Genomic DNA, 57,426 nt, shown 5'->3' on the forward strand with positions numbered 1-57,426 from the left:
TGGGGATGGTGGGCAACGGCCGCGCCCTGCGGGATGCCATCGTCCGGCTGCTGTCGGACCCCTATGAGGAGACCACCCGGCTGGCCCTGGCCATCCGCCGGGAGGTCACGCGGGTTCTGCCCACGCTGGTTCGATATGCCGAACCCAACCCGCGCCTGCAGGCGGCGGACGCGGAGGTGGCCCGGGGCGTGGCCGAGGCCCTCCAACGGCACCGCCGGGTGCGGGCAGTGGCCAGCGACCCGGTGATCCTGCTGGACTGGACGGGCCGGGGTGCGGCCGACGGGGGGCCCCCGGCAGCCAAGGCAGCCGGGGGCGCCGGGCTGCTCGCCGCGGCGCCGGGGGCCGGCGCAGCGGCGGAGGCGGCGGCCGGTGCGCCCGGGGTCCTCGGCTCGCCCGGGGTCGCCGTTGAGGAGGTGCAGTCCACGCCCGACGAGCAGGCGGCCCTGGACGTGATCCTGGGCGCCTGGCTCCATGAATACGGGTCGGGCGGCTGGCCGGAGACCGGCGACGTGCTGGCGGCGATGACGCCGGCAGAGAAGCTGGCGCTGTTCGCAAAGGCCGTGACCGGCCTCGGGCCCCACGATCCTCCGCCCGAGGCCTTCAAGCTGGTTCGTTACCGGGTCGAACTCACCGTGTCCGAGGCCAGCTGGCACCAGCTGCTGCGCCACTCGCGGCGCATGCACTTCGCCGCCCAGGCGCCAGGGGTGGAACACGGCATCACCGTGCCGCCGCGCATCCAGGATGCGGGCCTGGCCCCCGTGCTGATGCGCGCCGTCGATGCGGCGGAGCGCCTGTTCTTCCGGTTGACGAGGGCGGGCCTGCCGCTGGCCGCCCATTACGTGGTGACCAACGCGCACCGGCGGCGGGTGGTGGCGGAGTTCGATCTCTGGCAGCTGTACCACCTGATCACGCTGCGCGGCAAGCCGGAGGCGCAGTGGGACATCAGGCAGACGGTCCACCGGCTGGCGCAGCGGGTGATGGTGGTCCACCCCAACCTGGTGCGCTGCGCGCCGCGGCTGATGGCGGTGCTGGAGGCGGCCGGCGCCCTGGAGCCTGTTGCCAGGGAGCAGCCCCGTTGAGGGCATCCCGGCACTGTGCTACCATGCTGGTACGTGAGCCGGGGTGTCGGAACCGGTAGACGAGGCGGACTCAAAATCCGCTGGGCGCAAGCCCGTGCGGGTTCGACTCCCGCCCCCGGCACCAAGGGTACTACGGCGGCCGTGATGTGCCGGAGATAGCTTCGCCGTTTTTAGACAGCTTCGTTGTGTTTCGATCAAGGCCCGCGCCGCGGAATGCCCGGCGCGGGCCTTTTTCACCGCGTGGGCCGCAACATCACCCCGAAGCCGCCCGTCGACCGGCTAGAGGAGACGGTGTCCTTCTACAGGCATGGTCTCGGCCTGCCCGTTCACACGTCCGAGAGGGATGCGCACGGGGTGGAATTCGGTTCCGTGCGCCTGTGGCGCGACCCCGCGTCCCAGCGGGGACCGCCGGAGCTCTGGCTGGAAGTGGTGACGGACGACCTTGACGCCGCCGCCCGGTACGTGGCCCGGCACGGCGTCCCGCGCCGGGACGGCGTGGAGCCTCGACGGGCTGGCTTCTCGGGGTTTTGGATCAGTAATCCGACGGTCGTCGTCCACCTGGCGTGTGCGTTACGGTTTCCTAACCATTGATTTGCACCTCCTTTACCTTCTGGTCCCCGGCCCGTTGCTAGACTCGAGCTGCAACCGCCCAGTGGAAAGGAGAGGGTCGGGATGATCGTCCCATCCACCGGCAAGTTGGGCCGGGGGCTGGTCGCCGGCGCGGTCGGCACGGCGTTGCTGACCTCGGTGGCGGCGGCCCATTCGCTCCAGGGGCCCAGTTCCTCTCAGTCGCCTTATGTGGTGCGCTCGCAGCCGGGCGTGGTCAGCCGCTCCATCCTGACGGTGGGGGACGCCGTCAACGCCAAGCCGGACGGCACTCCCTACCGGTTGGTGGGTATTCCTGATGGCCTTGGCGCCTACGACAACGGGGACGGCACCTTCACGCTCCTGGTGAACCACGAGCTGCCCGCGGGGCGCGGCGCGCAGCGGGCCCACGGCGCCGCGGGGGCGTTCATCTCCAAGTGGATCATCGAAAAGGGAAGCCTGCGGGTCCTGCACGGTGAAGATCTGATGCAGCGGGTTGCCACCTGGGACCCCGCCACCGGCCGTTACAACGAGCCCGCCAAGGGAGTCGAGCTCTCCCGGCTGTGTTCCGCCGATCTGCCCCAGCCTGGCGCCTTTTACGACCGGACCTCGGGTGTGGGGTATGAAGGGCGCCTGTTGATGAACGGGGAAGAGAAGGGCCCGGAGGGGCGCGCCTTCGCCCACGCGCTGGACGGAACCAGCTACGAGTTGCCGGCCCTGGGCAAGGCCAGCTGGGAGAATCTCCTGGCCAACCCCGCCACGGGTCGCAAGACGGTGGTGGTCGGCCTGGACGACAGCGGCGGTGGCCAGGTTTACATCTACGTGGGGGAGAAGCAGGCCACCGGCAATCCCGCGGAGCGGGCGGGCCTGGCCAACGGGGTCCTGTACGGGCTGAAGATCGAGGGCCTGGCCCGGGAGACGGACGCCACCGTGCTGGCAGGGCCGGTGCCCTTCAGCCTGCATGCCTTCGGCGATGTCCGGAACTGGACGGGGGCTAAGCTGGAGCAGGAGTCGGTCCTCCATGGTGTGACCAGCTTCCAGCGGCCGGAGGATGGCGCCTGGGACCCCCGCAATCCCCGTGACTTCTACTTCGTCACCACGGCCAGCATGGAGGGGAAGAGCCGGCTCTGGCGCCTGCGCTTCGTCGATCCCGCCAACCCCGCTGCGGGCGGCACGGTGGAATTGCTGCTGGACGGGACCGAGGGTCCGAAGATGATGGACAACCTCACCATCACCCGCCGCGGCCAGATTCTGATCCAGGAGGACCCCGGCAACCACTCGCGCCTGGCGAAGATCTGGCGCTACGACATCGATAGCGGTCGGCTGGAGGCGGTGGCGGAGCACGATCCCAACCGGTTCGCGCCGGGTGCTGCTGCGTTCCTCACCCAGGATGAGGAGTCGTCGGGCATCATCGACGCCTCGGACCTGCTGGGCGAGGGCTGGTTCCTCCTCACCGTACAGGCTCATTACAAGCACCCCGACCCGGAGCTGGTGGAAGGCGGCCAGTTACTGGCCCTGCACGTGCCGCCGGGCGAGGGGCCCAAGGGGCCTGGGGACGACCGCCCGGGGAAGCCGGGAGCCCGGTAACATCCTGCCGGGGCCGGGCGCGCCGGCGGCAGGCTGGGTTGCGCCCGCAACCGGCGGCCGATCACCGTCCGAGCACCGGGGGCCTCTCTGGAGGCCCCCCTTCCCGTGGTCGTGGCCCCTTCCTGTAGCCCTAGCGGGCGGGGCCGCGCCTCAGCGCGGCCTCATGCGCGGCGCCCCGTCCAGGCGGATGACCTCGCCGTTGAGCATGGGATTCTCGATGATATGCCGGACCAGCAGGGCGTACTCCCGCGGGCGGCCCAGACGGGAGGGGAAGGGCACCTGCTGCTCCAGGGACTTGCGGGCGGGCTCCGGCAGCCCCGCCATCATCGGCGTCTCGAAGATGCCCGGGGCGATGGCCACCACCCGGATGCCGTACCGGGCCAGCTCCCGCGCCACGGGCAAGGTCATGGCGGCCACGCCGCCCTTGGACGCCGAATAGGCCGGTTGGCCGATCTGCCCGTCGAAGGCCGCCACGGAAGCGGTGTTGACGATCACGCCCCGCTCCCCCTCGGCGTTGGGCTCCTGCTGGGCCATGACCGCCGCCGCCAGCCGGATCACGTTGAAGGTGCCCACCAGGTTGACCTCGATGACCCGGCGGAACCGGTCCAGGTCGTGGGGCCCCTCCCGGCCCAGCACCTTCTCCGCGATGGCGATGCCGGCGCAGTTGACGACGCCGTGCAACCCGCCGAAGGACGCAACGGCCGTCCGCACCGCCTGCTGGACGCTCTCGGGGTCAGGACGCCGGGGCGCGGCCTGAAGGAACAAGGGGCTCGCTATCGAAATGGTATCAACACGATATAGTCCACAAGGACCTCAAACAACGCGTCCGCAAGAACAAGGGGGACAGGGAAATGAAGGAGGTTCGGGCGCGCGCCCTTCCGGGCATCCTGGGGTTGTTGGTGGTGATCGTGCTGGAGGTTGCCGCGGTGGGCTTCTTTGTCTGGGGGGTCACAGCGCTCGAGGGAGACGGGCCTCCGCTGCTGGGGCACGGCGGCGTGGACCTGGGGGTGAGCTTCCTCCTGCTTGCCGGAGGATGGGTCGCGGCCTCGGGGCTGGTGATCGTCCAGCCCAACTACTCCCGCTCGGTGGTCTTCCTGGGCCGGTACCTGGGCACGTTGCGGGATGCCGGCTGGTGGTGGACCCTTCCCTTAACGAGCAAGCCTGCCGTCTCCCTGCGGGTGCGCAACTTCGACAGCGAGAAGCTCAAGGTCAACGACTTGCGAGGGAACCCCATCGAGATCGCGGCCGTGGTGGTCTGGCGGGTGGTCGATGCGGCCCGGGCGCTGTTTGAGGTCGACCAGTACGAGGAGTTCGTCAAGATCCAGAGTGAGACCGCCGTCCGCCACATCGCCAGCCAGTACCCGTACGACACCTTCGAGGACCACAGCTCGCCTTCCCTGCGGGAGAACACCGACCGGGTGTCCCAGGACCTGGCCCGCGAGCTGCAGGAGCGCCTTGCCGTGGCCGGTGTCGAGGTGCTGGACGCCCGGCTGACCCACCTGGCCTACGCCCCGGAGATCGCCCACGCCATGTTGCAGCGCCAGCAGGCCGAGGCGGTGGTGGCGGCCCGGGCCAAGATCGTCGAGGGCGCCGTCGGCATGGTCGAGATGGCCCTGCAGGAGTTGCAGCGGAGCGGCCTGGTCGACCTGGATGCCGAGCGCCGGGCGGCCATGATCAACAACCTGATGGTGGCCATCGTCGGCGAGCGGGCGGCGCAACCGGTGATCAACGCCGGAACCATCTACTGAGGGCCCGTCCGCCGGAGCCGCACCGCGGTCGCACCGGGGGCCTCCGTCCCCGAAGGGGCGCGCGGGGGCGTGGGGGGTGGCGGACCCGCCGTCATACGTGGCGGAGCGCGAGCCACCGGATGGAAGACGCGGCGCACCAGTTGCGCCCATTGCCGAAAGGGGCGCCTGGGCAGGGACGGGCCCGGGAAGGGATGGGCACGGGAAGGGACGGATCGTGCCGGAGAAGAAGCGATTCCTCTTGCGCATCGCCCCGGAGATCTACGAAGCCCTGCAGCGCTGGGCCGACGACGAGTGGCGCAGCGTCAACGGCCAGATCGAGTACCTGCTCCGGGAGGCGCTCCGGCGGGCTGGCCGGCTGCCCGGCCCTAGGGGGCGCGACCGACCGCCCGGCACCGACGGCGGCGACACGGGGCCCTCGCCTTCGGGGAAGCCGCCGGGGGACGATTCCCGACCGGAGGGCGGCGGTAAGCGCCTCTAGAACCCGGGTCCCGGCGGCGGCAAGGGCGTGCGCCGTGGTGACGAGCTACCCACGGGAGTTCCAACCATTGAGGTACCAGCGATGGGGCCGCGCTTCAGCGCGGCCCCATGCGCAGCGCCCCGTCCAGGCGGATGACCTCGCCGTTGAGCATGGGATTCTCGATGATATGCCGGACCAGCAGGGCGTACTCCCGCGGGCGGCCCAGACGGGAGGGGAAGGGCACCTGCTGCTCCAGGGACTTGCGGGCGGGCTCCGGCAGCCCCGCCATCATCGGCGTCTCGAAGATGCCCGGGGCGATGGCCACGACCCGGATGCCGTACCGGGCCAGCTCCCGCGCCACGGGCAAGGTCATGGCGGCCACGCCGCCCTTGGACGCCGAATAGGCCGGTTGGCCGATCTGCCCGTCGAAGGCCGCCACGGAAGCGGTGTTGACGATCACGCCCCGCTCCCCCTCGGCGTTGGGCTCCTGCTGGGCCATGACCGCCGCCGCCAGCCGGATCACGTTGAAGGTGCCCACCAGGTTGACCTCGATGACCCGGCGGAACCGGTCCAGGTCGTGGGGCCCCTCCCGGCCCAGCACCTTCTCCGCGATGGCGATGCCGGCGCAGTTGACGACGCCGTGCAACCCGCCGAAGGCGTCGACGGCCGTACGGACCGCCTGCTGCACGCTCTCCGCGTCCGTCACGTCGGTGGGGACGAACCGGCCCCGCTCGCCCAGGCGGGCGGCCACCGCCTCGCCGGCCTGGCGGTTCACGTCGGCGATCAACACGCGGGCGCCCGCCTCGGCCAGCAGCTCCGCGGTGGCGGCCCCCAGGCCCGAGCCGCCGCCGGTGACCAGGAAGTTTGCGCCCTTGACCTCCATGGATGCACCTCCTCTTGGCTAAGCCCTTGCATCTCCTGTAAGCCGTAACAATAATCGGGTGGATGAACGGGACCGTGCGGGACCTGGCACGGCTCCTAGCCGAGCCGCTCGATGATGGTGGCCGTGGCCATACCGTGGCCGATGCACATCACCTGCAGGCCGAACTGGCCGCCCGTGGCCTCGAGCCCCGCCAGCATCTTGGCCATCAGGCCGGCGCCCGTGGCCCCCAGCGGGTGGCCGTGGGCGATGGCTCCACCCCACGGGTTGACCTTGTCCATGTCGGGGTCCAGCTCCCGCGCCCAGGCCAGGACCACGGTGGCGAAGGCCTCGTTGATCTCGATCCAGTCGATGTCCCGCAGGCTCAGGCCCGCCCGTTCCAGCGCCAGCCGAGTGGCCGGGATCACGGCGGTCAGCTGCATGGTGGGATCGTCACCCACCACCACCCGGGCGCGGAAGCGGGCCTTCGGCCGCAGCCCGTCGGCCAGGGCCGCCTGCCGGTCGGCCACCAGCACCGCCGAAGCGCCGTCGGAGATCTGGCTGCTGTTGCCGGCGGTCACGATGCCGTTCCCCTGGGGGCGAAACACCGTGGGCAGGGCCGCCATGCGCTCGGGGTCGATCCGGTCGCGGATGCCCTCGTCCCGGGTGACGGTGACGGGCTGTCCTTCAGGGTCCAGGCCCTCAATGGGCACGATTTCCCGGTTCTTCCCCTCGCGGGCGGCCGCGCTGGCCCGCCGGTGGCTCTTGGCCGAGTAGTCGTCGGCCTCCTGGCGGCTGATCCGCCAGCGCTCGGCGATGCGCTCGGCGCTCTCGCCCTGGTGGATCAGCTCGTACCGCTCCCGCAAGGCGGGGTTCAACGTTTCGAAGCCGCCCCGGATGTCGCTGAACATGGGCACCCGGGTCATGCTCTCCACACCGGCGGCGATCACGTAGCGGGCGTCGCCGGCGGCCACGGCCTGGGCCGCGAAGTGGATGGCCTGCTGGCTCGACCCGCACATCCGGTTGAGGCTTACCGCCGGCACCCGGACGGGGAAGCCGGCCAGCAACACGCCCAAGCGGCCGATGTTAGCCCCCTGTTCGCCGGCCTGGGTGACGCAGCCGGTGACCACGTCGTCGACGGCCGCCGGGTCCAGACCGGTTCGCTCTATCAAACCCTGCAGGGCCAAGGCGAGCAACTGGTCCGGACGGGTGGCGCGGTGGACCCCGTCCCGCCGGCCAAAGGGTGTGCGAACGCCCTCCACAAGCACGGGTTCGCCCATGGCCAACCCTCCTTCCCGGATCCCGGCCGGGATGGGGACGAACCCGCGGCCGGGTGGGGATGATGGACCCTTCAACGCCGCCGGTCGCCGCCCCTGCCGGAACCGCCCCGCCCGGGGATTCCGGCGGACACGGCTACGCCGGCTACGGCTCCCTGTCACGGGCCACAGCGCGGGCGGGCCCAGGACCCGCTCAGCCGGTCCCGGCGGCGAACCGGGCTCGCAACTCGCGCTTCAGGATCTTGCCCGAGGCGTTGCGGGGCAGGTCGTCCACGAAGATGACCCGTTTGGGGACCTTGAAGGGCGCCAGGTGCTGGCGGGCGTGGGCGATCAGGTCGTCCGCCGTGGCGGTGGCGCCCCGCTTCAGCACCACCACCGCCGTCACCGCCTCGATCCACCTGGGGTCGGGCAGGGCGATCACGGCCACCTCCGAGACGGCGGGGTGGGTGTAGAGGACCTCCTCCACCTCCCGGCTGGCGACCAGCACGCCGCCCGTGTTGATCACGTCCTTGATCCGGTCGACCACGTAGAGGTATCCTTCTTCGTCCATGTAGCCCAGGTCGCCCGAGTGGAACCACCCGCCCTGGAACGCCTCCGCCGTCTCCTCGGGCTTCTCCCAGTAGCCCACCAGCAGCTGGGGCGACCGGTGGACGATCTCCCCCAGCTGGCCCGGCGGCACGTCCCGCATGTCCGGGTCGACCACCCGGGTCTCCACGTGGAGCACGGGGCGCCCGGCCGAGGCGGGGCGGGCGTCGTGCTCCTCGGGGCGGAGCACCGTGGCCAGGGGTGCGATCTCGCTCTGGCCATAGCAGTTGTAGACCGCCACCCCCGGCAGCCGCTGCCGCAGCTCCTGTAGCACCGGTACCGGCATGATGGAGGCGCCGTAGTATACCTTCTTCAGGCTCGACAGGTCATGCCGGTCGAACTCGGGGTGCCGGAGAAAGTTGATCCACACCGTGGGCGGGGCGAACATCGAGTTGATCCGCTGGCGGGCGATCAGGGGCAGGCACACCTCGGGCACCGGCGCCGGGAGGATCCAGCCCGTGGCCCCCACCAGGAGCTGCGGCATCAGGAAGACGTGCATCTGGGCGGAATGGTAGAGGGGCAGGGCGTGCAGGCAACGGTCGTGGTGCTGGATGTCCAGTTCCACGATGCAGCTCAGGTACTCCGCCAGGAGGGCCCGGTGGGTCATCATGGCCCCCTTGGGGGCGGCGGTGGTGCCGGAGGTGTACAGCAGCTGGACCACCTGGTCCTCGTCCACGGCCGCGAAGGCGGCGTCACCGCTGGCGGCGCCGGCGGCGGAATCGGGAGCCCCGCCAGCGCCAGCGGCCGAGCCTGCACCGGGCGCGGCCCCCGATCCCTCCGCGCCCGGTCCGGCGGGCAGCACGGTCTCCAGCAGCGACTCCATGGTGGCGAAGAGGGTGGCGGCGGCCTGGTCGCGCACCGCGGCCACCGCCGGCTCCAGCTGGGCGTCGTAGAACACCGCCCGGCTGCCCGATTGGTTCAGGATGTAAAGAAGCTCCCGGCCCGTCAGCATGAAGTTGACCGGCACATGGATGAACCCGGCCCGAGCGCAAGCGAGAAAGAGCAGGACGTAGATGTCGGAATTGCGGCCCAGGGCGGCCACCCGGTCGCCCGGCTCGAGGCCCATGGCCAGCAGGGCCCGGGCCAGGCGGGTGACGGCGGCATCCAGCCCGGCATAGGTCCAGTGGCGGTCGCCGAAGTAGAGGGCGATGCGGTCGCGGTGCTTGCGGGCGGACCGGCGCAGGGCGTCGCCGATGGTGTTCCGGAGGGCCAGGCGGAGGGCCGGTTCGTCCGGTGCAGGGAGCATGGGATGGCCTCCTTTCCAGAGGTGGCGGGAGCTGGCCGGCAGGTGGAGCGGGCGGCGGGCGGCTCAGCCGCCCGCCGCCAGGTGGTCACGGAAGCGCTCCCGCAGGGCGGCCTTGAGGAACTTGCCGGTGGACGTGCGGGGAATCTCCGGCACGAAGACCACGTCGTCGGGCAGCCACCACTTGGCGAACTTGGGCCGGAGCCAGTCCAGGAGTTCCTCCCGGGTGACCGTGTGGCCCTCTTTGGGGACCACCACCGCCAGGGGCCGCTCCTGCCACCGGGGATGGGGCACGGCGATGACCGCCGCCTCGGCCACGGCGGGGTGGGCCATCAGCTCGTTCTCCAGGGCCACGGAGCTGATCCACTCGCCGCCGGACTTGACCAGGTCCTTCTCCCGGTCCTTGATCTCCACGAAGCCCCGCGGGTCGATGGTGGCGATGTCGCCGGTGCGCAGCCAGCCGTCGGCGGTCCAGCGGTCGGCAGCCTCGGGAGCGTTGTAATAGGAGGCGGCGACCCAGGCTCCCCGGATCTCCAGCTCGCCCATGGTTTCGCCGTCCCACGGCGCCACGCCCTGGTCGTTGCGGATGCGGACCTCCACCAGGGGAACCGGCCGGCCCTGCTTGGCCCGCAGGTCGTACTGGACGCCGGCGGGAGCGTCCGCCAGGTCCGGGGGCAGGTGGGAGAGGGTGCCCACGGGGGAGGTTTCGGTCATGCCCCAGCCGTGGATCACCCGCAGGCCGTGCCGCTCCTGGAATGCCTGGATCATGCCCCGGGGCGCGGCCGACCCGCCCACCAGCATGGCCCGCAGGCTGGAGAGATCCCACCGGCCCGGGTTCTTGTCGAGCTCCTGCAGGATGCCCAGCCAGATGGTGGGGACGCCGGCGGTCAGCGTCACCCGCTCCTGGGAGAAGTCTTCCAGCAGGCTGACGGCGTCCAGGTGGGGTCCGGGGAAGACTTGCTTGGCCCCCACCATGGTGGCCGTGAAGGGCATGCCCCAGGCGTTGGCGTGAAACATGGGGACCACGGGCAGGCAGCAGTCGGACTCGCCCATGCCCACGCAGTCGGGCAGGGCCGTGCCCAGGGAGTGGAGCACCAGGGCCCGGTGGGAGTAGACCACGCCCTTGGGCCGCCCGGTGGTGCCCGAGGTGTAGCACATGGCGGCGGCTTCCCGTTCGTCCAGGTCCGGTTCGCGGTACCGGGTGGGGTCGGCGGCGGCCAGCAGCTGCTCGTAGTCGAGGAACCCGCCGGCGCCGGCCGCCTCGCCCGCGCCGGAACCCCCCGCGCCCGGACCGGCGCCCGCCGGCGCGGCGCCCACCACGATCACGTGCTCTAGCTGCACCTGGTCGCGGAACTGCTGGTAGAGGGGCAGCAGGGTCCGGTCCACGATCAGCACCTTGTCGCCGGCGTGCTGGACGATATAGGCCAGCTCCGAGGGGTGCAGGCGCAGGTTCAGGGTGTGCAGCACCGCCCCGGCGGCGGGAATGCCGAAATAGGCCTCTAGGTGCTGGTACTGGTTCCACATCAGCGTGGCGACCCGGTCGCCGCGGCCGACGCCCAGCTCCTGAAGCGCCACGGCCAAGCGCCGCGCCCGCTCGGTGAACTCCCGGTAGGTGTAGCGGTGGAAGCTCTTGTCCGGCAGGCGGGTGACGATCTCGCGGGAGCCGAAGAGGGCCTCGGCCCGCCGAAAGATGGTCAGGAGGGTGAGGGGAAAGTCCATCATCAGTCCCTGCATGGGCCATCCTCCTCTCGCAGGTGGCCGGCCCGGGCCCCCAGCGCCGGGGCCGGCGGGTGGTGGGTGCCGGCGGGGCAGCGCCGGCTACCGCGGGGATACCGCCTGATACGGCAACGCCTTGCGTCCGCAGCTGCAGCCCCTTCCCGGCATCACCTCCCTGCGGGTGCCTCCCGCCTCGCCACCGCCCGCACGGCGGCGATGGGCAGGTCCCGGGAGCGCGCCCAGGCCTCCCATTCCTCCGCCGTCCGGCGGCGGAAGGCGGCGGCCAGGCGAGCCTCCACCTCCATGGGCAGGGCCGCGCCGCTCGAGGCGTCCTGTAGCAGCCCACCTCGGGCGCCGGGGGTGGGAAAGGGCGTGTCCCAGGTGGGCGTGTCCCAGGTGCCTTGTGGGTCCCCTGGTGGGGCCGTGCTTTCCTCCGGCGGAGGGTCGCTGCCGGTGCCCTGGCCGGTGTCTTCCAGCAGCTCGCCGTCTTCCAGCAGCTCGGCCAGCAGCCGCTGGGCGAAGTGGGGCTCCAGGGCCGCCACGGCCACCCAGCCTTCCCGGGCAGGGTAGCACCGGTAGAAGGGCAGGCCGCCTCCCAGCAGGCCACCGGGGGCAGTCAGCCCGTGCCGCAGGGGCTCGGCCAGGGCGGAAGCCGCCTCGGCCAGGCTGACCTCGACCGGGTGGAGGGGGAGGCCCCGCTGCCGCGCCAGCAGGAGGGCCAGGGCGGCGGCCACCGCCCGTTCGGCCCCGGCCAGGTCGGCCAGCAGGGTGCGGGGCAGGGCCGGCGGGTCGAGCAGGCCCGCCTCCGCCAGGTAGGTCAGATCGTGGCCGGGTTCTTCCTGCCGGGGCGCGGGGTAGCCCACGATGGCCACGTGGGCCAGGTGCGGGAAGCGCCGGCCCAGTTCGGCGGGTGAAAGCCCGAGCCGGGTCAGGGCCGACGGGCGCTGGGCGGTCAGGAGCAGGTCCGCCCCGGCCAGCAGGCGGTACAGCTCCTCCCGCCCTGCCGCCGACTTCAGGTCCAGGCGGCGCACCTCCTGCCCCGCGGTCAGGGACCGGTACCAGGCGGGGGCAGCCGTGGCCAGCGGATCGCCACCAGGCGGTTCGACTTTGCAAACCGTTGCGCCCAGGGCTTGAAGCCGGGCCGCGGCCACCGGCCCCGGTACGTTGACGGCCAAGTTGACCACCCGGCAACCCTGCAGGGGAGCCAGGGACAGGGGCGGCGCGGGGGAGGGGCGGGCATGGGCGGGCACGGCCTTCACCCCGATTCGTCGCCAGGAATGGTGGTGGACACGGAATTCGCCGCGCCGGCCTGCCATCCTGCCGGATGGTGCCGAACCTCCGGTCGAACCCGAACCCGGCCTTACCAGGCCGGTCCCGGGATCAGCTGCGGCGGGCCGGTGGCGCGTCCCCGGCCGGGGCGTCGCCCGCCAGGGCCCGGTAGAGCAAGGGCAGCGAGAGGTCGTAGCGGTGGGCGATGCTGAAGTGGCCGCCGTCGAACTCGTCGTAGGCGTGGGCGATGCCCAGGTCCTCCAGCGCCCGGTGCAGCTGCCGCGCGCCCCAGAGCAGGTTGAACTCGTCCTGGCGCCCGCAGTCGATGTAGACCAGCCGCAGGCGGCGGAGGGCGCCGGCGACCCGGGGCGCCAGGCGGACGGGGTCCAGAGCCAGCCACCGTTCCCAGACGGCGGGGCGCAGGGCGCCGGTTTCCAGGTCCACCGGCAGGGCGATGCCGTGGGGTTCCGCGGGGTCGGGCGAGTAGCAGGCCGCCATGGCCAGGATGTTCAGGGACGCCTGCCAGGTACGGTTGAGGGACCGGCCCTGGGCCCGCAGCTGGCGGTAGGCGTCCAGGTAGGCATCGAGGCCGCCCAGCTGGCGCACATGGTCGAGGAACTTGGGGAAATCGGGGAGGTAGCAGTACTCGAACGCCATGTCCCCCGAGTGGCAGGCGAAGGCCTGGAAGACCTCCGGGTGCCGCGCGGCCTGGATGAAGGACCCGTACCCGCCCGACGATTTGCCCGCCAGGCCGTGGGCCGACACGGCATAGTGCCGCTCCACCAGGGGGACCAGCTCCCGGACCAGGTAGTCTTCGTAAGGGCCGACGGCGGGGGAGTTCAGGTACTGGCTGCCGCCCAGGTAGGTGAAGCAGTCGGGCAGGGCAAAGAGGGCGGGCCCGATGCGGCCCTCGGCGTAGAGGCGCCCCAGCCGCTCCGGCAGGGTCTCCTCCCAGGGGTTGAAGTTGAGCTGGCTCGGACCCGTTCCCCCGAAGCCGGAGAGCACCCAGATGCAGGGCACCGGCCGGTCCGGCAACCCATCGGGAGGAACCAGCACCCACAGGGAGCGCTCGGCCGGGTCCCCCCAGGGGTTGCCCGCCAGCAGCCGACTGCGGTGGCGGTGTTCCACGGCCTGGAAGGGCGGGTGGTGAGGACGGTGCACGATGGGATCACCTCGTCGCAGCAATCTGGGTTGAAGCAGTCCGGGTGCGGGGCCGCCTTGGGCCCGGCCCCCGGGCCCCCGGTGTGGTACCTTCTAAGATAGCCCGATACCGGGATGTTTCTGGACGGCGGGCTTGCTTCCTGGCCGCGGGCAGGGCGCCGGGCGCCGGGCTGGACCCAGGGCATGGGGGAAGCCGCTTGGGCCGCGGTCCGGGCCGCATCGGCCCGCACCTGCAGGTCCTAGGACCGCGGGGCCGTCCGCGGCCCGGCCCGCCCCATCCCGGTTGCCTGGAGGGTGGCCGTTGCTGCAAGGATACCTGGCCGGCATTCGCCGGCTGACCCTGCGCCAGGTCCCCGTGCCCGAGCCGGGGCCGGGGGAAGTGGTGGTCAAGATCCGGTGCGCACTGACGTGCGGCACCGACCTGAAGACCTTTCGCCGGGGCCACGCGCGCCTGCCCGTTCCGGGTCCCTTCGGCCATGAAGCGGCCGGGGTCGTCCATGCCGTCGGCGAAGGGGTGGAACGCTTCCGGCCGGGCGACGCGGTGATGTGGGTGCCCACGGCACCGTGCGGCCAGTGCCCGCCCTGCCGGCGGGGCCAAGAGAACCTGTGCCGGCACCTCTTCGATCCCGAGCGCATGGCCCTGGGGGCGTATGCCGAGTTCATCCGCCTGCCGGCCCCCATCGTGGCCCGGCACCTGTTTGCCAAGCCCGGCCACCTGTCTTTCGAGCAGGCCGCCTTTCTCGAGCCCCTGAGCTGTGTGGTGCGGGGCTGGCGGCGGCTGGGCCGGCCCGAAGAAGTGGTGGTCATCGGCACCGGCACCATCGGGCTCTTGCACGTCATGGTGGCGCGGGCGTTGCAGGTACCCCGCATCGTGGCCGTGGGGCGGCGGCCGGCGGGGCTGGAACTGGCCCGGCAGGCGGGGGCCACTGAAACCCTGGCGGCGGATGCCCAGGAAGCCCTGCCCCGGGTTCGCGCCCTGTTCGGCGGTGAGGGGCCGGCGGCGGTCATCGAGGCCACCGGCCGGGCGGAAAGCTGGCAGGCGGCCGCCCAGTGGGTCCGGCCGGGCGGGCGGGTGCTGCTCTTCGGCGGCCTGGCCGGCGGCACCTGGGTACACTTTGAAGCCTTCCGGCTCCATTACGAAGAGGTCGACCTCATCGGTTCCTTCCACTACACCCCCGCCGACGTGCGGGAGTCCTACGATCTCTTGGCCCGCGGCCGGCTGCCGGTGGCGATGCTGATCACCCACCGGCGGCCCCTGGCCGAGCTGCCGGAGGTCTTCCAGGCCCTGGACCGGGGGGAGGCGATCAAGGTCGCCCTCTACCCGGAGGGTACCGTGCCGGCCGGGCCGGGTCAGGGTTCGTCATCGCAAACCCTGGCCTGAGCCCCGGGAAGAGCGGAAGCCGGAGCCCCGGCGCCCGCCGGGTGCCGGGGCAGGAGGGGAGGCTGGGCATGGCCGAAGGGGTGACCGGTCCGGCGACGGGGGCGCCGGTTCTTCCGGAGGCGATGCAGGTGGCCCTTCTCGACGGGCAGGGGCAGGTCCGGGTGGCCCGGCGGCCCGTGCCGCAGCCCGGTCCGGGTGAAGCCCTGGTCCGGCTGCGGGCCTGCGGCATCTGCTCCAGCGACCTGCTGGACTGGTACGTGGCGGGGAAAGCCCGGGAGGGACCCTTCGTCTTCGGTCACGAGCCGGCGGGCGAGATCGTGGCCTTCGGGCCGGGCGCGGTGCCGCCGCCCGGGGTGGATGTGGGCAGCCGGGTCTTCGTCCACCACCATGCACCCTGCATGGCGTGCGCCGCCTGCCGGCGGGGCGATTACGTCCACTGCCCCCTCTGGCGCCAGCCGGGCCTGCGGCCGGGCGGCATGGCGGAGTACGCCGTCATCGCACCCCAGGTGCTCCGGCACGACACCCTGCCCCTGCCGGAGGGCGCGGGATGGGAGGTGGGGGTCCTGGTCGAACCGGTGGCCTGTGCGGTCCATGCCCTGCAGCGGGCCGGCCTGGAACCGGGGCAGCGGGTGATGGTGATCGGCGCCGGGTTCATGGGCCAGGTGCTGGGGCTGGTGGCCCGGGCCTGGGGCGCGGCCGAGCGGGCCGTGGTCGACCGGGTGCCGGGCCGGCTGGCCTGGGCGGCCCGGCGCTGGGCGACCCTGGTCCTCGACACCCGGGCCGGGACCCAGGCCGAGCCGGCGGAGCCGCCGGGCGGTCCGGTGCCGTGGGTCCGGGTGGCCTCCGGCCCCGAGGAGGTGGCGCGCTGCCTGGCCGAGCGCTGGGGCGAGGGCGCCGACCTGGTCCTGGTCTCGCCGGCGGGGGAGGAGCCCCTGCGGCTGGGCATCGCCTGCGCCCGGCCCGGCGGCACCGTGGTGATGTTCGCCCCCACGGCCCCGGGTCACGATCCGTCCATTCCGGGGTATGACATCTTCTTCCGGGAGATCCGGCTGGTCCCCAGCTACTCGGCGGGGCCGCCCGACACCCGGGCGGCGCTGGACCTGCTGGCCTCCGGCCGGGTTCCGGCGCGAGAGCTGGTCACCCACCGCTACCCCCTGGCCGAGGTGGCCACGGCCTACCGCCAGGTCAAGGACCCCGGCGCCTTGAAGGTCCTGGTCGAGCTGTGACACGGCCCGGGGAGGCGGCCGCGGAGGAGGTTGCCCGATGGAAGCGACGTCCAATCGTCCCCTGACGGCGGAGGAGTTCGGGCGGCTGCGGGTGCGCCGGTTCGACCCCGCCACCTTCCGCTGGGAGGGCATTCCCGACCAGGTCTACCAGGGTCCGGAGGAACCGGCCCCCCGGTTCCGCGACGTGATCCGCCGCACCCTGGTGCCCGGCGGGGCCACCCCGGCCGCCTTCGAGGTGCGGTACTTCGAGGTGGGCCCCGGGGGTTACTCGCGCTTTGAGCTTCACCAGCACATCCACGCAGTGCTGGTGCTGCGGGGCGAAGGGGAGGTCCAGGTGGGGGGCGAGGTCTATCGGGTCCGCCCCTTCGACCTGGTCTACATCCCTCCGGAGACGCCCCACCAGTTCCGGCACCGGGGGGCCCCGGGCGACGAGCCCTTCGGGTTCCTCTGCGTGGTCGACGCCCAGCGGGACCGTCCCCGGCCGCTGGATTGACGGGGCCTGGCCCTGGGCCGGCTCACGGCCGGCGGGGTGGCCGCATTCACCGGAAGGGTTTCAGGGAGCCGGGCTCCCGCCCGGTGGCGAAGGAGGGCACAGCCCGCCGGGTGCCGCCGGCCCGGGGAGGAACGGGGACACCCGCGGCGGGCGCGCCCGGCGCCCCAGGCGGGTAGGAGGCCGCCCCGGCCGCCAGCCCCGGCCTGCCGGCGCCGGGCGGGAGGGTGGCGGCTCCCGGCAGCCCCGGCCCCACCCCCGGTGCTGGGGGGGCCACTGGCGCCTGGGGGACCGCCGGCGGCTGGAAGATCGTACCCGCTCCGGCCAGTGGCCTAGGCGATTGCGCGGTGATCGCGCTGCCCATGGGGCGCCGGGGGAGGAACCGGTACCCCGCGCGGGCGCCGGGGGGAAGGGCCGACGGCGGCAGCCCCGCCAGATCCTGGGGCGCCGGCCGGGGACGGAAGACCGCCGCCCGGGCCGGCGCGCCGGCCCGGGCCGTGGCCGGCCCGTCCCGCACCGGGTCCGTACCGGTTGCGTCTTGCCGCTCGGGGGGTGCCGGCTCCGGGCCCGCAGGTTCGGCCCCACCGGGCCGTTCCGCAGCCGGGGGCACGGGATGCCCCGCGGCGACCGGGTGACCCGGTGCCGCGTGGGGGTCGTGCTCCTGGCCCGGCGCCGTGGCGGTTCCGGTGGGAGGGCCCGCCGGTTTGGGTTCCCTGAGACTGTCTTCCCCCTCGGCAGGCGCGCCGGGCCAGGCGTCCCAGCCCTGACTGCGGCCGCCGGCTCTGCCGGAATGGCCCGCCTCGGCCTCCTGGCCGGGCGCAGGCGAGCTCCCGCCCTCGCCGCCGGTGGCCATGCCGGTTCCTCCGCCACCGGGGCCTTCCCCGCTTCCCGGGCCGTTGCCGTTGGAACCTGGCGGAGAGAGGCTCGGCGTGGCGCCGCCGCCTTCGGTAGGGGCGCCCTCGGTGGTGCCGCCCTCGGCGGTGGCGTGGCCCGCCGGGCCGCCGGGGTTCCCGGTGCGGGTCGGGCCGGCTTCCGGGCGTCCGGGGGCGAGCCGGGCCCAGGGCACCACGGGCTGCCGCGGCCCGCCGTAGAAGGCAACCAGCCCGGCGTAGAGAGCGGCCGCGATCACCTGGGCCGGCCAGCCCGCAGGCAGGGTCAGGCTGGCGGCCAGGGGAGCGACCAGGACGACCCCCCCGGCGGCCGGACCGGATCCCTTCGCTCCTGCCGTGCACCCCGGGCCGGCCGGTTCGTCCGGGCCGGACCTCGCGGTCCGGGCGGCAAGGGGTTCCGGCACGCCTCCGGCGGGGGGGTACACCAGGAACAGCAGCTTTTGCCGCGGCCAGGCCCGCTGGTGCACGGGCATGCAGCCGGCCTCCAACAGGCTCCGGGCCAGGTGTCGGCCCAGCCCCCAGGCCCGCCAGGGCCGGCGACCGGCGGTGGCGACCCGGCCGCGCAGGGAAACGGCGTCAAGGTGGATGTGGAGCACGACGTCGGCCGTCAGGCGGGTGAAGGCCGGTGCGGCGGCGGACGAACCGGCGCTGCCGCTCCCGGCGGCCTCGCCGGAGCCCGCAGGGGTACCGGAGGGGCTGCCGGTGCCCGCAGCCGGGTCGGGAGGGGCCGCGCCGGCCGCCGTGGCCGGCGCGGCCTGAGGGACGCGGACCTGCTGTGCCCCGCCCGCAGGCACCTGGACCACTGTTACCCCTGCCCGCTGGAGGATGGTGGCGAGTTCCGCGGCCAGCCTTTCCGCCGCACCCTCGGGATGCGGGGCAGCAGGGCCGGGCCCGCCGCGTTGCCCCGCCGGCGGAGCGGTGCGGGGGCCGGGTTCGTCCGCCGTCACCTGCAGGATCACCGTCCGCCCGTGCAGGGCCGAGTCGACCGCCGCGTAAGCAGGCCCATCCCCGCCGCCGCCCACCCAGACCCGGTGCCCCAGGCGTTCCAGCACGGTCACCCAGCCCGGGATGCCTGCGGTGTCGTCCACGTCGACCAGCCAGCGGTGGCGGACCAGCACCTGCATGGCGACCCCTCCTCCGGTCGGTGTCAGCATACGCACGGCCCGGAGGCGGGGTTCAGGGGGAAAGGGAGCGGCTTTGCCCAGGGCCCGGTTGGCAGGCCTCAGGCCTCCTGGCGGGCGCCGTTCAGCACGCCACCCAGAACACCGCCGTAGACCAGGTGGGCCAGGGCGGCCACCAGGGCGCTGCGGGCCCCGGAAAAGCCCGTGCCCAGGAAGCCGGGCGACGGAGCTGCACCGACGGCGGACAGCAGGGGCAGGATGAGCAGGGCCCCTGCGACCCAGACGGCGAGCCCAAAGGCCATGCCGGTCACCGCATTGCCGGCGGGCGCAACGGCGCGGTACACGAAGGCCCAGAGGACAGCGGCCACCAGGAGGGCCGCCAGGCCGCCGATGGACATGGCGGCCTGGGCCGTGATCCGGCCGTCGCCCATGCCCAGGCCGTCGGCGACAAAGCGGCTGAAGGCTCCGCGCTGGGTGCCCAGGATGGGCTGCAGCACGTAGACCGTCGCGATCTGCACCAGCCCGGCGACCAGTCCGGCGGTCACGACGCGGGCGGTGGCCACCTTTCGCACCGGTGCCACGGCCATCTCACTCCTTTGTCTTCTGGCGAGGGCGCGCCGGACCGCGGCCCCAGGGCTGCCGGCCCGGCGGCAGGCATCATGGTTAGGGTGACCAGGGGCCGGACCGGCCATGCGAGACCGGCCAGGCGATGCAGGATCGAGCCCGCGCCGCATTGCACCCGGCGGGTCCATGGGCTACGGTGGTCCTGGTCCGGCCCGGCGGTGCCGGGGTACGGCGCCCGCGGCGGGACCCGGTGCCGGGGAGGCTGCCGCCCGCCTGGGCCAGGGCCGCAGACCGCGTTTCGAGGCGAGTTGCGCGGGCTTGTCTGGAGGTCTCGGGCTGGATTCGGCCAGCATTCCACGAGCCACGAGCCGGCTGGATTTCACGGGGAGGGATGCGGGTATGCCCGATGGCGCGGCAGTTCCGGGGCACGGGCGCAGGCCGCCGGCCGGCAACGGCGCCTTGCGGCCCGGCGGCGGCCTGCGCTGGCTGGCGGTGGTGGCGACGGTGACCATGTTCCTGGTGGTGGTCGCCGGTGCTCTGGTCACGGCCACCGGCTCGGGGGAGGGCTGTGGCCGCTCCTGGCCGCTTTGCGGGTCGCCGGAATGGACCCTCCAGGCCGTCATCGAGTTCAGTCACCGGGTCATCTCCGGCATTGCCGCCCTGGCCGTGGTGGCGCTGGCCGTGCTGGCGCCGCGGCGCCTGGGCGGCCGCCGCGACGCCCGCTGGCTGGCGGCGGTGGCGGTCGTCTTCCTGTTCTTGCAGGCCGGGCTCGGTGCCGGCGTGGTCCTGTGGGGGCAGTCCGACGCCGTCCTGGCCCTGCATTTCGGCATCTCCCTGGTCTCCTTCGCATCGGTGGCGCTGCTCAGCCTGCGGGTGTTGCGAGGAGCGGCCGCCCCGGCGGGACGGGCCGGTCAGGAGGGCCCGGGCAGCGGCGGGCACGGCGTGCCGGCCGTGCTGCGCCGGGGGCTGTGGCTCGTGCTGGGCTACACGTACCTGGTGGTCTACACGGGGGCCTACGTGCGCCACACCCAATCCAGCCTGGCTTGCCCGGCCTGGCCGGCCTGCGGGACGGCGTGGGAGGGGGCGGCGCTGGTCCAGATGGTCCACCGGCTGGCAGCCGGCGCGCTGCTGGTGGGGCTGGGCATCCTGGTTGTGATGGCCCGCCGCCACGGTCGAGAGCTTCCCGCTCTGGTCCGGGGCACCTGGCTGGCGGCCGGCCTGGCCGTCCTGCAGGCGGCGAGCGGCGCCTATGTGGTCCTGAGCCGGCTGGAACTGGCGGCGGCCATGCTGCACAGCAGCATCATGGCCCTGCTCTTCACCGTGCTGTGCCACCTGGCGCTGGAGGCGGCGGGGCCGGCGTGGTCCCTGCACGGTGGTGTCGCGACGGCGGCCGGGCGTCCGCCATCTTCACAGCCGGGTCCGGCGGTAGCGGCCGGTGCGGGCGAACCGGCGTCCCTTGCCGGCTCGCCCGCACCGGCGTCCGCGCCCGCGGCCCGCAGCAGCCGGCCGGCGGGGGCACCCTCGGGACCGGCGTGAGCTCGGTACCGGCGTTAGCCGGAAAGGGCAGGCGTAAAGACCAACGGCGCAGGGGCCGGCCCCTGCGCCGTTGGTCCTTCATGTGTCTCTCATCCCTTGCCGCTCGTACCCTTGCCGCTCGGGTCCCTCACATTCGGCCGAGCAGGGCGTTGACCACCTGGTGCAGCGTCACGTCCAGCACCATGGCCCCGAAGACGCCGAAGAGGTACACGATGCTGTAGCCGTAAAGGGCCCGGGCACGTCCCTCGGTGGTCTGCCGCAGCAGCCCGCGGGTGAGCCGCAGGTAGCGGGCGCCCAGTACCACGGCGACCAGGGCGTAGGCCCAGCCCAGCTGGCCCAGGGGGAGCATGGCCAGGGTAATCCCCACGGTCACCCAGGTGTAGAAGTACACCTGGCGCAGCGTGGCCTCCACGCCGGCCACCACGGGCAACATGGGGACACGGGCCCTGGCGTATTCGTCCCGCAAAGCCACGGCCAGCGCCCAGAAGTGGGGCGGGGTCCAGAAGAACACGATCAGGAACAGGACCACCGCCGCGACCTCCAGCCGCCCGGTGGCGGCAGCCCAGCCGATCAGCGGCCCCACGGCGCCGGCCGCGCCGCCGATCACGATGTTCTGCGGCGTGCGGCGCTTGAGCCACGCGGTATAGACCAGCACGTAGAAGGCGATGCCGCCCACGGCCAGGTAGGCCGCCAGCGGGTTGACCTGCGTGTAGAGCAGCGCGAAGCTCATGACACCCAGGATCACGGCGAAGACCGTCGCCTGACCGGGACGGATCCGCCCCGCGGCGATGGGGCGCTGGCTGGTGCGGGGCATGGCGGCGTCCATATCCCGGTCCAGCACGTGATTCAGGGTCGCGGCGGAGCCACCGGCCAGCAGGGTCCCCACCAGGGTCAGGAAGAGGGTCCAGGGATGGGGCGCCTCTCCCAGGGCGACCCACATGGAGGCCGCCGTGGTGACCAGCACGAGCAGCATGACGCCCGGCTTCATCAGCGTCAGGTAGTCGCGGAGCGCGTTGCTCCGGCTGGTGGTGATGGCGCGCGCCAGCACCGCGCTGTTGGGCATGCTCATGTTCGTTCCTCCATCCGGCATGGCGAACCCGCCGGTCCAGGAATCCGCGAAGCCGCCGGATTTCGCCACCCGCGCCCTCACAACGATTAGAAAATACCGTAAACCCGGAGGTTCATGCGACCCAAGGGGTGCCCGCTCCGGCTTCAGCCCGAGGCGCATCGGTTTCCAGCCCGATGGCCAGGACAGCGCCCGTTCGGGGACTGTTGATAGTGAGCTGCAGGAAAGAGGAGCGCGCAGGAACGATTACGCCACTATTCTATCGGTTTGCGGATCGCTGGCAAGACGGGGCACTGGGTGGATCGGGGCACCAGGGGCCGGCCTGCCGGTCTTGTCATTTGTCGCCTTGCGGCTACGGGGGGGATTCCATACAATCCAAGCGGACTCGGACCTTATTGCGTCGCTGGTGCAACAGGGACAGATCGTCCGAATCTGACCTTGTGGTCCGGGGGGTGGGGGAACTGTTGAACGCCCGCCGGACCGCAGCGGGGATTGGAGGCAGAGGGGGACATGCAGCAGGTAACCGAGCGCGACAACCGGCGCGCCGGTGCTGTCATGACCCTGCTCATCGGGCTCGTCCTGGTGGCGGGTGTGGCGAGCACCGTATACGCGACGAAGCGCTGGTGGCTGCCGCCCCTGGTGTCGGCGGCTGCGGCGCCCATCGATCGTTTGTTCAACATCATCATGGTCAGCATAGGCATTGTCTTCGTGCTGACCCAGGGTTTGCTGGCCTGGTTCGTATGGAAGGCGGCGCGCAGCCCGCGGGCGCTGTACTGGCATGAGAGCAAGCGCCTGGAATCCACCTGGACGGTGGCGACGGCCGTCATCCTGACCGTCTTCATCGTCATGGGTTATCAGATCTGGCTCACTCTTCACACGCCGACGGCCGCGGCGGCGGAGAAGTCGACGGTGGTGGAGGTCTGGGGGCAGCAGTTCTTCTGGACGGCGCGGTATCCGGGTCCCGACGGCCAGTTCGGCAAGACCGACCCGCAGTTCGTCGACTTCCAGAAGAACCCCTTCGGCATCGACCCCAACGACCCTGCGGGCAAGGATGACATCGTGATTGACGGCTCCAAGGGGCCCATCGTGATGCCGGCGGATTATCACGTCACGGTCAAGCTGAGCTCGCGGGACGTGATCCACAGCTTCTTCGTGCCCAATCTGCGCGTGAAGATGGACGCCGTCCCCGGTCAGGTGACGGAGGTCTACGTGCAGCCCACGGAGCCGGGTCGCTACGAAATCGCCTGCGCGGAACTGTGCGGTGTCGGTCACTTCGCGATGCGCGGCGAGATCGAGGTCCTGCCGGAAACGGACTGGCAGGCCTGGCTTCAGCAGCATGCGGGCCAGCACGGCGGCACGGCTCAGTGATCGGTAGCCTGTAAACCGTCGCCGGCTCGGAGAGAGGAGGAGCGGTCATGGCGCACGGCGGAACCCAGGCCGCGGTGGCAGGGCACGCGACGGGTGCAGCCCACCACCACGAGCCGCAGAGCTTCTGGCGCCGTTACATCTTCAGCACGGACCACAAGATCATCGCCATCCAGTACCTTCTGACGTCGCTGGTCATGGCGGCGGTGGGTGGCTTCCTGGCCATGCTGATGCGCGTGCAGCTGGGCTGGCCGGGGAAGGAGTGGCCGTTGCTGGAGGCCATCATGCCCAACGCCTTCAAGGGCGGGCAGATGAATCCGGACTTCTATTACGGGGCCATCACCATGCACGGCACCATCATGGTGTTCTTCTTCCTGACGACGGCCCTGAGCGGTGGGTTCGCCAACTTCCTGATCCCGCTGCAGATCGGTGCCCGGGACATGGCCTTCCCGGTTCTCAACATGCTGTCCTTCTGGGCGTTCCCGGTGTCCATCGCCTTCGCCCTGGCGTCCTTCTTCGTCCAGGGCGGCGCGCCGGGTACCGGTTGGACGGCCTACGTGCCCCTCAGCGACCGCGAGACGGCCGGCCAGACCCTCTGGCTGATCTCGGTATTCATCCTGATGCTGGCGTTCCTGGCGGGTGGCATCAACTACATCACGACCACCCTCAACATGCGCACCAAGGGCATGTCCTTCAGCCGGCTGCCCCTGACGGTGTGGGCGCTGTTCGTCACGGCGCTGGTCGGCCTGTTCGCCTTCCCGGCCCTGATGGCGGCGTCGTTGATGCTGATCTTCGACCGGGTCGGCGGGACCCACTTCTTCGATCCGGCGGGCGGCGGCGACCCGATCCTGTGGCAGCACCTCTTCTGGTTCTTCGGGCATCCTGAGGTGTACATCGTCATCCTGCCGGCCATGGGCATCGTGTCCGAGGTCCTGGCGGCCCACGGCCGCAAGCCGGTCTTCGGCTACAAGTACATGGTCGGGTCGATCCTGACCATCGCGGGCTTGAGCTTCCTCGTCTGGGGGCACCACATGTTCTCCAGCGGCATGAGCCCGACGCTGGGCAGCATCTTCATGGCGACGACCCTGGCCATCGCGATCCCGTCGGCCATCAAGACGTTCAACTGGCTGGCGACCATCTACCGGTCGAAGATGCGGTTCACGGCGGCGTCGCTGTACGCCATCGGCTTCGTGTCGCTGTTCATCACCGGCGGCCTGACGGGCATCATCCTGGGCAACCCGTCCGTCGACTTGTACTTCCATGACACGTACTTTGTCGTCGGCCACTTCCACTTCATCATGGGAGCCGCGGCGCTGTTCGGCGTCTTCGCGGGGATCTACCACTGGTTCCCCAAGATGTTCGGCCGGATGATGAACGAGCGCCTGGGGAAGATCCACTTCTGGCTGACGTTCCTGGGGATCTACGGCACCTTCTTCCCCATGCACTTCCTGGGGACGGCCGGGATGCCACGGAGGATCTACAACTGGGACGCCTATCAATTCCTGGGTGACGTGGCGACGCTGAACCACGTGATCTCGATCTCGGCCTTCGTCTTGGGCGCCGCGCAGCTGATCTTCGCGTACAACCTGTTCTACAGCATGTTCCGGGGTCCGAAGGCCGAGCGGAACCCGTGGCAGGCCAACACGCTGGAGTGGTGGGCGCCGTCGCCGCCGCCCCACGGCAACTGGGATGAGGCGGAACCGGTGGTCTACCGCTGGCCGTACGAGTACAGCCCGAAGGATGCCCCGGAGGGCGTGGACCACATCCCGCAGTGGGTGCCCGAACCCGCGCTGGCCACTGCTGGCGGGGACCGGGCCGGGTCGCGGTGAGCGCATCGCCCGATTCGCGGGCCAAATGCCGGTAGGTGCCGGTAGGACCCGCGGGACCGGCTGGACGGCCCGGTGCAAGGGCATCCACGCGCCATGGCGAATCGGGAGGTACCGGTGCCGGCGGCCTGCCGCCGAGGTCAGGGGGTGAACCCGATGGCGACAACGACACGGAAGCCGTCCCGAACCCGCCCGCGCACCCGCCCAGGCCGCCCGGCGGGGCGGCCGCCGGTGCCGGTGATCCCGGGGGGCCGGGCCGGTGAGCCGGTCCGGATCCCGCCCGGGGGCCCGGGTGGCGGCGGTGGCAACGGCCGCGCGCCCGGCGGCGGCGACGAGGAGGCGGCCCGCGCCCGGGCCGCGACCATGGCCACCTGGATCGTCGTGGCGGCGGTCACCCTGATGTTCATGGGTTTCACCAGCACGTACGTGGTGCGCAGCGCGGAGCCCGGCTGGGCGCGCCAGGACCTGCCCTCCCTGCTGTGGTGGAACACGGCGGTCCTGCTGGCCAGCAGCGTCATCATGGAGGTGGCCCGCCGCCGGGCCGCCCGTGGCGCCGTCCAGGGCGCCCGGCGGGCGCTGGCCCTCACCCTGGTGCTGGGTGCCGCCTTCGTCGCGGGGCAGGTGACGGCGTGGTTGCAGTGGCTGGCTGCGGGTATCGCAGCGGCCGTCAGTACCCATGCGGCGTTCTTCTACCTGCTGACCGGTACCCATGCGGTCCACGTGGCCGGCGGCATGGGCGCGCTGATCTACGGCATGTGGCGGTTGGGGCGGCCTGGCACGACGGCGCAGCGGGCGGCGTCGCTGGCCAACATCGCCACGTACTGGCACTTCGTCGACGTGCTGTGGATCTACCTTTTCGCCTTGCTTCTCTGGTAACGACGGGGGTGTCGGCATGAGCACGATTGAGGCGACGCAGCATCCGCTGGCGGCCGACCAGGAGGCGGTGCTGCGCTCGGAATGGGGCGGCGGGCGCTCGCCCTTCGGTGCTGCCCATTCCAAGCTGGGCATGTGGGTCTTCCTGGCGTCGGACGTGCTGGTTTTCGCCACGCTGCTGACGGCCTACGGGGTGGCCCGGCTGAAGGCGGGCACCTGGCCCGACCGGACCCACATCTTCGAGGGACTGTGGCTGGTCACGTTGATGACCTTCATCCTGATCAGCAGCAGCTCCACCATGGCGGCGGCCGTTGGCGCGGCACGCCGGGGCGACCAGAAGGCGGCGGTGCGGTTCCTGCTGCTGACCATCCTGGGTGGCCTGTTCTTCCTGGGATCGCAGGCGTTTGAGTGGACCAGCCTAATCCGTGAGGGTGCGCGGTTGTTTACCAATCCCTGGGGTGTGCCGCAGTTCAGCGCCAGTTTCTTCGTGATCACCGGCTTTCACGGCTTCCACGTGCTGACGGGCCTGATCTACCTGGCGGTGGTCACGCTCAACGCCATGCGCGGGCGCTACTCGGGCCTGGGCGTCGAGGTGGCCGGGCTGTACTGGCACTTCGTCGACCTGGTGTGGGTGTTCATCTTCACCCTGTTCTATCTGATCTAGGTTTGCTGGCGAGGAAGGAGGGGCGCCCGGTGAGTGGTTCCACGGAGCATGCGCTGGAGCATGGCCACGGCCTCGAGCACGATCACGGCAACCGGCTGTACTTCACCACCTGGCTGTGGCTGCTGGTGATCACCGTGCTGGAGGTGGGCGTGGTCCTGTTCCACCTGCCCAGGGCCCTGCTGGTGGGCATCCTGCTGCTGATGACGGTGCTGAAGTCGGTGCTGATCGTCGCCAACTTCATGCACCTGCGTTTCGAGAAGCTCAACATGATCTACGTCATCATCACGCCGATGATCTTCGCGCTGATCATGTGGTACGGCGTGGCGCTGGACTACTGAGCGGGCGGGAAGGGTTCTCCGGAGGCACGGCTGCGGAAGGAGCAGGGCCGCGACACCCGTCGCGGCCCTGTGCTCCCGGAGGGGGAAGGCGATATGACGCCCCTGGAACTGGCCAGCCACTGGACAAGCGGCGCGCAGCTGCCCAAGGCGTTCCTGCTGATCATGCTGGGGGTGACGTACGGGCTCATCGTGCTGCTGGGAATCGGCGCCTACCGGCTGCTGAAAGGTGGCCAGCGCCCGCCGGACGATCCCGGCAGGCCGCCGGAGCCGTCGGGGCGGGACCGGCAGACCGGCAGGCCGTAGCGCCGTGACGGCGCGGGCAGGTCGGGATGGGCGCAGGCAGGGCCGGGCAGGGCATGGATGGATCGGGGAGATCGGACCGGAGTGCAGGCGGGCGGTGCCCCACGGCACCGCGCGCCCGTTTGACGCCGGCCATCTCACAGGTTGCCGCCCCGGCACCTACCTGGCCCGGGGACCTACCTACCGGTAGCGGTCGCCCAGGAACAGCTGAACCACCAGGACGCCGTACGGAATGGGCACCACTGTCACGCCGATGGCGTCGTGGCTGGGGTTGAGCAGATTGGCCCGGTGCCCTTCGCTCGCCATGAGCTGCAGATGGGCCCGGTCCACGTCCCGCGACATGGCCAGGTTCTCCGCGCCCATGACCCGGGCCGAGATTCCCGCGCGCCGTTCCATCTCATAGGGCGAGCCGTAGGTTGGGGATACGTGGTCGAAATAGCCGCGGGCGCGGAGGTCCTCGGCCTTCAGCCGGGCCAGCCGCACCAGATCCGGGTCGACGGCCAGGGCCGGGAGCCCGCGGTCACGGCGCGCGTCGTTCACGAGGTCCACCAGGTGTTTCTCCGCGGCCGTCAGGGCCGGCCGTACGGCGGGACTGGACGGAGACGGCGCCGCCGGGGCAGGGGTGGACGGCGCGGAACCCGGCGCATTGCCGCGGGGCGTCGGCGCCGCCGGGGCCGCCGGGGTGCTGCCGCCCGCCGGTGCCGGCGGGGTGGCGGGTCCTGCCGTCCCGCTGGCCGAACGCTGGCGGAGGATGGCCAGTTTCCAGTCGTAGTACCAGGACGGGGAGCCGGCAGCGACCGGGCGGGCCGTGTCCACGGCCTGGTTACCCGTGCCAGGGAGGGGCACGGTTTGCTGGGGCTGCTGGACCGGGGCGGGAGCCGGTGGGCTGGCGGTCCGGACCGCGGCAGGTGCGGACGGAGACCGGACCAGATACCACGATGCCTGGGCGGGGCTTGCGGTAACGGCCATCAGGAGCAGGGCCGCCGCCGTTGCGGCGGCGCGCCGCCAAAGAGAGGTCCTTTCCATAAAATCCCTCCCCTTTTGAGTGGAACCCAGCATCCATTGTTCAGATCTGCAGCACGAGGGGCAAACGCTTGAGTTGGCATCGTACCGGCAGAGGAGAGAAGGGACGCCGCCGGGGAGGGCTGTCCGTACGGCCAGGCATCTTTCGAAGCACATGGAAGAATCCGGCTAGCGGTGGGAGCCACGGGGGAACGGGCTTCTGCCCGGCCTGGCGAGCTGGCCCAGCGCCGGCACCGCCCGTGGAGGCCTCGGACCTCCCTGTGCGGGTTCCGGCGCAGGCTCCCCGGAAGGGCCCGTGGCCGGGAGCGCCTTCATCCGAGGCGCCTCCACCTCCGCGGGCGGCGTCCCCTGGGAGGTCTCCCTGGGGGGTGGAGTCACCTGCAGGTCGGCCAGCCACCCGATGTCCACGGTTGTTCCGGCCTGGGCCGGCGGCGGGGGCAGTTCCGGAGCCTGGCCGGCCTCCGCCTCAGCGGGGGCCGGTTCTCCGGACTGCCGGCCGCGGGCTTTCCCGCATAGCTCCCCCTCCGGGGTGATCTGGACGAGGAGCCGCACCCCTTCGCCGGGCCCGGTTCCACCGGAACCGGCCAGAACCAGGGCGGCGCCCCCGGCGGGAGCCACCAACAGCCGCACCATGGCCCACGCCGCAGGGTGGCGACGGGCAGGGTGCCTGGTGGCGGGTCCTGCGCCGGGCGAGGCCGGCTGGCCGGTGGTGGGGCAAAGCGAGGAAAGGTCGAGATCGACCCATTCGGCGAGCCAGTAACCGTCCCCTTGACGCCGCCAGATACCCAGCCAGAGCCCAGGACCGCCATGGTGGACCGGAGGGGCGCCTTCAGGTTGCCCGCCCTTCCGGGCCGCCGCCGTGCCGGGTTGCGGGGCGGGTTCCTCGGCGGCGAGCCGTTCCCCGGAAGGGATGGCGGTCGCCCCTGCGGGCGCCGGCCACGTTCCCCGCGGCAGCACCAGGAGCACCACGGGCGACGTGCCCCTGCACCAGCCGGCTGAAGCCGGCCGGGGGACCGGGCCGCTCTCTGCTCCGGCGCGGGCATGGGCGGCGGGGGTGGTCGGTCCCGGAAGAAGGTCCCGGACCCCCCCGGGGCCCCTCGGCCCTGCACCGGCGGCCGTGAAGCCAGCCCCCCTGCTTCCCGCGCCCGGGAGAGAATGGCGGGAGGCCGGACCCGGATCGCCCGGCCCGGTGGGATGGGGCACCACCGGCTCGTCGCGCCACCGCTGCCGAAACCAGAGAACGCGCCACTCCCCCGCGATCCCGGCCATACCCTGGGCCGGTCCCGCCCGGAACCAGGGGACGAACACGGCCCGTCCCCGCGGGTCGCTGCAGGGAACGGCCATTAACACCCGCTCACCCCAGAGGGGCCTTACCCGCGCCCCCCCGGCCGGGCCGCCCCCAGGATCGATCCACACATCCACGTCACCCGGATCGGACCCCCGTGCCCACCGGGTGAGAACCACCCAGGGCACGGCCGGGGCGTTGCCCGTTCCCCCCGCTCCTGGATGCGGGAACCGGGTCTCCCGGGCAGGGGGGCCCCATCCGGCCCAGACCAGCGGCCCGCCCGCCGCCCGGCCCGCCACGGGGCCGGCTCGTCCCAGCCAGGGGGTTCCGGCGGCACCGGCGCCCGCCACCAGAAGAGGCTGTCCGGGCAGGGGCTGCCAGCTCCACGGAGCGCCGTCTGGCCCGAGACCGAGGAGGACCAGGCCGGCGGCCGGGTCCGGGCCCCCTGGGACCTGGCCGGGCCGTGCAGGGAGCCCCGCTTCCGGGCTACCCACCACCGGTGGTCCGGCCATCCCCGGTTCAGGCTTTGGGGTGGCGGGAGTCACCCGCTCGTCCGCCGGAAGGGACGGCCCGTTTTCGTCGCCAGCGGGACCCTGCCCTGGACCACGGCCCCAGGGGCGATTGACGTCCATGGGTCGCACCCTCCCCATCCCCCCAGGTCCTGCAAGCTTCTACGGCGGTCCTGGCCGGGCTATGCCACCCTTCGCCACGGGATGGCGGCCCAGCGGAGCGGGCCGCGCGACCACGCCCCGCCCCACCAAAGCCCCTGGCAGGGCGCGGCGACCGCCCAAGGGGCGTGGTGCAACCGGCCTCGCCCCGGGGACACGAACCCAATCTTGGCACCAGGCCGTGGCCACCCTGGAGGGCGGCTCATATAGCGGTAGCAGGCGAGGCGGGACGACCGGCCGGGCCTTGTGGGTCCGCCGGGTTGACCCATGGGCGGGCGCCGGGGGGCAAGCAGGGGCGCGAGCCCCCGCCGCACGCAACGCGCCGGGTGCCCGGTGGTCCAAGGGGACTGGCGGGACCGGCTGAACACATCGGCCCACGGGGCAGGAGGGATCGTCGTGAGCGACGGAGTGCGGGTGCAGCAGGTCGATCAGGTGGTGCCCGGGCCATGCGACCCGGTGTACGGGTGCCCCGAGCCCACCGAGATCGTCTGCATCGAGACGGTCAAGGTCTACGACTTCTGTTTCCAGACGGACCGGCGGGAGAACGTGTGCTTCCCCATCCCCGCCGCGTTCCAGGGGATCCTGCCCTCCGACCTGGTGACCTGTGAGATCGTGCAGGTCACCTGCCAGGAGGTCTCGCGACAGGAGGACCCCAACAATCCCGGCTTTGCCGACGTGACCCTGCTGGTCACCGTGACCATGCAGTTCACCATCCGGCGCAATGACAACGTGGTCGCCCAGTTCGAGGATTCCTTTGGCTTCCTCAAGACGGTGTTGCTTTGCGCGCCGGAGGGGACGGTGATCCAGTGCGAGTCGGCCGGCTCGCGCTGCGGCCCGTGCGTGATCATCAACGGCCAGGTCTGCTGCGAGGTCGACCTGTGCCTGCTGATCCAGTCCAAGGCGCTGGTCAAGCTGCTGGTGCCGGCCTACGGCTTCTGCGTGCCGGCGCCCTGCGTCACCCTTCCCAAGCCGCCCCTGGTCTGCCCGCCGGAGAACCTGTTCCCCCCGCAGTGCGTGCCGCCCACGACCTGACGAACCGGCGGCACCGGCGCAAGGGGCCGCACCGCTTGGCGGTGCGGCCCCTGCAGCTTCTGCGCCGGCTGCCAGGGGAGTCGAGCGGATGGCAAGGCGAAAGGAGGGTGGCCGCATGTCACGGCCAGCCGGTCCGTGCTCCGGCTCCGGCCCCGGCCCCGCCAGGGCCGGCGCGAGGGGCACCGGGGGCCCGGGTGCCGGAGGAGCCGCCACAGGCCCTGGCCCCGGCGCCGGGCCCCATAGCCCGGCAAGCGGCGCGGCCCGCGGTCCGGCCCGCCACGTCACCCAGGGGGGCCGCGGCGGGAGCCCCCGTTCAACCCCTGGCGGGGCAAGCGGCACGTCCAGGGTTCCCGCTCCGGCCGGGCACGGCGAGCGGGATCAAGCGGGCCGGATGCCCCTGTCCCCAGCCGCCGGCCAGGCCCTGCGCCGGTGGGAGGCCACGGTACGGCCGCGGTACCCCGATCTCGACCCCCGGCTGCTGCGCCCCGATTTTTGCTTCCCGCTGCCCCGGGGCCGCTACCGGTTGGACCGGGACACCTTCGGTGATCCGCGGCACTGGACCCCTTCGGGCCCGCGCCCCAGGCCGCATCAGGGCAACGACCTGCTGGCGGCCAGGGGGACGCCCGTCCGCTCGGTGGGGCCGGGCCGGGTCCTGGCCCGCGGCTGGAGCCCCTACGGGGGCTGGTTCATCCTGGTGGAGCTGGCCGGGACGGGCTACGCCGCCTACTACTCGCACCTGGACCGCTACGCTCCCGAGGTCCGGGTGGGGCAGCGGGTGCGGGAGGGACAGGTCCTGGGGTACGTGGGCAACACGGGCTACGGCCCACCGGGGACCCGGGGCAAGTTCTGGCCCCACCTGCACTTCGAGTTGCGCCGGCAGGGCGGGCACCCGGGGCCGGTGAACCCGTACCCTTATCTCCGGTACTGGGAGGCCCTGGCGGCCGCGGAAGGGGACGACTGATCCCGGACCGGCCGGCCGAAAGGAAAAGGGGCCGGGCGGGGTGGCCCGGCCCCTTTTGTCGTTTCCCTTGCCGGCTTTCCTCTTCGCCTCTTCTTCGCTTCTGCTGTGCCTTCTTCTTGTGCTTCTCCTGCGCTGGTTGTGCTTCTCCTGCGCTGGCGGTCCTCCGCTGCCTGGCGGCCTGCCTCACTGGCCGCCCGCAGCCTCCGGTCCTTCCCGGGAAGGACCCGGGTCTGGTGCGGAGCCGGAGCTCGCTCCCGCCGCCCTGTAGACCTCCACCGTCGCCTCGACCATCGCGTCGAGCCCAAGGCGGGCCTCCGCGTAGCGCCGGCCGAAGGCCATCAGCTCCGCCAGCCACCTCCGGTCCCGGTAGAGCCGCAGTAGGTCCTGGAGGATGGCCGCCGGATCCGGCGGTCCCAGGCCGCGGCCGGTGCCGCTGAAGTCGGGGAAGTCCATTCGTTCCACCAGTTCCGGGGTCACCGGGCCGTGGTACTCCCGCCCCAGGATCAGGCAGGCCGCTCCTGAAGCCAGCCCCTCGCGGATGACCCGGCCCGTGCCGGCGACCACGTGCACCCGTCCCATCACCCGCTCCAGTTCGGAAACCCAGCCCAGATTGTGGATTCGCCCCCCTCCCAGGCGGCGGGTGCTGGCCGCCCACACCTGGGCGTCCCGGGGAAGTCCCTGCACCGCTTGCCGGAACGCAGCCAGGGCGGGTCGCTTCCAGCGATCCACCCGACCGGCGTACAGGAGGGTCCAGCGCGGTTCGCGAATACCGGGGCGAAACCGTTCCAGATCCACGCCGTTGCCCACCACGGCGATCTTCGACCGGAAGGCTCCCAGGTCGCGGGCCACGCGGGGGCCCACGCAGATGAGCCGGCTGGCCGCTGCCAGGGCGCGCCGGTAGGCCAGCTGGTCGAGCCCGAGCCCGTGGCAGGTCAGCACCAGGGGAACGCCGAGCATCTCGGCCAGGCGGCGGCCCAGTTCGAAGGACCAGGACGACTGGGCGTGCACCACGTCGTAGCGCTCGCCCGGCAGGCCGGCCCGCTCGCCCACTACGGGGGCGGGGAGGAAACGCACCGCCACCCCCGCCCCTTCCAGGGCGGCCACCGTGCTGGGGTGGGCCTGGCGACCGCCGCGGGAGTGGGTGACCCACAGGTCCACCCGGTGCCCCCGCCGCACCAGCCCCCGGGCCAGGTCCAGGACGTGGGCCGTCTGTCCGGAAGGGAAGAAGGCCGCCGTGAGCATCAGGACGTGCAAGGTGCCATCCCTCCCGTTGCCTGGAACCTATGCGCCGGCGATGGTGGCCGTCCCCGGGAACCGGCGCCGGGATCCTGGCGTCCAAGGCGGTGCAGAGAGGAGGACGGCGATGCACCTCGGCGAGGGCGGGCGGCTGGCTGCCGGGCCCGCGGCCGCAGGGACCCCGCCCGGCGGTGAGGCCGTCAACCCCCCGGTTCCGGCCGGCGACCAGGCCTCCGACGAGGACCTGGTCCGGCGGGCCTGCCAGGGGGACCACGAAGCCTTTGCGGACCTGGTCCGGCGGCACCACGGGCTGGTCTACAACCTGTGCCTCAGGCTGGTGGGGCAACCGGCGGACGCGGCCGACGCCACCCAGGAGGTCTTTCTCCGGGTGTTCACCCGGCTGGCCCACTTTCGTGGCCAGGCCCGGTTCCGCACGTGGCTTTACCGGATCGCCGTCAATACCTGCCAGGACGAGCTGCGCCGGCGCCGCCGGCGACCCTGGCCGTGGGGCGACCTTCACGGCGACCTTCACCCGGGTTCCACCCGCAGGAGGGGTGCGGGCCTGGGGCCCGGTCCGGACCCCGCCGAAGGGCCCGGTACCGAGGCCTCCGCGGGCGGGGTAGGGGACGAACCCGGCCCGGCCGGCGAACCCGGCCGGCCGCCCGGCGGCCGGGGCGCAACCGCCGCACCCGCTGAAGCCCGCGGCACCGGCGCCGGCGCCGGTGCCGCGGGTGCCGGGGCCACGCCGGGTCCTGGCGGCGGGGGCACCCGGACCGGTAGCAGCGCCCTCCCGGGCGGGAGCGGGGGCCGCGGGGAAGGTGCGGGGCGGTACCCTGCCCGGTTCCCGGATGCCTTCGCTTCGGGCTCCAGTCCCGAAGCGGCGGTGCTGGCGGGGGAGATCCGCCAGGCCGTAGCCTCCGCCTTGGCCGGCTTGCCCGAGCCGTTCCGGGTGGCGGTCGTCCTCCGTGACCTGCACGACCTGTCCTATGAGGAGATCGGCGCCGTCCTGGGTTTGCCCCCGGGAACGGTGCGGTCCCGGATTCACCGTGGCCGCCTGCTGCTGCGGGACGCCCTGATCCGCGCCGGTTGGGCGCCGGGAACCGGAGGCGAGATGCCATGAGATGGTCCTGGATCGACTTCCTGGCCGGTTTCCCGGGCCTGGGGCTCCACCCGGTCCGCTGGCTTGACGGCGACGCCCGCGCCCAGCTGCCGCCGCAGCGGCGGCAGGCCGTCGAGCGCCACCTGGCCCGTTGCCCCCGGTGCCGGGCTCTGGCGGAAGCCGAAGCCCAGGCTCGCATGGCCCTGGCGTCCCTGGAGCCCGTGGAGCCGCCGCCCGGCCTGCTGGAGGCCATCCTGGCCCGGACCGGGATCCCGGCCGGCGTCCCCTCTCCCGCAACGGCAGCGTCCGCACCAGCTCACCGGCCGGATGCGGGACAGCCGGTGGTGGGGCCCGCACCCGGGGAAAGGGCCGAACCGGCGGCAAGGCCCGGCCCGGAGCAAGGGGACCGCCACGGGGGCCGCAACGGCCCAGGGCGCCGCTGGGTTCCGGGGCGCGGGCCGGGGCGCAGGCCCCTGCCGGCGGTGCTGGCGGCCGCGGCGATGGTGGCCCTGGTCCTCCTGGCCGGCCGGTTCGGCGGCACAGGTGACGGCCCGGCCGGCTCGCAAAGCACCCCTCCGGGCCGGCAGGGCCTGCCCGCCTTGGAAACGGCGGGCACCCCCGCCGGCGGCCCTGCGGTGGCGACCGATCGCGACGGGCTCCGGGACGGCGGGGCCGTGACGGCGAACCGGGCGGGCGCGGGGGAGGCCGCAGAGGCCGGAGCGGAGGGATTCGGGGACGGGCCGGGAGCGGCTGAAGGAGCCGGGCCCTCGGACCCCGCCGGCGTGCCGGCTCCCGGACCCCGGGGCGGTGACGCCGCCGAAGCCGGCCTCCTGGCTACGGATTCGGGTCGGGACCAGCAGGGCCCGTGGCTGATCCGCTCCGGGCGCCTGGAGCTGGCCGTGCCGGACGTGGAGCCCGCCTTCCGGGAGGCGCAGGCCGTGGCCCGGCGGCTGGGAGGCTTCACCGAGCAGGCGCAGCTGGAGGGCGGAGGACCGGCCCGCTTCGCCTACCTGGTGCTCCGCGTGCCCGACGACCGGCTGGAGGAGGCCATGGACCGCCTGGCGGACCTGGCCGGTGACGGCCGGGTCGATCTGAGGGCCCTGAGTGCCGAAGACGTCTCCCGCCAGTGGGTGGATACCCAGGCCCGCCTGGCCAACCTCCGGGCGCAGGAGGAACGGCTGCGGCAGCTGGCCGGGCGCTCGGGCAGCGTGGAGGAGCTGCTCAAGGTGGAACAGGAGCTGTGGCGGGTGCGGGGGGACATCGAGCAGCTGGAGGGCCAGGTCCGCTACTGGGAACAGGCCATGCGCCTGGCCCGGATCGAGCTGGCCATCGAGGCTCTGGCGCCGCAGCCTGCACCCCCCGCCGGCGACCTGTTCACCCGGGTCCGCCTGGCCTGGCAGGCCTCGCTGCGGTCCCTCGCCTCCCTGGCCACCCTGGCGCTGGTGGGGGTGGCGGTGGTGCTGCCGTACGCCGTCCTGGCCGGTGCCGGCTTGCTGGCCTGGCGCAGCTGGCGGCGGTGGCGGGGACGTTGACGGGGGGCCCGTCAGCGCCGGCACCCCTGCGGGCCGGCGGCGGGGCCGGAAGCGACCCCCCGGCGCCGGGAGCGAGGGAGACCTTCCCCTTCAGCCGGTGGAAGCTCCCCTTTGGGACCGTCTCCCGTAGGCGGAGGGACCCCAGACCTGCAAATTTGGGCCTGCGGCACCAAGGAGACCGGGGGAAGACCTCGTAATTGGTATCCCCAGATCCTGCAAGGAGGGGATGCTGTATGGGTACACGGCGTCATCCCGTACCCACAGGGGTCGATCCTCGGTGCCCGTCCTGGCGGCGCCGGGTGGTGGCCTGGGCAGCCGCCGGGGGCCTGATCCTGCTCTCCCTGGGCCAGGCGCTGGCTGCCGTGGCGGCGTCGCCGGGGCCGGGCCGGGGGGCCGGCAGCCCGCTGTTTTCGGCGGTGACGGTCACAGCGGCCGGTGCTCCCTCGGCGCCATCCGGACCCGGGGCGGCAGCCGGTGGGGACGGCGACGGCGCGGCGGCAAGCGGAAAGGAGCCCGCCAGGGCGGCGCGGCCCGCCGGGATTCCGCCCATCCTGACGGACACCGACGGGGACCGGGTGAGCCAGGATCTGGAGGACTGGCTGGCCCAGGCGTTACCTGGCGACCGGCAGGTGGTGATCGTCCGGCTGCAGCCCGGGACTTTGGGACGGGAGGGCGGCGTGCACCGGCTTGTTGGCCGGTGGCAGGCGGCGGTGGGGAGCTTCGCGGCCGGTCCCTCCTGGCAGCACGCCCTGGAGGGATTCGCGGCGCGCCTGACCCCTGGGCAGATCCGCGCCCTGGCCCAGCAGCCCGAGGTGGCGGCCATCGAGCCGGACCGGCCCGTCCAGGCCCACCTCGGCACCGCCACCACCTGGACCGGGGTCCGCCAGGCCTGGAGCGACTTCGGCGTGACGGGCGACCGGGACGGGCGGCCCACGGCCTACTCCCGTACCGACGTGGTGATCGCCGTCATCGACACGGGCATCGACGCGGCCCACGTCGACCTGGACGGCGGGAAGGTGATCGGGTGGTACGACGCCGTGCGGGGCCGCACCACCCCCTACGACGACAACGGCCACGGCACCCACGTGGCCAGCATCGCCGCCGGCACCGGCGAGGGGAACGCCGCCTACGCCGGCGTGGCGCCGGGTGCGGCGCTGGTGGGCATCAAGGTGCTAAACCAGCAGGGCAGCGGCACCACCTCCCAGATCCTCAGCGGCATCGACTGGATGGTCCGGAACAAGGACACCTACGGCATCCGCATCGGCAACATGTCCCTGGGGGCCGCCGGCTGCTCCGACGGCACCGACTCGCTGTCGACGGCGGTGAACAACGCCGTGGCGGCGGGGATCGTCATGATGGTGGCGGCGGGCAACGAGGGGCCCAACCGCTGCACCATCGGGGCCCCTGGTGCGGCGACCGGCGCCGTCACCGTGGGGGCCGTTTACGACCCCGGCGAGCGGGGCTGGGTCCTGGCCGAGTTCTCCAGCCGCGGGCCGACGGCCGACGGCCGCGTCAAGCCCGACGTGACCGCCCCGGGCCGCAACATCACGGCGGCGAAGGCCGGTTCGACCAGCGGGTACGTGACCTACAGCGGAACGTCCATGGCCACGCCCTTCATCGCCGGCACGGCGGCCCTGATGCTGGACGCCAACTACGGGCTCACGCCCTCCCAGGTGAAGAGCCTGCTCACCGCCTCGGGTAACGTGAAGGATTTCGGTCCCGGAGGCAAGGACATCGACTGGGGCGCCGGCATCAGCATCGCCTACAACGCGGTCAAGGCCGCCGGCGGGTACAGCGGTAGCTTCAGCGACGGCCTGCAGCACGCCTACTGGTCGGGATCCCTGTCGGGCAGCGGGGACGGCGACCTCTACAGCGTGACCGTCACCGACGCCAGCCGGCCCCTGGGCCTGACCATGAACATGGCCTCGAACCCCACCTGCGGCATCTGGAGCTGCAGCCCGGACTTCGACCTCTACCTGTACGATCCGGCCGGACGCCTGGTGGCGCGCTCCGAGGGAACGGCCCGGCAGGAGCAGATCCTCTACCAGCCGTCGGCCACGGGTACCTACCGGGTGGAGGTCTACAGCTACGCGGGCTCGGGGAGCTACCACCTGGACGCCAGCTACCGTTAGGACCCGTGGCCGGTCCGGTGGCGGGTCCCGCCGGCGCTGCCGGTCAGGGCGGGGTGGTGGATGGCGGCGCAGGACCCCGCTGACCGGTCTCCGGTGGACCGGTGCAGGATGGGGTGACCGGTCTGCGGCCCCGTGGGATAGGGACGGCAGTGCTGCGGCTCGCCGGCGAGTCCACGGGGTGCCGCAGGATGACCGGTCACCGTGGGGCAGGGGCCGCCGGCAGGCAGGGGCCCCTGAGGCCGGTCCACTGGGCGGCCCGCGAATCGGGGATGCCCCGGGCCCTCCGGCCAGGCGGCCGGAGGGCCCGGCTGCTTTGGACGGACATCCTGGAAGACCGCAGGGCGGCTCCCAGCACAGCAGGGCGGTTCAGGAAAAGCCGGCTCTTCTGTCCGAGACCGGCGACGCCCCCAGGCCCCGCGGCACGGCCGGAGCGGCGGTGGCCGGTGCTACAATGGACGGGACGAACCCCGTCACCCCATGGGGACACGACGGGCACGGAGGCACGGCAGCCGCCGGGCGCGGTTGTCACGGGGAGGGGGCAGCAAGGCCGATGGACGCCGATCGCCAGCCACAGGTGGGCGGGTCGCGGGGCGCGACCCGGTCAGGAGGACCGCGGCCCCGGCCGGCGGCCGGGCGGGCGAAGACCCCGCCGGCGGGGAATGAGGGTGGCACCGGCGGCGGGCGCCGGGGAGGGACGGGGCGCTCCCAGGGCCGGGGCACCGGTGCCCCATCCCGGCCCCAGGAACTGCTGGCGCCCGAGCCGGAGCAACTCGAAGACAAGCTGGTCCTGATCGACGGGCACAGCCTGATGTACCGGGCCTTCTTCGCCCTGCCTCCCCTGACCACGGCCGACGGCCTGCCCACCAACGCCGTCTACGGCTTTCTCACCATGCTGCTCCGCCTCCTCGAGGAGGAGCGGCCGCGGTACGTGGTGGTGGCCTTCGACCGGGGGCTGCCCGCCTTCCGGGTCGAGCGGTATGCCGCCTACAAGGGCCACCGGCCCGAAACCCCCGACGACCTGCGCAGCCAGTTCCCGGTGGTCAAGGAGGTCCTGGCTGCCCTGGGGATCCCCATGGTGGAGCACGACGGCTACGAGGCCGACGACCTCCTGGGCACCCTGGCCCGCCGCGCCCGGGAGGCGGGCGTGGGCAGGGTGCTGCTGGTCACCGGCGACCGGGATGTGCTACAGCTGGTGGACGACGGCATCGAGGTGCTCCTCACCCGGCGCGGCATCAGCGACGTGCATCGCTATGACGCCGCCCGGATCCGGGAGGAGATGGGGATCGACCCGGCCCAGTACCTGGACGTCAAGGCGCTTATGGGCGACCCGTCGGACAATATCCCCGGCGTGCCGGGCATCGGCGAGAAGACCGCCCTCAAGCTGATCCAGCAGCTGGGCGATCTGGAGTCCGTGCTGGCCAACCCCGAGGCGGCCGGGGGCAAGAAGCTGCCCCAGGCGCTGCAAGAGTACGCCGATCAGGCCCGCCTGAGCCGGGATCTGGCCCGGATCCGCACCGACGCGCCCGTGGACTTCGACCCCCAGCGCTGGTGCCGCCGGCCTGCCGATGCCGGGCTCTTGCGGCCCCTGCTCTTGCGCCTAGAGTTCCGCAGCCTGGTGGACCGCCTGGGCCTGGGCCAGCGCACGCCCCAGGCCGGACAGGTGGCCGCGGAACCGCCCGGTGAAGGTGCAGGCGGTGCCGCCGGCGCGCCGGGGACGGCCGCCGTGGCCCAGGGGGGTGTGGGAGCCGGGGAGGAGGAGGCCGGGGAAGAAGGCGCCCGGGGAGAAGGGGCCAGGGAAGAAGGAGCGGGTCTTCCTGCTCAGGTCGACCAGCTGTCCGCCGGGGACGTGGCCGCCTGGCTCGATGAGGTCCTGGGCCGCCCCGCCGCCGGTACCGCCCCGGTTCCTCCGGACCCTGGCGCGGCAGATGCCGCCGCGGCCGCCGGTGGCGTGACGGTGGTCGCCGCCTGGCTGGGGGAGGCGGAAGGTCCCCAGGGGGGTGCCGGCGCCGTGCTGGCGGGCCTCGGCCTGGCCGCGGCGGGCAGGGTGGGCGCCTGGCTGGCGGGAGAGCCGGAGGACGCCGACGGGGACGCGGCCGGTCGCGTCCTGGGGGCGCTGTCCGGCCGGCCGCTGGCCGGGTTCGACCTCAAGCCCCTGTACCGGTGGCTGCTCCGCCGGGCGGGCGCCGCGGGGGAGGTTCCGGGTGCCGCCACGCCCGCCGGGGAGGGCTCGCGGGGTGAAGCCGCGTCCCGCCGGGCCGCCCGGCCCGCTCTTCCGGCGCCGGTGGCGGATCTCAAGCTGGCCGCCTACCTGCTGGACCCGGTGCGCAACCGTTACCACCTGGTGGACACCGCCCGCCAGTTCTTCGGCTGGGACCTGGAGGAGGGACCCGCTGACCGCCCCGGCGACCCCGCCGTTTGCACCTCCTCCCTGCTGGGGCGGGATGCGGCCCTGTGCGCGCGGCTCCGCCCCGCCGTGGAGGCCGAGCTGGCCGCCCGGGGGCTGGAGCGGGTCTACCGGGAGATCGAGCTGCCCCTGGTGCCGGTGCTGGCCGCCATGGAGGAAGCGGGCATCGCCGTCGACCGGCGCCAGCTGGAGGAGCTGGGCCGCCTCTTCACCCGGCGCAGCCAGGAGCTGGCCGAGCAGATCTACGAGCTGGCGGGGGAGACCTTCAACATCAACTCGACCCAGCAGCTGGGCCAGATCCTGTTCGAACGGCTGGGCCTGCCCGTGGTGAAGAAGACGAAGACGGGTTATTCCACCGACGCCGAGGTCCTGGAGACCCTGGCGGCCCACCACCCCATCGCCGAGCTGGTGCTGGAATACCGGTCGCTGGTCAAGCTGCAGGGCACCTACGTGGACGGGCTGGCCGAGCACATCGGCCCCGACGGCCGGGTCCACACCACCTTCCAGCAGACGGTGGCGGCCACGGGCCGGCTCTCCAGCACCCAGCCCAACCTGCAGAACATCCCCATCCGGGACGAACCCGGCCGCTCCCTGCGCCGCGCCTTCGTGGCGCCGCCGGGGCACCGGCTGGTGGCCGCCGACTACTCGCAGATCGAGCTGCGGGTCCTGGCCCACTACAGCGGCGATCCCGGCCTGGTGGAGGCCTTCGCCCAGGGACAGGACGTCCACGCCCGGACGGCCAGCGAGATCTTCGGGGTGCCCCTGGAGCAGGTGACCCCCGAGCAGCGGCGGGTGGCCAAGGCGGTGAACTTCGGCTTGGCCTACGGCCAGACGGACTTCGGGCTGGCCCGCGCCCTGCGCATCGACCGCGCCGACGCCCGCCGCTTCATGGAACGCTACTTCGAGCGGTATCCCGGCGTGAAGCGGTACATGGAGGAGACGGTGCGGCGGGCGCGCCAGCAGGGCGAGGTGACCACGCTGCTCGGGCGGCGGCGGCCGGTGCCCGAGATCCGGCACCGGGTCTTCCACATCCGGCAGAACGCCGAGCGGGTGGCGATCAACACGCCCATCCAGGGCACCGCTGCCGACATCATGAAGCTGGCCATGATCCGCGTCCACCGGGCCCTGGCAGAAGAGGGGCTGCGGGCCCGCATCGTGCTGCAGGTCCACGACGAGCTGCTGGTGGAGGCCCCGGACGCGGAAGTGGCTGCCGTGGCCGCCCTGCTGCGCCGGGAGATGGAGGGCGCCTTCCGCCTCGACGTCCCCCTGGTGGTCGAGGTCAAGGCCGGTGCCAACTGGTACGAGATGGAGGCCGTGGACGCCGGTGCCTGAACTGCCCGAGGTGGAGACCATCCGGCGCGACCTGGAACACCATCTGGCCGGCGCCCGGATCACCCGGGTCCACGTCCTGCGGCCCGAGGTGGTATGCGGTGCCGGGGGGGAGGCCATCGGGCCGGAGGCCTTTCAGGCCGCCCTGGAGGGAGCCCGTTTCCGCCGCTTTGCCCGCAGGGGCAAGTACCTGCTCATCGAGCTGCACCGGCCGGCGGGGGATCCTGCGGCCAGGTCCGGGCCCAACACCACGCCCGTGCTCCCGGACGAACCGGCCCCGGCGCCCGTGCCCGCCGGCGTGGGGTCCCGGGCCGGCGGGACGGCCGCTCCGGGCGCCCCGGGCGCGCCGGCCGGGGGCCAGGCTCCGGGTGGGGGCTCTCCCCCACCGGCAGGGGGTGGGTCCAATGCCCCCGCAGGTCCGGGGCGGGTCGCTGGGGGTACGGCCCCAACGGCCGGGGCGGAGGAAGCGCCGGCCGGGAGGCGGGTTCGACCGGCCGGGCCGGGCGCCGGGCGGCTGTGGCTGGCGATCCACCTGCGCATGACCGGCCGGCTCACCCTGGCGCGGCGGGGCGAGCCGCGGCCGCCTCACACCCACGTGGTGTTCGAACTCGAGCCAGGTCCGGGCCGCCCGTGGGAGGAACTGCGTTTTTCCGACGTGCGCCGCTTCGGCCGGCTGTATCTGATGCCGGACAACCCCCTGGCCCGCGCCCGCAGCCGGCCGGCGGGGCGCCGGGCGGGCCGGGAAGGAACCCATGCAGGAACCGGCCTGCGAGGCCTCTACACCCTTGGGCCCGAACCCCTCAGCCGCCGCTTCGGCGCCGCCGAACTGGGCCGGCGCCTGGCCGGGCGCCGGGCGCCCATCAAGGCCGTGCTCCTGGATCAGCGGGTGGTGGCGGGGCTCGGCAACATCTATGCCGACGAGGCCCTCTTCCGCGCCGGCCTCCACCCGGCCCGGCCGGCGGGATCCCTAACGGGCCAGGAGGTGGCGCGCCTCGCCCGGGCCATCCGCGGGGTGCTGCGGGAGGCGGTGGCGGCCGGTGGCACCACCTTCTCCGATTACCGCGACGGGCTGGGGCGGGAAGGCCGGTTTGCCCGCCGGCTGGCGGTCTACGACCGGGAGGGCCACCCCTGCCCCCGCTGCGGCACCCCCGTGGCAGCCCTTCGCCTGGCCGGCCGCACCAGCCACTACTGCCCTCGCTGCCAGCCGAGCGGATCCGGGTGGTGCTCGGGCCCGCGCGGCTGGACAAGCTGAGCCTGCCGGCCGGGCAACCGGCTCCCTGCCGCCTGACCCCATCTGACCCGCGGGGCGGATCCCGGGATCTATCCCCGGGTCCTTGGTGCACCGCCGTGCCCGGCCCCGGGGCCGGCGCCGGGCCGGCGGCCGGCCCCGGGCGGCGTGGCGGGCCCGCCCTCGCCGGGTGCCGGCCGGGTCGCTTCCGGCGCGCCGTACGCGGTGCGGCCGGGCTCCTCCCCGCCGATGTCCGCGGTCACCCGCAAGCCCGGCACCTCGAATTCCACCTGGGGCCGGATGCCCATGGCGCGTGCCTGGCTGTCCGCCAGTTCCTCCAGCTCGTCGATCCAGCGGTCGTCGTCGGTGAAGGAGGCCGGTGCGCCGGCAGCGGTCAGATCGTCGCGCTCCGGGGCCCCCGCTTCCGGTTGAACCGGGCGGCCGCGGCGGCCGTTCGACCTCGCCCGGGCCGGCCTGCTGGCCGCGCTCTCCGGGTTGCCCGGGTGCAGGGCCCCGCCCTGGCTCCCTCCCTGGTTCGTCGGAGCACCGCGCCCTTCACCGGGGCGCGGCCTGCCATCTGGTCCTGTCATCGCTTCCCGCTCCTTTGCCGGCCCACCCCGTCTCGGGTCCCCGCCCCCATCGCCGGCACTGCATGGGGCGCACTCCGTGGAGCAGGCCGAACCCGTGCCGGGAACCGGCCCGAGCCGGTTCGGCCCCGTCCGGACCGCCGCCTGGCAACCCGCCGGCACGCGCGCGGACCGTCCGCACCGTGGACGGCGGGCGGCGTGACCCCGCGGCGGCCCGGTCCCGGGCAGTTCCCGCTGCGGCCGGTGGCCGGGGTTGGACTTTACTAGCGTGGCCGCCTGGAGGCCGGCCGAATCGTGGAAGGCAACCGGGCGGGACAAGGGGCGCCAGAAGGGGCGCGAAGACCGGCGGGGGAGCGGAAGGTCTGCGCCGCCGGCGGCGCAGGCAACGGCCGGGAACCCACCGGAGATACGCCAGGGGCGGGGACCCTGAGTCCCCGCCCCTGCCTGTGGTCCCCAGCCGGCGGCCGGGGACCGTACCCTATCGAGTCCTGCATCGTCAATCCCTGCGTCCACCCCGTCCGGCGCCCTGGGCCGGTGCTGGATGGTGCCTGCCGCCGCAACGGCCGGCGCCGGGTGGTGCGGGAACCTCAGTAGGCGAACCGGTGGTTGCCGATCCAGCCCGCGCTGGGCCGGCTCTCCAGGAAGGGCTGGTAGCCCGACTTGACGGGATTCCAGAAGTAGAGGGCGCCGCCCGTGGGGTCCCAGCCGGTGACCGCGTCGATGGCCGCCTGCCAGGACTCGGCGCTGGGTTCCTGCCAGAAGGTCCCGTTCAGCACCGGCTCAAACTGGTACGGCTCGAACAGCACGTCCGCCACGGTATCGGGGAACAGCGGGCTCTTCACCCGGTTGAGGATCACGGCCGCCACGGCCACCTTGCCCACGTAGGGCTCGCCGGCGGCCTCGGCCTCGACCATCTGGGCCAGCAGGCGCAGTTCATAGTCGGTCGCGCGCACCCCCGCTCCGCCCGCCTGCGGCCGGGAGGGAGCCGGCGCGGGTGCCGGCGCGGCATTCCCGCCCGAGGGCGCGCCCGTCGAGCCACCCAGGGGAACGATCAGCCGCTGCCCGGGCAGGATCAGGTCGCCGGCCAGCGCATTGGCTTGCTGCAGCTCGGCGGCCGTCAGCCCATAGGCGCCGGCGATCTTGAACAGGGTATCGCCCCGGCGCACGGTGTAGATGTCGTAGCGGTCGATCCTGGGGATGGCCAGGTAGGTGCCGGCCCAGACCACGCTGGCCGACGGGAGGCGGTTCAGCTGGACGATGTCTTCCATCGGAACCCCGTACTTGCGGCTGATCTTCCAGACGGTCTCGCCGCGCTGGACGTAATGGGTGACGAAGGCCGGACCCCCCTCGGAGGCCGCCGCCGGGACCGTGCTGCCCATCACGGCCAGGACGGACAGGCTCACCCCGGCCAGCAGGCCGGCCAGCGCGCGCCGCCACCGACAATTCGCCATGCTTCTCCCTCCCCGGAAGAAATCTGGATGTAACATGGACGAAACGAATTATAGAAAACTGCAATATTCGCAGGCATTAGCAAAATGTTACCTGTTCGAAGTCAAAAAACAGCGGCGGGTGCCGTGACGAGCACCCGCCGCTCGGTGAAGGAAGGACTTCGCTTCGGACCGAACGCCCGCGACTTACCCAGGCGTCAGGCGTCAGTAGGCAAAGCGGTGATTGCCGATCCAGCCGGCGCTGGGGCGGGACTCCAGGTGGGGCTGGTACCCGGACTTGGCCGGGTTCCAGAAGTAGAGGGCCCCACCGGTGGGGTCCACGCCCCGGGCGGCGTCCCGGGCGGCGCGCCAGGAAGCAGCACTGGGCTCCCGCCAGAACCAGCCGTTGAGAATCGGTTCGAACTGCCAGGGCTGGAAGATGACCTCCTCGACAGTGTCCGGGAACAGGGGGCTGCGCACCCGGTTCAGGATCACGGCGCCCACCGCCACCTTGCCTTCATAGGGCTCGGCGCCGGCCTCCGCCTCGATCATCTGGGCCAGAAGCCGCAGTTCCCGCGGGGTCAGGTGCATGGCGCGCTCCTGCACCTGGGCCCGGGAGCCGGCCTGCCCGGCCCTCGCCGCCGTGTGCGGCTTGCCGGCGGTGCGCCCGCGCTCTCGGGACGAACCGGCTCCCGCAGCCTCCTGGCGGCCTTTACCGGCGGCCGCGCTCACCTGGGTCGACGGGCCGGCCGGGTTCGTCCCGGCACCGGCCTTATCGGCCCGGTCCGCGGCCCGCTCCTCCGCCAGCTGGACCGCTGCCACCAGGCCACCCGTGGCGGCGGCCTCCTCGTCCTCGCCGGCCCTGGCCGGGATTGCCTTCGCCGTCACGGCCACCGGACCGGACCCTGCCGCCCCGGCGACACCGCCCTTCTCCGAGGGCTTCGCGGCGATGGCCAGGGCCGCCGTCGGCCCGGAGAGCACGAAGGCCAGCGCCAGGGCCGCACCCACCAGGGGCAGTCCCGGCCGCCGGCTCCGGCCGGCCCGGCCGGTAAAGCTTCGGGCCGCCGGGGTAGCCTGCTCCATCGCTGTAGCCCGCATTTCATTCCCTCCTCGCTTCCGAACGGGACGTATATCTACGGTTGTCGTCGAAATTATAAAAAGTCGCCATTTCCGTGGCATTATTGAATCCATGGTCATCGGGCATGGGTTCAACAGAATAGGAAAAATATCGGCATCCGGCAGGCAGGCGGGTGCCGGCACGCAGGGAGCGGGTGCCCGCATCCGGTAGGCAGGCGCCCGGCGGCGGCCGGCTGCCGGCATGCGGCCTGGCACCCGGCTTTCGCCGCCGGCCCCGGCAGGCGGTATAATCCGGGCGGGATCATCGCGGTGGCCGTCGGGCATCGCCCAAGCGGGGATGGGAGGGAGGCCCCATGATGGTGGTGGCCCTGGAATTCGAAGATGAGAAGAAGCTGGAGGCGGCGGTGCAGCGCCTGCGCCAGAACCTGGGCGTGACGGGGGAACTGGCCATCAAGCCCCTGCAAGGCGGCCGCTGGCGGCTGACCATCAGCTCCGAAAAGCCGCTGCGGGAGAGCTCTCTGGAGAAACTGGGCGGCCGGCGGGTCGACCTGTGATGCCTGCCGGCGGCGCCCGCGCCGCCCGGCGGCCCCTGCTGATCGGTCTGACGGGCGGCATCGGGAGCGGCAAGAGTTCCGTGGCAGCCATGCTGGCGTCCCTGGGTGCCGCCGTGGTGGACGCCGACGCCATCGCCCGCGCGGTGGTCGAACCCGGCGAGCCGGCCCTGGCCAGGCTGGTGGAAGCCTTCGGCCCCGGCATCCTGCGTCCTGACGGCACCCTGGACCGGCGGGCTCTGGGACGCCGGGTCTTCGGCGATGATGCGGCGCGCAAGACGCTGGAGGGCATCGTTCATCCCGCCATTCGCAAGCGCACGTGGGACCGCATCGGCGCCCTGATGGCGGCGGGAAGCCATCCGGCTGTGGTGTGGGACGTGCCCCTGCTCTTCGAGGTCGGGGCCGAGAAGCTGGTCGACCAGGTCTGGGTCGTCACCGCCCCGCGCGCCGTGCGCCTCCAGCGGCTGCGGCAGCGGGATCCCGACCTCTCCCCGGAGGAACTGGAACGGCGCATGGCGGCGCAGATGCCCTTGGAGGAGAAGGCGGCCCGGGCCCATGTGGTGATCGACAACGGCGGCGATCTGGAGGCGACCCGCCGCCAGGTGGAGGCGGCGTGGCGGCGGCACGTGTTGCGTGAAGAGGGCTCCGCGACCCGGCAGGGCTCCAGGCCCGGCGACCGTCCCGGGGACCGGGCGGGTTCCGGTCGCCGTACCGGTGCGGAGGGAGGCAGCGGGTGCTGAACATGGTGCGCTGGCTGGGGTGGGGTACAACCCTGGCCGTGGCCGCGCTGGTGGCAATGGCCGTCCTGTACGCGGCCTATCCCGTGCCGATGGCGGCGTTGATTCAGCGGGAAGCCCGGGCGTGCGGGCTGGACCCTCTGCTGGTGGCGGCGGTGATCCGGCGAGAGAGCGGTTTCGAGCCCCGCGCCGTATCCAGCCGGGGCGCCCGCGGCCTGATGCAGCTCATGCCCGAGACGGGTGCGTGGGCGGCCTCCCGCCTGGGGATCGAGGGATTCCACCCGGACCGGCTCTTCGAGCCGGAGGTCAACCTCCGCCTGGGGTGCTGGTACCTGGCATACCTGCTGGACAGGTTCGGCGGGGATCCCGTGGCCGCCCTGGCCGCCTACAACGGTGGGGAGGGAACGGTGGAAGACTGGATGGCGCGGGGCCACTGGCACCCCGCCCAGGGGCCGGGCGAGATCCCCTTTCCGGAGACCCGCCACTTCGTCGCCGGCGTGCTGCGGGATTACCGGGTCTACCGCTGGCTCTACCGTCACCTGCCGGCCGTATGGGGCAGGGTGGAGCAACTGGCGGCGGCCGGCACGGCGGCAGTGGAAGAGCGCCTGGGCCGGTAGGCCCGGCCTTCCTCACCGCCACCGCTATCGCCCCGCCGCCGGCCAGGAGGGGCTTGCGCCGGGCGCATGCAGGTGCTATATTACGAACTGCACAGCCGGTCGAACCGGCGGCGAGCATGCCGAAGTGGTGGAACTGGCAGACACGCGGTGTTCAGGGCGCCGTGGGCTTACGCCCGTGTGGGTTCGAATCCCACCTTCGGCACCGGCGGACAGGAAATCCTGTCCGCCTTTCCCATCCAGAAAGCCGTTGGCCCGGAAGGGCCGGGCGGCCGTGCGAGGGTGCTGGAACTGGCAGACAGGCACGTTTGAGGGGCGTGTGGGTTTATCCCGTGCGGGTTCGAGTCCCGCCCCTCGCACAGGGCAGAGGCGCCGGACGGCGTGGCAACAAGGCCATGCCGCCCGGCGCCTCCTCGCTTTCTGCACCTACCCTGCGCGGGTGCGGCTGGCCGGCCTCGCCCATGGGCCCAAGGCCTTCGGCTCCCCGCCTGCTGCGCCTCCCTGGCGCGGGCGCGGGGCCGCTTTCGCAGGCCCGCGGCAAAGGATAAGATCAAGCCGGAGCCCGTCCCTGGAAGGAGCATCCAGCCCGTGCCGGCGCCCGGCCGGCGGCAGGGGCGAGCGGCGGGCGCCGCCATCTCGTGACGTCCGGCGCGATCCCGCGCCGTGAGGTGGTGCTTCCGGCGCCGCCCAGGCGGTACGCCGGTGCCGTCCGCCGGTGGTCCGGCGCCGGGAGGGGAGCCCGCGAGGCCGCGCGGGCAGCCCCCGGCGGCGGGCGGCCCGCTGCGGGACGCGGCGGGCGGCAGGCCGGGGCCGGTGGCCCGGGCGGCGGGTCGTTGCGGGCTGCCGCCGGCCCGCCCAGGACCCGAGCCGGACTACGGCAAGGCAAAGGCAGGTGACACCCGTGCAGCAGCTCTTCCCGGAGGCGCGGCCGTGGCCCGATCCTCTCACCATCTACGACGACCTGGATCTTCCCGCCGGGCCACCCCACCGTCCCTACGTGCTGGTGAACATGGTCTCCACCGTGGACGGCAAGGTCACCATGGGCCGCGGCGCCATCCAGGAGCCCATCGGCAGCAAGGTGGACCACGGCCTCATGGCCCGGCTGCGGGCGCCGGTGGACGCCGTGTTGCGCGGCGCCGGTACCGTCCGGGCCTACGACGTGCCGCCCCGCGTGCCCGCCGAGTACGCCGAGCGGCGGCAGGCCCGGGGCCTGCCGCCCCAGCCCCTGCCGGTGGTGATCACCGGTTCCTGCGACCTGCCCCTGGACGCCCGGTTCTTCCGGGAAGCGCCGCGGCGGCCGCTGGTGCTGACGCGCCGGGCGGCCCCGGCCGACAAGGTGGAGGCCGTGCGCCAGGTGGCCGACGTGGCCTTCGCGGGGGAGGAGCAGGTGGAGATGCGGGCGGCCCTGGCCCTCTTGCGGGAGCGCTACGGCATCCGGCGCCTGCTCAGCGAGGGCGGCCCCACGGTGAACTTCGCCATGCTGGAGGCCGGGGTGGTGGATGAGCTCTTCTGGACGGTGGCGCCCAAGATCGCCGGCTACGCCGAGGACAAGACCATGGTGATGGGGCCCCGTGCCCTGGATCCCCTGGTCCGGCTCAGCCTGGCCAGCGCCTTCTTCCACGAGGGCGAGCTCTACCTGCGCTATCACGTCCTGGACTGATCTCCCGGACGAACCGGCAGCCGCCCGAGTTCCCGCAGGGGCCGGCGCTGCCGGCCGGTGACGGCGTCGAAGGGCCAGCCGCCGGCCGGTTCGTCCCAGCCGCGGACCAGGGCGTCGGCCATGCGGGCCACCCGGGCATTGGCCCGCACGTCGTGGACGCGCACCATGTCGGCGCCGTGGACCACGGCCAGGGCCGTGGTGGCCAGCGTGCCCTCCAGCCGGTCGCCGATGGGCGTCTCCAGGATGTTGCCGATCACCGAGGTGCGCGAGGCGCCCAGCAGGACGGGGTATCCCAGGCTGCGGAAAGCGCCCAGGTTCTCCAGGATCTCCAGGTTGTGCCGGGTGCGCTTGCCCACGCCGATGCCGGGGTCGACCACAATGGCTTCCGGGCGTACGCCGGCGGCCAGGGCCCGCTGCACGCCCTCGGCCAGGTAGCGGGTGATGTCCAGCACCACGTCGTCGTAGCGGGGTTCCCGGACCAGGCGCCGCGGGTGGCCTTGCAGGTGCATGATCACCACCCCGGCACCGTAGCGGGCGCAGACCGCCGCCAGGTCGGGATCGGCGTGCAGCCCGCTGATGTCGTTGATGATGTGGGCACCGGCCTCAAGGGCCGCTTCGGCCACGGGCGCCTTGTAGGTGTCGATGGAGATGGGCACGTCGACCTCCCGCACCAGCCGCTCGACCACCGGGACCAGCCGGGCCAGCTCCTCCTCCAGTTCCGGTTTGGAGGCGGCGATGTTGGCGCTCTCGGCCCCCACGTCGATCAGGTCGGCGCCCTCGGCCACCATCTCCAGGGCGCGGCGCAGCGCCCGGTCGGGGGCATTGTAGCGGCCGCCGTCGGAGAAGGAATCGGGGGTGACGTTGAGCACGCCCATGATCAGGGTTCGCCGGCCGAAGAGCAGGGAGCGGCCCCGGAAGTCGACCTTGCGGGGACCCAGGGCCAGGGGCACCGGCCCCGCCGGGAACCCCCCGGCGGGCCAGGGGCCGCCGGCCACCGGCGCCGCGGAAACCGGCCCCGCACTCCCGCGCCCGGCGGGGGCCGTTCCCCCGGCCGGGGAGCCTGCCGAAACCCCGGCGGGCGACAAGGGGGCGGCGCCGCCCTCTGCCCCCAGCCGCCCCGGCGGGAGATGGGGCAGCGAGAGCAGAGCCCGCGCCAGGGCGTGGCCGGCGGCGCGGGTCAGGTCCTGCCCGGTGGCGGGTTGGTCACGGCCGGCCCAGCGGTGGGCCAGGGACCACAGCTGGGGCAGCGAGCCGCCCACCAGCAGGCTGGCGGCGCCGGCGTAGGGGCGCCAGGTGGCAAAGCCCGTTTGGCCGGCGGCCTCGTGGGCCAGGCGGCGGGCCAGCTCGGGCGGCAGGGGCGCGATCTCCAGGACGTGCTGCCAGCGGTCGTACAGGGCGCCGGCACCGGGCCAGCCCGCCCGAACCAGCCGGGCCGCGGCGTCGCCGGCGGGCCAGGGGCCGCGCAGCACGGCCACCACCGCCCGGGGGCCGGGCCCGCCTCCGGGAGGGACGGGGCCGGGCGCCTGGCTGTCGATGCCGGCAGGCGGTTCGGGGTTCTGGTGGTCCAAGACCATTCCTCCTTGAGATGGAGATGACCCTTTGCCCGGCAAGGGGCTTCCGCCTGGAGGCGGTCCTCCGGGCCCGGCCCCTTCTGCGTTCTCACCCGGGCCGGCATCCGGGCCGGTGCCCAGGGTCGCGGGGGACAGTTCCGCCCAGGCGCGGTCGGCCAGCGGGCCCCAGAGGTCGTAATGGGGGATGCTCCCGTGGCGGCAGATGCCCCGGGCGGGAAGGCCGTAGCGGGTGCCCCAAGCCGCCAGGCGCCCTTCGTCGGTGCAGAGCACTTTGACCAGGTACGGGGCCACCGTCCCGCCGGGCACGGGCCGGTGCCAGGGCTGGCGCAACACCGCCAGCTCGCCCCGGCGGGCTCGCGTGAGGGCGCGGCGCCACTGATCCACCAGGCGCAAGGGCATCCTCCTTCCGGGCGGCCGGGGCCCGTTCTTCCCCAATATAGCAGGAGGTGCTGGGCGATGCGGCAGAAGGAGCCGTGGACGGCCGGTCGGCTGGCAGGGGAGGTGGCGGTGGTGACGGGGGCGGCCCGCGGCATCGGGAGGGCCATCGCCCTGAGGCTGGCGGCGGAAGGCGCGGCGGTGGGCGTGCTGGACATCGACGGCCCGGGGGCGCGGCGAACGGCCGGGGAGGCTTGTGGCGCGGGCGGGCGGGCCGTGGCCGTCGAGGCCGACGTGGCGGACAGCGGGGCGGTGGCCCGGGCCATGGCCCAGGTGGCCGGGGAGCTGGGACCGCCCACCATCCTGGTCAACAACGCCGGCATCGGCGGGTTCGTCCCCCTGGAGCACGAGGCGGCCGAAGCCACCTGGCAGCGGGTGCTGGCGGTGAACCTGACGGGCGCCTACCTTTGTGCCCGCCACGTGGTGCCGTACATGCGGCAGGCCGGGCGGGGCGCCATCGTGCAGATCGCCTCGACCCGCGCCCTCATGTCCGAACCCGACGGGGAGCCCTACGCGGCGGCCAAAGGGGGGCTTTTGGCCCTGACCCACGCCCTGGCCGTCAGCCTGGGCCGCTACGGCATCCGGGTCAACGCCATCAGCCCGGGCTGGATCGACACGGGCCACGAGCCCGTGGGGGAGCAGGACCACGCCCAGCATCCGGTGGGCCGGGTGGGTCGCCCCGAGGACGTGGCCGCCGCCTGTGCCTTTCTGGTGTCGCCGGAGGCCGGGTTCATCACCGGCCAGAACCTGGTGGTCGACGGCGGGATGACGGTGAAGATGATCTACCTCTGACCCGGTTGGCCAGGCACCCCGGGCGTCGCCGGCGCGGCCGGCCGCGGGCCGGGGTCCGTCATGGGGCGCCGGGGCGCCGGGATGCGGTGCCGCCCCAGGCGGTGCGCCCGGCCGGTGCGCCGGGCAGCCGGGCGCGGCGAGCGGGCGGAGGCGGGGGAAGGCGCCCTGCGGGGTTTAGCGGAACCCCGCAGGGCTCCCGATCCGGGGGCTGTGCTTGCCCGCCGGCCTGGACTCGCCCGCCGGGTTCACCGCAGTCGCCGGGCAACGATTCACCGATTCACCGGAGCCGCCGGGCGATCTCCCGCCAGGCCGCCGGGTCTTCCATCCCCAGCCGCCAGATGGCGACGCCCCGCACCCGGTGTCGGCGAACCAGGTTGATCTTCTCCGCCCAGCTGCGAGCGTTTTCGAAATACACCGCGTGGCCGGAGCCGTCGGCGGCGGTGTAGGTGAAGTAGGGTACCCGGGCCCGGTCGTCCCAGCGCATGTCCACGCCCTGCTGGCGGGCCAGCTGCACCGCCTGGGCGTGATCCAGGTAGCGCGGGAAGGTGCCGCCTCCCCAGTCGAAGCCGAAGGCGCCGAGGCCCACGATCACCTTGTCCCGCGGCACGTAGCGCAGGGCGTAGCGCACCATGCGGTCGACGTAGTCCAGGGACGCCAGGGGACCCGGCGGCGTGTCCGCCCGGTGCTCGGAGTAGGTCATCAGGATGAAGAAGTCGACGGCCTCACCGAGGGCGGCGTAGTCGTACACGCCGGTGTTGGGGTCCGTGCGGTCGTCCCGGTCCCGCGGGAAGACGGCGATGCTGAGGAGCTTGCCGTCCGGCAGCGCCTCCCGCACCTTGCGGACGAAGGCCGTCAGCCGCGGGCGCTCTTCCGGCGGCACCGTCTCCAGGTCGATGTGGATGCCGTCGTAGCCCTCCTGCCGCATGATGTCCAGCATGCCGCGGACGGCCCGCTCCTGGGCCTGGGGGTCCCGGAGGAACCGGCGGGCGGTGGCCGCGCTGCGCTCGCCCGAGCCGTAGAGCAGGTTGTGGACGATGAGTTCCACCTTGAGGCCGCGCCGGTGGGCTTCCCGGATCACCTGCTTGCGGCGCTCGGGCGGCGGCGCGGCGTAGGCTTCGATGGTGCCGTCCCCGCTTTCCGCCAGCCGGAACCAGAAGGGCACGATCACATCCAGGTCCCGGGCGTGGCGGACCATGGTCTCGAAGGAGCCGGCCAGGGGCGGTTCGGGCTCGGTGTAGAACCCGTAGACCACGGGATCCTTGCCGACGATGTCCGCGGCGCGGCCCGTCCCCGGACCTGCGCCGGGCCCCGGCTTGGCGGGGGCACGGGAGGCCGGCCCGCCGGCCCGGCAGGCGCCGAGGAACAGGGCGATCAGCAGCAGGGCGGTGACGGCAGGGACTCCCCGCCGCCGTCCCGGACGGGCGGAGGCCACGCCGGCTGGGGTGCGCCGCGGCGGGAGCAGGTTCCACCGCCGGCGGCGGCGACACGGGCGCGGGTTCATCGGGCATCCCTCCGCCCGCAGTGTCACCGGCCTGGGGGAACGGCATGCGCCCGGATGCCCAGCTGGGCCAGCCCCCGGACCAGGCCTTCCACCGCCGCGGCGGCCAGGTCCCGGCGGCCCTGGGGGCTCAGCAGGATGGCGCGGTCGGCGGGGTTGGTCAGGAAGGCGAACTCCACCAGCACGGCGGGGCGGCCCGCCTTCTCGAGAAGGAAGAAGTCGGCGGGAAGGGCCTCGTTGCGGGCCTCCGGGGGGAAGGCGGCGTTCAGGCTCGCCTGGACGGCCAGCGCCAGGCGGCGGCCGGGTTCGTCCCCGAACTGGTAGAAGACGATGGGACCGCGCAGGCCGCTGTCCCGGGCGGCGTTGACGTGCAGGCTGACCAGGGCGGCGGCCCGGGCAGCACGGGCGATGCGCAGCCGCTCCTCCAGGTCGCGGCGCACGCTGGCGTCGTCGTCGCCGGGGGCCAGGGCGTAATCGGCGGTGCGGGTCAGCACCACGCGGAACCCGGAGGCTTCCAGCAGGGGCGCCATCGCCTGGGCCAGCTGCAGGGTGAGGTCCTTTTCCAGAATGCGCCCCTGGAGGTGGGTGCCGCCGTCGATGCCGCCGTGGCCCGGGTCCAGCACGATGACCGGGCCGTCGCGGTTCGAGGGGGCAGGAGCATGGGCCCGATGGGACAGGAGCACCAGCGCCAGCAGGGCCGCAAGGACGGCCAGCAGCGCCGTCTCCCCGCCGGAATCCCGCACCGGGCCTGGGCGGCGCCTGCGGGCATGCAAGGACCTCCACCTCCTTCGGCTTGGCTGGGCCGGTGTTCGCGGGGGTTGCGGCGGTGCGGCGGGCGGTCGCCGACCGGCCCAGCGTGGACGGGTTCGCGCCATTCCTCCCGGCCGGGGCCTCCGATGCGATGTATGCAAAGGCGTCGCGGATCTTGTGGGGACGAGCCGTGGGGACGAACCGGGGCTCGGGGCCGCGCGGACCCTGGCCCGGATGCCCGCCGCACCCGTCGCCGGTCCGGCCGTCCCGGGGATGGGGAGGCCCGGCGGGAGGAACCCGCCCGTGCGGGAGGGAACTGACGGGCAGAGGACGTCGGGCGGCGGAAGGGGCCGGGCCCCGGGGGGCGCCGCCGGGGAAGCGGCCGGAGCGCGGCCTGGACCGCCGGGGGCGTGGCCTGCCCGGGGAGAGGGCAGGGATGGAAGCTGCTGCTGGGGGCCTGGGCTCCGGGCGATCCGGCGCCGGCCATGGCGTGACCCGGATGGTGGTGGCTTCGCCCGGGGGAGGGTGGCGGTGGATGTCCCGTGAAGGCGGCTGGCAGGTACCGGAGGAGTCCCGCCGTCGGGCGGGCCCGCCCGCGGGAGGCGGGAAGGGGACCGGACCCGGGCCGGCGGGTGAAACCGGAGAGGGCGGGGCCGGCTGGTCGGGTGGCCGTGATCTGCTGTTGATCCGGCCTGCTGACGTCCGGGCCCAGGGACTGGAACAAGATCTTCGCCTGAGGGAACAGGCATCGCGGGGGGCGGAGGCGGGTCCCCGGCGCCTTCTGCGCCGGTGGCTCCCCCGGCTCCGCCGCCGGCCAGGGGCGCCGCGGGCGGGGGAGGCGACCCCGGCGATCCCAGGCCGGGAAGCCTTGCCGGCCGAGGAGAGCGACCTTCCACCCCCGGTGGATCCCGCGCCCCTGGGCTGGTTCCTCCTTGCGGTCACCTACGCCTTGACGGCGGTCTACAGTGCGGTGCCCGCGGCGGGCAGCACCCTCTTCGGAGCGGGCGCCCAGGGGGCAGGCCGGATGGCGGCGGCCCTGGTGGTGATTCCCTACGTGCTGGCGGGCGTCTACACGGGTTGCACCGCCGGGGGCCGGGGCTGGCTCTACCCGGCGACCTTCGCGGCCTGGCCGATTCTTCTGGAGCGCCTAGCCCTGTACCTCTTCGGCATGGCCGGCCAGTGGATGGTGGCCGGCTTCCCCCACGGCTGGCGGGAGGCCCTGCCGCTGGACACGGCCCTGGCCTTCACCCGCGCGACCCTGGCTCCCTACGCGACGGTGGGCTACTTGGCGGCGGGGGCCGCCAGCCTGGCCCTGGCGGTGGGCGTGTTCTTCGCCACACGGTGGCTCGCCGGGCGGGTGGCAAGGAGCCGCTTCTAGTGCCCCGGGACGGTGCCGGCAGCCCGGGCCGGAACCTGGCCCCGGCCAGGGAGCCCGCCGGCAATCACCGTAGTGCCCGCTAAATCGCCGCTTTTCGTTCCTTCATTCCCGGCTCACGGCTGAACCCGCTTTAAAGTTCCAGACCTGAGCAAGAAATTCGTTGTCTAGAAGGCTCCCTCCGCCCGCGGCCGGAAGGATTTAGGCCGCCGGCGCGGAATTAGGCATCCCATATCGTGCCATGGGACGTTCCTGGAACAGGCGTGCCCCGGCTGGAAGCCATGGTGCTGAAAGGGGGCCGTGAAAGAGAAGGGAGGGAGACAGCTGCCGGCGGGAGCCGGAGGGAAAGGCCGGGGCATCGCCCCGGTGCTGCGGACCGGTGACGACCCGCTGGATCACGGCGGCGCCATCCCGGGGAACGGCAGGGGCTTCGCGCCGGTACTGGGGACCGGTGGGGGCCCTGGCCGGTAGGGCGACCGGCCAGGAGCGTTCCAGGGACCGCGAGAGGGGAGGTTTCCTGCATGGGGACCGTCAGTGCCACTGCGGCCGGGCCTGCGGACAGCCGGAACATCTGGCGCGTCATCGCGGCCTCGGCCGGAGGTACCATCATCGAGTGGTATGATTTCTACATCTTCGGCAGCCTCTCCACCGTCATTGCTTCGGCCTTCTTTCCCAAGGGGAACCCGACCGTCGCCTTGCTCAACACCCTGGCTATCTTTGCCACCGGGTTCCTGGTGCGGCCCTTCGGCGCCCTGGTGTTCGGGCGGTTGGGGGACCTGATCGGCCGCAAGTATGCGTTCCTGATGACCCTGCTGATCATGGGCGGTGCCACCACGGCCATCGGCCTGGTGCCCACCTACAGCCAGATCGGCATTGCCGCACCCCTCATCGTCCTGGTGTTGCGGCTCCTGCAGGGTCTGGCCCTGGGCGGCGAGTACGGTGGCGCGGCCACCTACGTGGCCGAGCACGCCCCCGACGGCCGGCGCGGGTTCTACACGTCCTTCATCCAGACCACGGCCACGCTGGGCCTGTTCGTTTCGCTGGGTGTCATCCTCATCGTCCGCCTGTCCATGAGCCCGGAGGCCTTTGCCGCCTGGGGATGGCGAATCCCCTTCCTGCTCTCCGCCGTGCTGCTGGTGCTCTCGGCGTGGATGCGCATGCGCCTGCAGGAATCGCCCCTGTTCCAGCAGCTCAAGGCCCAGGGCAAGACCACCCAG

Annotated in this window: 46 protein-coding genes, 3 tRNA genes and 1 pseudogene (2 of these 50 only partly in view); 32 read left to right on the forward strand and 18 right to left on the reverse strand. The window is 73.1% G+C overall.

What is annotated here, in order from left to right; translation table 11 throughout:
- The 4 genes from DYI95_RS01690 to DYI95_RS01705 form a co-directional block, all read left to right on the forward strand.
- Positions 1-1,079, forward strand: partial view of an FAD-dependent thymidylate synthase gene (locus DYI95_RS01690; RefSeq protein WP_116901111.1) — the 3' portion only. The gene continues 943 nt to the left of window position 1, outside the view; the window shows 1,079 of its 2,022 coding nt (coding positions 944-2,022); its start codon lies off the left edge, out of view; it ends in the stop codon at positions 1,077-1,079.
- A 37-nt stretch (positions 1,080-1,116) separates the two neighbouring features.
- Positions 1,117-1,203 (forward strand) — tRNA-Leu (locus tag DYI95_RS01695).
- 230 nt (positions 1,204-1,433) lie between these two features.
- A complete protein-coding gene (locus tag DYI95_RS01700; RefSeq protein WP_147308131.1) occupies positions 1,434-1,670 on the forward strand; it encodes a hypothetical protein in 237 nt (78 codons plus the stop codon).
- 81 nt (positions 1,671-1,751) lie between these two features.
- Positions 1,752-3,251, forward strand: coding sequence for an alkaline phosphatase PhoX (locus DYI95_RS01705; RefSeq protein WP_116901109.1), 1,500 nt, complete (start codon positions 1,752-1,754; stop codon positions 3,249-3,251).
- A gap of 150 nt (positions 3,252-3,401) precedes the next feature.
- On the opposite strand, the pseudogene DYI95_RS01710 reads toward DYI95_RS01705, so the two are convergent.
- A pseudogene (locus DYI95_RS01710) lies at positions 3,402-3,986 on the reverse strand (SDR family NAD(P)-dependent oxidoreductase); the annotation flags it as partial.
- Positions 3,987-4,102: 116 nt separating this feature from the next.
- Here DYI95_RS01710 and DYI95_RS01715 point away from each other — a divergent pair.
- Positions 4,103-4,999, forward strand: a complete 897-nt coding sequence (locus DYI95_RS01715) for an SPFH domain-containing protein (RefSeq protein ID WP_116901108.1) — start codon at positions 4,103-4,105, stop codon at positions 4,997-4,999.
- Positions 5,000-5,213: 214 nt separating this feature from the next.
- Positions 5,214-5,477, forward strand: coding sequence for an Arc family DNA-binding protein (locus DYI95_RS01720; RefSeq protein ID WP_116901107.1), 264 nt, complete (start codon positions 5,214-5,216; stop codon positions 5,475-5,477).
- Positions 5,478-5,571: 94 nt separating this feature from the next.
- On the opposite strand, the gene DYI95_RS01725 is transcribed toward DYI95_RS01720, so the two are convergent.
- The 6 genes from DYI95_RS01725 to DYI95_RS01750 all read right to left on the reverse strand — a co-directional run bounded on the left by DYI95_RS01725 (position 5,572) and on the right by DYI95_RS01750 (position 13,566).
- On the reverse strand, positions 5,572-6,339 hold the full coding sequence (locus tag DYI95_RS01725) for a 3-hydroxyacyl-CoA dehydrogenase (protein WP_116901106.1): 768 nt from the start codon (positions 6,337-6,339) through the stop codon (positions 5,572-5,574).
- Positions 6,340-6,434: 95 nt separating this feature from the next.
- Positions 6,435-7,595, reverse strand: coding sequence for a thiolase family protein (locus DYI95_RS01730; protein ID WP_116901105.1), 1,161 nt, complete (start codon positions 7,593-7,595; stop codon positions 6,435-6,437).
- 190 nt (positions 7,596-7,785) lie between these two features.
- On the reverse strand, positions 7,786-9,423 hold the full coding sequence (locus tag DYI95_RS01735) for an acyl-CoA synthetase (protein WP_116901130.1): 1,638 nt from the start codon (positions 9,421-9,423) through the stop codon (positions 7,786-7,788).
- Between the two features lie 63 nt (positions 9,424-9,486).
- Positions 9,487-11,154 carry a long-chain fatty acid--CoA ligase gene (locus tag DYI95_RS01740; RefSeq protein WP_164581338.1) on the reverse strand — a complete coding sequence of 556 codons (1,668 nt, stop codon included), beginning with the start codon at positions 11,152-11,154 and terminating at the stop codon, positions 9,487-9,489.
- Between the two features lie 149 nt (positions 11,155-11,303).
- On the reverse strand, positions 11,304-12,395 hold the full coding sequence (locus DYI95_RS01745; protein ID WP_243149795.1) for a CoA transferase: 1,092 nt from the start codon (positions 12,393-12,395) through the stop codon (positions 11,304-11,306).
- A gap of 121 nt (positions 12,396-12,516) precedes the next feature.
- Positions 12,517-13,566 (reverse strand): alpha/beta hydrolase family protein, encoded by a 1,050-nt coding sequence (locus DYI95_RS01750; RefSeq protein WP_116901104.1) that lies wholly within the window; start codon positions 13,564-13,566, stop codon positions 12,517-12,519.
- Between the two features lie 301 nt (positions 13,567-13,867).
- Between DYI95_RS01750 and DYI95_RS01755 the strand changes: the two genes are divergently transcribed.
- From DYI95_RS01755 to DYI95_RS01765, 3 genes are all read left to right on the forward strand, one after another.
- Positions 13,868-14,947 carry a zinc-binding dehydrogenase gene (locus DYI95_RS01755; RefSeq protein ID WP_116901103.1) on the forward strand — a complete coding sequence of 360 codons (1,080 nt, stop codon included), beginning with the start codon at positions 13,868-13,870 and terminating at the stop codon, positions 14,945-14,947.
- A 68-nt stretch (positions 14,948-15,015) separates the two neighbouring features.
- The gene (locus DYI95_RS01760) at positions 15,016-16,173 is read left to right on the forward strand and encodes an alcohol dehydrogenase catalytic domain-containing protein (RefSeq protein ID WP_116901102.1); all 1,158 of its coding nucleotides are present in this window, start codon (positions 15,016-15,018) and stop codon (positions 16,171-16,173) included.
- A 37-nt stretch (positions 16,174-16,210) separates the two neighbouring features.
- On the forward strand, positions 16,211-16,666 hold the full coding sequence (locus tag DYI95_RS01765) for a cupin domain-containing protein (protein WP_006904437.1): 456 nt from the start codon (positions 16,211-16,213) through the stop codon (positions 16,664-16,666).
- Between the two features lie 46 nt (positions 16,667-16,712).
- On the opposite strand, the gene DYI95_RS01770 is transcribed toward DYI95_RS01765, so the two are convergent.
- Together DYI95_RS01770 and DYI95_RS01775 are read right to left on the reverse strand one after the other, a co-directional pair.
- Complete coding sequence (locus DYI95_RS01770; RefSeq protein ID WP_116901101.1) at positions 16,713-18,677, reverse strand: hypothetical protein; 1,965 nt, start codon at positions 18,675-18,677, stop codon at positions 16,713-16,715.
- 98 nt (positions 18,678-18,775) lie between these two features.
- Positions 18,776-19,255 carry a hypothetical protein gene (locus DYI95_RS01775; RefSeq protein ID WP_147308130.1) on the reverse strand — a complete coding sequence of 160 codons (480 nt, stop codon included), beginning with the start codon at positions 19,253-19,255 and terminating at the stop codon, positions 18,776-18,778.
- 382 nt (positions 19,256-19,637) lie between these two features.
- On the opposite strand from DYI95_RS01775, the gene DYI95_RS01780 reads away from it, so the two are divergent.
- On the forward strand, positions 19,638-20,774 hold the full coding sequence (locus tag DYI95_RS01780) for a heme A synthase (protein WP_116901099.1): 1,137 nt from the start codon (positions 19,638-19,640) through the stop codon (positions 20,772-20,774).
- Between the two features lie 127 nt (positions 20,775-20,901).
- On the opposite strand, the gene DYI95_RS01785 is transcribed toward DYI95_RS01780, so the two are convergent.
- The gene (locus tag DYI95_RS01785) at positions 20,902-21,843 is read right to left on the reverse strand and encodes a heme o synthase (RefSeq protein ID WP_116901098.1); all 942 of its coding nucleotides are present in this window, start codon (positions 21,841-21,843) and stop codon (positions 20,902-20,904) included.
- Positions 21,844-22,350: 507 nt separating this feature from the next.
- Between DYI95_RS01785 and coxB the strand changes: the two genes are divergently transcribed.
- The 6 genes from coxB (at position 22,351) to DYI95_RS01815 (ending at position 27,209) form a co-directional block, all read left to right on the forward strand.
- On the forward strand, positions 22,351-23,208 hold the full coding sequence (gene coxB / locus DYI95_RS01790; RefSeq protein WP_116901097.1) for a cytochrome c oxidase subunit II: 858 nt from the start codon (positions 22,351-22,353) through the stop codon (positions 23,206-23,208).
- 47 nt (positions 23,209-23,255) lie between these two features.
- A complete protein-coding gene (locus tag DYI95_RS01795) occupies positions 23,256-25,034 on the forward strand; it encodes a cbb3-type cytochrome c oxidase subunit I (RefSeq protein ID WP_116901096.1) in 1,779 nt (592 codons plus the stop codon).
- Between the two features lie 228 nt (positions 25,035-25,262).
- Positions 25,263-25,907, forward strand: a complete 645-nt coding sequence (locus DYI95_RS12125) for a heme-copper oxidase subunit III (protein ID WP_305849866.1) — start codon at positions 25,263-25,265, stop codon at positions 25,905-25,907.
- 16 nt (positions 25,908-25,923) lie between these two features.
- On the forward strand, positions 25,924-26,568 hold the full coding sequence (locus DYI95_RS01805; RefSeq protein WP_006904429.1) for a cytochrome c oxidase subunit 3: 645 nt from the start codon (positions 25,924-25,926) through the stop codon (positions 26,566-26,568).
- 29 nt (positions 26,569-26,597) lie between these two features.
- The gene (locus DYI95_RS01810; RefSeq protein WP_116901094.1) at positions 26,598-26,906 is read left to right on the forward strand and encodes a cytochrome C oxidase subunit IV family protein; all 309 of its coding nucleotides are present in this window, start codon (positions 26,598-26,600) and stop codon (positions 26,904-26,906) included.
- A 93-nt stretch (positions 26,907-26,999) separates the two neighbouring features.
- On the forward strand, positions 27,000-27,209 hold the full coding sequence (locus DYI95_RS01815; protein WP_116901093.1) for a type IV secretion protein Rhs: 210 nt from the start codon (positions 27,000-27,002) through the stop codon (positions 27,207-27,209).
- A gap of 177 nt (positions 27,210-27,386) precedes the next feature.
- Here DYI95_RS01815 and DYI95_RS01820 read toward each other — a convergent pair whose 3' ends face one another.
- Positions 27,387-28,232 (reverse strand): CAP domain-containing protein, encoded by an 846-nt coding sequence (locus DYI95_RS01820; protein ID WP_116901092.1) that lies wholly within the window; start codon positions 28,230-28,232, stop codon positions 27,387-27,389.
- Between the two features lie 2,346 nt (positions 28,233-30,578).
- Here DYI95_RS01820 and DYI95_RS01825 point away from each other — a divergent pair.
- Together DYI95_RS01825 and DYI95_RS01830 are read left to right on the forward strand one after the other, a co-directional pair.
- Positions 30,579-31,214, forward strand: coding sequence for a hypothetical protein (locus DYI95_RS01825; protein WP_116901090.1), 636 nt, complete (start codon positions 30,579-30,581; stop codon positions 31,212-31,214).
- Positions 31,215-31,605: 391 nt separating this feature from the next.
- On the forward strand, positions 31,606-32,175 hold the full coding sequence (locus DYI95_RS01830; RefSeq protein WP_116901089.1) for a M23 family metallopeptidase: 570 nt from the start codon (positions 31,606-31,608) through the stop codon (positions 32,173-32,175).
- A gap of 183 nt (positions 32,176-32,358) precedes the next feature.
- Here DYI95_RS01830 and DYI95_RS01835 read toward each other — a convergent pair whose 3' ends face one another.
- Positions 32,359-33,429, reverse strand: a complete 1,071-nt coding sequence (locus DYI95_RS01835) for a glycosyltransferase family 4 protein (RefSeq protein ID WP_116901088.1) — start codon at positions 33,427-33,429, stop codon at positions 32,359-32,361.
- A 109-nt stretch (positions 33,430-33,538) separates the two neighbouring features.
- On the opposite strand from DYI95_RS01835, the gene DYI95_RS01840 reads away from it, so the two are divergent.
- The 5 genes from DYI95_RS01840 (at position 33,539) to mutM (ending at position 43,159) form a co-directional block, all read left to right on the forward strand.
- Positions 33,539-34,531 (forward strand): RNA polymerase sigma factor, encoded by a 993-nt coding sequence (locus DYI95_RS01840; RefSeq protein ID WP_158556076.1) that lies wholly within the window; start codon positions 33,539-33,541, stop codon positions 34,529-34,531.
- A complete protein-coding gene (locus DYI95_RS01845) occupies positions 34,528-36,042 on the forward strand; it encodes a DUF4349 domain-containing protein (RefSeq protein WP_116901086.1) in 1,515 nt (504 codons plus the stop codon). Before DYI95_RS01840 ends, DYI95_RS01845 begins: the two co-directional genes overlap by 4 nt.
- 233 nt (positions 36,043-36,275) lie before the next feature.
- On the forward strand, positions 36,276-38,174 hold the full coding sequence (locus DYI95_RS01850; protein ID WP_116901085.1) for a S8 family serine peptidase: 1,899 nt from the start codon (positions 36,276-36,278) through the stop codon (positions 38,172-38,174).
- A 550-nt stretch (positions 38,175-38,724) separates the two neighbouring features.
- Positions 38,725-41,910 (forward strand): DNA polymerase I, encoded by a 3,186-nt coding sequence (gene polA / locus DYI95_RS01855; protein WP_116901084.1) that lies wholly within the window; start codon positions 38,725-38,727, stop codon positions 41,908-41,910.
- Complete coding sequence (gene mutM / locus DYI95_RS01860; protein WP_116901083.1) at positions 41,903-43,159, forward strand: bifunctional DNA-formamidopyrimidine glycosylase/DNA-(apurinic or apyrimidinic site) lyase; 1,257 nt, start codon at positions 41,903-41,905, stop codon at positions 43,157-43,159. The genes polA and mutM overlap by 8 nt, the downstream gene beginning before the upstream one ends.
- A gap of 68 nt (positions 43,160-43,227) precedes the next feature.
- On the opposite strand, the gene DYI95_RS01865 is transcribed toward mutM, so the two are convergent.
- From DYI95_RS01865 to DYI95_RS01875, 3 genes are all read right to left on the reverse strand, one after another.
- Positions 43,228-43,725, reverse strand: coding sequence for a translation initiation factor 2 (locus DYI95_RS01865; protein ID WP_116901082.1), 498 nt, complete (start codon positions 43,723-43,725; stop codon positions 43,228-43,230).
- Between the two features lie 584 nt (positions 43,726-44,309).
- Entirely contained in the window at positions 44,310-45,173 is an 864-nt protein-coding gene (locus DYI95_RS01870) for a cell wall hydrolase (protein WP_116901081.1), read from the reverse strand.
- 201 nt (positions 45,174-45,374) lie between these two features.
- Positions 45,375-46,247, reverse strand: a complete 873-nt coding sequence (locus DYI95_RS01875; RefSeq protein ID WP_116901080.1) for a cell wall hydrolase — start codon at positions 46,245-46,247, stop codon at positions 45,375-45,377.
- A gap of 332 nt (positions 46,248-46,579) precedes the next feature.
- Here DYI95_RS01875 and DYI95_RS01880 point away from each other — a divergent pair, with 332 nt between their 5' ends.
- The 6 genes from DYI95_RS01880 (at position 46,580) to DYI95_RS01905 (ending at position 49,788) form a co-directional block, all read left to right on the forward strand.
- Positions 46,580-46,780, forward strand: a complete 201-nt coding sequence (locus DYI95_RS01880; protein WP_116901079.1) for a hypothetical protein — start codon at positions 46,580-46,582, stop codon at positions 46,778-46,780.
- On the forward strand, positions 46,780-47,517 hold the full coding sequence (gene coaE, locus DYI95_RS01885; RefSeq protein ID WP_116901128.1) for a dephospho-CoA kinase: 738 nt from the start codon (positions 46,780-46,782) through the stop codon (positions 47,515-47,517). Before DYI95_RS01880 ends, coaE begins: the two co-directional genes overlap by 1 nt.
- A 2-nt stretch (positions 47,518-47,519) precedes the next feature.
- Positions 47,520-48,131 carry a lytic transglycosylase domain-containing protein gene (locus DYI95_RS01890; RefSeq protein ID WP_243149906.1) on the forward strand — a complete coding sequence of 204 codons (612 nt, stop codon included), beginning with the start codon at positions 47,520-47,522 and terminating at the stop codon, positions 48,129-48,131.
- A gap of 118 nt (positions 48,132-48,249) precedes the next feature.
- Positions 48,250-48,333: transfer RNA gene (locus DYI95_RS01895), tRNA-Leu, on the forward strand.
- 71 nt (positions 48,334-48,404) lie between these two features.
- A tRNA-Leu gene (locus DYI95_RS01900) sits at positions 48,405-48,487 on the forward strand.
- A 542-nt stretch (positions 48,488-49,029) separates the two neighbouring features.
- A complete protein-coding gene (locus tag DYI95_RS01905) occupies positions 49,030-49,788 on the forward strand; it encodes a dihydrofolate reductase family protein (RefSeq protein WP_243149796.1) in 759 nt (252 codons plus the stop codon).
- Here the strand turns inward: DYI95_RS01905 and folP are convergent.
- Positions 49,773-51,743 (reverse strand): dihydropteroate synthase, encoded by a 1,971-nt coding sequence (folP, locus tag DYI95_RS01910; protein WP_243149907.1) that lies wholly within the window; start codon positions 51,741-51,743, stop codon positions 49,773-49,775. The two genes, DYI95_RS01905 and folP, sit on opposite strands and share 16 nt — an antisense overlap.
- Before the next feature lie 72 nt (positions 51,744-51,815).
- Between folP and DYI95_RS01915 the strand changes: the two genes are divergently transcribed.
- Positions 51,816-52,586, forward strand: coding sequence for a glucose 1-dehydrogenase (locus tag DYI95_RS01915; RefSeq protein ID WP_116901075.1), 771 nt, complete (start codon positions 51,816-51,818; stop codon positions 52,584-52,586).
- 277 nt (positions 52,587-52,863) lie between these two features.
- On the opposite strand, the gene DYI95_RS01920 is transcribed toward DYI95_RS01915, so the two are convergent.
- Positions 52,864-54,087: a glycosyl hydrolase family 18 protein gene (locus DYI95_RS01920; RefSeq protein ID WP_116901074.1), complete on the reverse strand. Its 1,224-nt coding sequence runs from the start codon at positions 54,085-54,087 to the stop codon at positions 52,864-52,866.
- A gap of 23 nt (positions 54,088-54,110) precedes the next feature.
- Positions 54,111-54,857 carry an N-acetylmuramoyl-L-alanine amidase gene (locus tag DYI95_RS01925; protein WP_116901073.1) on the reverse strand — a complete coding sequence of 249 codons (747 nt, stop codon included), beginning with the start codon at positions 54,855-54,857 and terminating at the stop codon, positions 54,111-54,113.
- 659 nt (positions 54,858-55,516) lie between these two features.
- Here DYI95_RS01925 and DYI95_RS01930 point away from each other — a divergent pair.
- Together DYI95_RS01930 and DYI95_RS01935 are read left to right on the forward strand one after the other, a co-directional pair.
- Entirely contained in the window at positions 55,517-56,212 is a 696-nt protein-coding gene (locus DYI95_RS01930) for a hypothetical protein (protein WP_164581339.1), read from the forward strand.
- A 518-nt stretch (positions 56,213-56,730) separates the two neighbouring features.
- On the forward strand, positions 56,731-57,426 hold the 5' portion of the coding sequence (locus DYI95_RS01935) for an MFS transporter (RefSeq protein WP_116901071.1). 648 nt of this gene lie beyond the right edge of the window; the window shows 696 of its 1,344 coding nt (coding positions 1-696); it begins with the start codon at positions 56,731-56,733; the stop codon falls past the right edge of the window.

It is taken from the genome of Thermaerobacter sp. PB12/4term (genome assembly GCF_003403315.2).
Taxonomy (GTDB): Bacteria; Bacillota; Sulfobacillia; order Thermaerobacterales; family Thermaerobacteraceae; genus Thermaerobacter.

Excerpts from the sequence above, each read along its gene's own strand:
- DYI95_RS01740 (WP_164581338.1), bottom strand. The coding sequence starts at position 11,154 with ATGCAGGGACTGATGATGGACTTTCCCCTCACCCTCCTGACCATCTTT.
- DYI95_RS01765 (WP_006904437.1), top strand. The coding sequence starts at position 16,211 with ATGGAAGCGACGTCCAATCGTCCCCTGACGGCGGAGGAGTTCGGGCGG.
- DYI95_RS01780 (WP_116901099.1), top strand. The coding sequence starts at position 19,638 with ATGCCCGATGGCGCGGCAGTTCCGGGGCACGGGCGCAGGCCGCCGGCC.
- DYI95_RS01820 (WP_116901092.1), bottom strand. The coding sequence starts at position 28,232 with ATGGAAAGGACCTCTCTTTGGCGGCGCGCCGCCGCAACGGCGGCGGCC.
- DYI95_RS01875 (WP_116901080.1), bottom strand. The coding sequence starts at position 46,247 with ATGCGGGCTACAGCGATGGAGCAGGCTACCCCGGCGGCCCGAAGCTTT.
- DYI95_RS01865 (WP_116901082.1), bottom strand. The coding sequence starts at position 43,725 with ATGACAGGACCAGATGGCAGGCCGCGCCCCGGTGAAGGGCGCGGTGCT.
- DYI95_RS01920 (WP_116901074.1), bottom strand. The coding sequence starts at position 54,087 with ATGAACCCGCGCCCGTGTCGCCGCCGCCGGCGGTGGAACCTGCTCCCG.
- DYI95_RS01735 (WP_116901130.1), bottom strand. The coding sequence starts at position 9,423 with ATGCTCCCTGCACCGGACGAACCGGCCCTCCGCCTGGCCCTCCGGAAC.
- polA (WP_116901084.1), top strand. The coding sequence starts at position 38,725 with ATGGACGCCGATCGCCAGCCACAGGTGGGCGGGTCGCGGGGCGCGACC.
- coxB (WP_116901097.1), top strand. The coding sequence starts at position 22,351 with ATGCAGCAGGTAACCGAGCGCGACAACCGGCGCGCCGGTGCTGTCATG.
- DYI95_RS01705 (WP_116901109.1), top strand. The coding sequence starts at position 1,752 with ATGATCGTCCCATCCACCGGCAAGTTGGGCCGGGGGCTGGTCGCCGGC.
- DYI95_RS01880 (WP_116901079.1), top strand. The coding sequence starts at position 46,580 with ATGATGGTGGTGGCCCTGGAATTCGAAGATGAGAAGAAGCTGGAGGCG.
- DYI95_RS01830 (WP_116901089.1), top strand. The coding sequence starts at position 31,606 with ATGCCCCTGTCCCCAGCCGCCGGCCAGGCCCTGCGCCGGTGGGAGGCC.
- coaE (WP_116901128.1), top strand. The coding sequence starts at position 46,780 with ATGCCTGCCGGCGGCGCCCGCGCCGCCCGGCGGCCCCTGCTGATCGGT.
- DYI95_RS01725 (WP_116901106.1), bottom strand. The coding sequence starts at position 6,339 with ATGGAGGTCAAGGGCGCAAACTTCCTGGTCACCGGCGGCGGCTCGGGC.
- DYI95_RS01785 (WP_116901098.1), bottom strand. The coding sequence starts at position 21,843 with ATGAGCATGCCCAACAGCGCGGTGCTGGCGCGCGCCATCACCACCAGC.
- DYI95_RS01845 (WP_116901086.1), top strand. The coding sequence starts at position 34,528 with ATGAGATGGTCCTGGATCGACTTCCTGGCCGGTTTCCCGGGCCTGGGG.
- DYI95_RS01815 (WP_116901093.1), top strand. The coding sequence starts at position 27,000 with ATGACGCCCCTGGAACTGGCCAGCCACTGGACAAGCGGCGCGCAGCTG.
- DYI95_RS01760 (WP_116901102.1), top strand. The coding sequence starts at position 15,016 with ATGGCCGAAGGGGTGACCGGTCCGGCGACGGGGGCGCCGGTTCTTCCG.
- DYI95_RS01840 (WP_158556076.1), top strand. The coding sequence starts at position 33,539 with ATGCACCTCGGCGAGGGCGGGCGGCTGGCTGCCGGGCCCGCGGCCGCA.
- DYI95_RS01870 (WP_116901081.1), bottom strand. The coding sequence starts at position 45,173 with ATGGCGAATTGTCGGTGGCGGCGCGCGCTGGCCGGCCTGCTGGCCGGG.
- DYI95_RS01890 (WP_243149906.1), top strand. The coding sequence starts at position 47,520 with ATGGTGCGCTGGCTGGGGTGGGGTACAACCCTGGCCGTGGCCGCGCTG.
- DYI95_RS01795 (WP_116901096.1), top strand. The coding sequence starts at position 23,256 with ATGGCGCACGGCGGAACCCAGGCCGCGGTGGCAGGGCACGCGACGGGT.
- DYI95_RS01850 (WP_116901085.1), top strand. The coding sequence starts at position 36,276 with ATGGGTACACGGCGTCATCCCGTACCCACAGGGGTCGATCCTCGGTGC.
- DYI95_RS01915 (WP_116901075.1), top strand. The coding sequence starts at position 51,816 with ATGCGGCAGAAGGAGCCGTGGACGGCCGGTCGGCTGGCAGGGGAGGTG.
- DYI95_RS01715 (WP_116901108.1), top strand. The coding sequence starts at position 4,103 with ATGAAGGAGGTTCGGGCGCGCGCCCTTCCGGGCATCCTGGGGTTGTTG.
- DYI95_RS01770 (WP_116901101.1), bottom strand. The coding sequence starts at position 18,677 with ATGCAGGTGCTGGTCCGCCACCGCTGGCTGGTCGACGTGGACGACACC.
- DYI95_RS01730 (WP_116901105.1), bottom strand. The coding sequence starts at position 7,595 with ATGGGCGAACCCGTGCTTGTGGAGGGCGTTCGCACACCCTTTGGCCGG.
- DYI95_RS01805 (WP_006904429.1), top strand. The coding sequence starts at position 25,924 with ATGAGCACGATTGAGGCGACGCAGCATCCGCTGGCGGCCGACCAGGAG.